Genomic DNA, 57,671 nt, shown 5'->3' with positions numbered 1-57,671 from the left:
GCACCAATGACAACAGCATCATCCAAGTCAGCCGAATTAAAAACTGCTTTCGCTTTTTGTAAAGCAAGATCTTGCGCAATTTCTTTCGGATCTTTGTTTGGATCAAAGTCCTCATCTACTTCACTCACCATGATTGTAAATGGAATTTTTGCATAAGCAAGCAATTCTTTTCTCCTAGGAGAACTAGAAGCCAAAACTAATTTTCTCATCAACAATCCCACACCGTTTTCAATTTTTTATACATAAATGGTTATATTGGTAAAATACCAAAAATTCAATTTAAAAACAAATTCGAGAAATTCTATTCCTCCAGCTGAAAAATAAAAAAGAAGTCCAAAAGACTCCTTTTCAACGATAAATTTGAACTTTTTAGACGAAAATCTAAAAATTTAATAGATATATGAGTTTCAGCACTCTCTGATGCACCATCTACTTTGCGGTGCCTGACCCTTCTGGTGTACCGTCTCCGGCACCATCTCTGGCACTGTCTATGGTACCATCTCCGTTACGGTGCCTGACCCCTCTAATGCACCTTCTCAAACACCATCTCTGGCACCGTCTGCGGCACCATCTCTGTTACGGTGCCTGACCCCTCTGATGTACCGTCTCTGGCACCATCTCCGGCACCGTCTGCGGTACCATCTCCGTTACGGTGCCTGACCCCTCTGATGTACCTTCTCCGGCACCAGCCCTGGCACCGTCTGCGGCACTATCTCCGTTACGGTGCCTGCCCCCTCTCCTGTACCGTCTTTGGCACCTTCTGCCCCTTAGCGGCTCATTTCGTTATGCCACGTTTTATAGGAAATGAGACCTTCAAGGAGTGCTTGCTGGGATTTCCATAGTTGTGCTTCATTTTTGTTCGTGCGAAAGCTTTCCAAGGCTTTATATGCTGCTGTGATGGAGTTGGCAAATTGGCCTAAGGATGGTTGGAGTTTTTCTGGTTTCGTTTTGTTCCATTGTGAATATTCGGCTTTAATAGAATCCCAACTATTTTTTTCAACCGTTCCAGTTTCAAATGCTTGAGCTGAAAGATCTACAAGTTTTTGGTACAATTCAACCGCTGTTTGAGCATATACTGCCTCGCCTGTTGCAGATCGAGCTTTCCCAGCTTCTACTTCCAAAGCATCTAATTCAAACGGCTTGATATAAATTTCTTGCCCCTTTTCCACATATTGCTCCCCTATACTATTGGCTTCTGCGCGACTCCCTCCAACACCGATAAACAATAACACTGGATCTGATTCCGGTAAAACAACAGCGGCAGTTCCATTTTCTTTTAAACTAGATGCGTGTTCATTGGCAGCATTTAGAGATGCAAAAGCCCCACCTTGAATAACTTCTACTCGCAAGGCTGGTATATCAACGGAAGAAGCGTTTCGTAAACTACCACTTCCAGTTCCTATAGCAGTATTTTCTGAACCTTCATTATTCGGATTATATTCAGACAATGCTTGTCCGGAAGTAATAACCCCATTTTCTTCTCCTGCTTTATTTTCATCATTCATATCAGTAAAAAGTGATAAAACAATATAACCAAATCCAACACCAATTAGGATTGCACCAATGAGTGAAACAATATATTTTTTATAAACCGCCTTTTGCTTATCCGAAAAACGGTCAAAGTTCCGCTTTTTCTTTTTATTTGAAAAAATATTTTTCTTACTTGGATAATGTACATTCGTCTTTTTTTGATTAAATCCATTTGAGTTATTTTTGATTCGTGCCGATCTTCTTTCTTCAAAATCGATAATATTACTCCTTCGATCATTTAATAAAATATCATCTACAAAATCTTCCCATTGATCCTCATCATGTGAGCTGTTTTCCTCCAATGACCGTTTTTCCGAATCAACATTTTCTCCTAATAGATGGGCATTGCCTTTATTTTCAACAAACTGATCCTCTTTCAGCCGTTCATTTTCATTAAAAAAGGAATCAACTTTAACAATATCAACCCCATTCACCGCATCTTCACTATCTTTTGCGGCACATATTTCTTGATTTAGCTCCTCGTCTGATAAAAAAATTCGTTCTTTTCCATTTATGCGAATGGAAATACGATCCTTTCTCTGCTTGTCCATGCCAACACCTCTTTCATATTCAGTTCAAGAAGCTATATTCGGCATATAAAATAGAATTTTTCATTGAAAAGATATGCTTAGAATTGCTCCTCAAAACGATCCTTTCCCATAAGTGATAAACCATTAATAAATACTTCTTAGAAGGATAATAATTTAATACAGAGGGTCAAATAGAATTTACTATCCTCGCAGTGCATGTTTAATAGTTCAAATACAATTTATTATTTAGTTTTCCGCTCTCCCAAGCGTTACAGTTCCATTTAAATTTGGTGCAGGGGCGCTTTTCTTTGTCAGACCCTCACTACGATAAAAAACAATTCTTCACAGTCACTCTACAACCTAACCCCATGCCAATAGCCAACTGTTTAAAAAACTCGGATTCAAGTCTCCCCAATTATTTCATCCACTCCATATAAAACCGTTCCGACTCATTGAAAAGGTCACCCTTTAATTTCCAAAACCACAATTCTATTAAAATAAAAAACAAACGCAGCACACTTTTTAATAAAGTACCATATAAAAAATAAAAAAGAACAAGACATTTGTCGTCTTGTTCCTATAAATATTCCTCAAATATTGACATTATTCCTAAAATAATCTAATAATCCATTTAATCGAAATCTATTTTTTATAGTACATTCCAGTTGGCAATGGATTATCTTTATTGCTTGGTGGCGGCATGTCAAATACAGGCAGTTCATCCCGCAGTTCTTCAAGTGCAGGATAATAATACGTCGAGACAACAACCGAATAATGCAATTCCTCAAGTTCTTGATCGAGTTCTAAAATTTCCTTACCACCAGAAAACGTTAGGGAATCAATTTTCGTGATCCGTTCAAGGCGTTCTATCGTATCTAAAAATTTAAGTAAATCAAAATAGTCCTTTGAATTAACGGATAAGTTCACAGTCACCCTTTTAATTCCTTCAGGCATCGCTGGAACAGATGTCGTTTCCTCAACAGCACCTTCTCCCACAGATTGGCCTTCATTATTAGCCTCTTCCGACTTCTCATCTTCTTGATCAATCGTTAACTCTTGGTTGGAAACTTCAACATCTTGAAATGACATATTTTCTATGAAACTATTTGAGACAACTTCAGCTTTTTCTAAATCAAAAATAAATTGTTCAACAAAAGAATCGACAGGCAACTTTTTCTGTAAAAATCGCGAATTTTCGAGGACAGTTGTTTTTGTGTTTCCAACTTTCGCAGCAAGAGTTTCGTACAGCTTTTCTTCAGTTTCTAGTTGATCTTTAATCATGTTAATTTCCTTGTTTAATGGACTAATAAAGTAAAAATATGCCCCAGCAACGATTGCTAATGCAATCACAATAGTTATGAGAACGAAGAAATTTTTTTTCGGCATACGGAGGTTCATAATTCAGCCTCCTTTTTCTCTAAAGCTTTTAACGCCGGCCGATTGAGTTGAAGTTCATATACTGCAATATATCTTGGAACTATTACTTTTGTTAATTTGTCTTTCAAATTTGGATTCGTTTTTTCCAACTCTTCTCCACTTGTTTTCACACTTTTTAGTTGAACCGATTCAATGACTTCAGAATCCTCTAGTTCACGCAAATAATACGCAGTTTCTCGATTCGTATCGAATTGCACAGTTATCGTGACTGTTCCAGAATCAGCGTACCTCATATTTAAAATAAAACCACGTTCCGGCAGTAGAGCTGTTAAATGTTTGAGCAAAGTAACTGTAGAGATCGGCAGCTTTTCCACCCATTCAATCGTCGTTTTAAGCTGGTCAACCGCGCTCGTTGAGGTTAATTCGGCTAATTTCTGCTCCTGAATGATCCTCAATTCTTTTGTCGTTTGCAATTGGCTTTGTAAAGAATTTATTTCAGCCTTTGTTGTTTGATATTGAAATAAGATATAGGCACTTCCAATCATAAAAGGCAATAAAAAAGATAGAAGGATCATTACTGTTGAAAGAGATTTCCGTTCTTTTTTCGGCAATAAATTTATTTCAATAACCATTCACTATTTCACCTCTTTCAGCGCTAATCCGAGTGGAAGGTGATACTTGCGATCTAGTTCTTGGCCGTTTGAATCAATTAATACTGAACTACGAATCGTATCAACTGGTATTTCATATAATTCTACCAACCTATTTTTAACCTCATCAAAGTAAGGAAAATCTCCGGTTAACAAAATCCGATTGACCTCTTGGTTTCCGTGGTGCAATGAGAAACGGTAAAAATTCATAATGCGATCGATTTCGTTATATGTATCTTCCAACTGACCAACTAAGTCCTCTTGTTCACCTTTCCATTCATATTCTCCTTTGTAGTTCTTCCGCCATAGCAATACGTTTAAATCTAAAACTAAATTATGATTGAAAAGGAGAATATCTTCATGAAATAAGCTGACATTGACCATCGTCATGTCAAACTGAATCATCATTAAATGATCTTTCGGTCGAGCCAAATCTAGATTTGTATAAAGACGATATAGTGATAAAGCTGAACTGTCCGCAACAATCGGTTTTAATTTTGCTTTCTCCAAAACTTCAACATAATCTAAAATAATTTGTTCAGGTGCTGCAAATAAAAGAACATTTTTCTTGTTTTCAGTAGTTCCGAGAACAAATATGTCAAAAATCGGATCTTCAAACGGCAAATGAATGGTTGTCCCAAGTTCCAAATATAAATATCCTTTAATTTCATCATCCCGCAAATCATACGGAACTTCGACCGTTCTAACAACAATGAAATAATCCGGCACAATAAATTGTACATCTAGCCCCTTAATTTTCCATTCATCTACACATTCTTCCAACACCATGATTAAAGACTCTTTATCTATAATATTGCCCTCATGAATAATTCCGGGAGGCAACTCTCGCTCTCCTTCTAAACGGATGTTTAGTGGAGAGGATGAACGTATTTCAACAAAGCGTATCGCATGATCTTTAAAAATGATATTGGCAACACGCTTATTACCAAATAATCGGAAAGGCATAAATAACCTCCTCCCATATGTACTATTAATATTGTACTAAATGATTTAAACTGTTTAGTATGAATAAATTTTGTAAATACTAGTATGTATGATTGCTAATTAAGTTGCCTAGATAGTTTTGATTAGGAGCTATATAGGTAATTAAATTTTTTAGATAAAATAAGTCTGTGTTTCTTTTTTAATAGAGTCTATTAACTTATTAAATAGGCAAAATCAACGATAAAAAATTTAAACTATACCAGTTAATGATAGCTTCGCCCCAAAAGTAAGCGACAATGGAACCAATTGCGATATATGGCCCAAAAGGCATCGGTTTCCCACGCTCTATTTTTTTCAAAATAAGTCCAATGAAACCGAAAATGGAGCCGATTAAGGTCGACATAAAAAATGCCAGCAACACAAGTTTCCATCCAAGCACAAACCCTAGTACGGCAAATAATTTAATATCGCCACCACCCATGCCGCCTTTGCTGACAACAGCTATTACAAGCAAAAGACAAAAACCAATGACAGATCCTAAAAGCGAAGACGACCATGACTGAAACGGAATAAAAATTCGTTCGATGATAAACACGATGGCGAAAAAAAATAATATTTTATCTGGAATTAGCATATAGGCTAAATCTGATACAGTAATGATAATTAACATTGAAATGAATGTAATCGATACGAAAAAAAACGGCGAAAAACTAAAATAAAAATATGAATATACAAATAATAGACCCGTCATTAATTCCATAATTGGGTAGATCGGTGAAATTTTCGAGTGGCAATTTTTACACATGCCCTTTTGAATAAAAAACGATAGAACTGGTATTAATTCTCTTGCTGTTAATTGATTTTGACAGTTCGGACAAGCTGATCTCGGTTTTACGATCGATTTTTTCATTGGAACGCGAAGTCCAACGACATTATAAAAGGACCCGAGCACTAGTCCGATGAAAAATATAAATATTGTATAAAAAATTTCCAAAACTATCCGCCCTTTTATTTAAAAAACCCTTCTTCTATGAAAAAGAAGGGTTTTTTGAGTGGAATTTAGGTAAAAAAGTAAACTTACGCTTAATTTCCTTGTTGTTGCTGTGAGGTCTCTTTAATATCTACATCAATGTCGTCTCTTGTTAAATCAAAAGCATCCGGAACATTGCCGTTATTTTCTTTAATATATTTATGGCCACCACTACTATATAATTGAACTTTATAAATAAATTTATCTCCTGCTTTGTCGATTATTACGTTAGTATCCTCTGGATCATAGGTCGAGCCTTTTTTACTAGGATCTTTGATTGGCTCCAGAAAACCACCATCAATAAGTTCTTCTAAACTAATTCCATCAGAATCCGTAACGCCACTATTTTGATTAGCTGTAAACGAAATTTTTGCAGCATTCGCAATTTGTTGCGCATTTGAAATATGTGCATCTTTTACAGAGTTGCTGATAATTCCCCCGATACTAGGAATGGCAATCGCTGCAATAATACCTAAAATAACGACTACTGCCAATAATTCAATTAATGTTAAACCTTTTTCATTTTTTAAGTATCGTTTTAGCATAATATTTTCCCCCTTTGTTGAAAAACATTTAGTTGTTTTTTTCTTTATAAATACCGCAATTGTTTTGCGTATTTATTGAACTTGGCTATAAATCTCAAACATTGGTACCATGATCGCTAGTACAATAGTCCCGACTACAACCGCTAAAATGACTATCATGATTGGTTCAATTAAGGATTTTATTTGGTCTGTTGCTGTTTTTACTTCCAATTCATAGAAGTTGGCAACTTTTGAAAGCATCGCATCAAGTGTACCTGTTTTTTCGCCGATGGCGAGCATTTGTACGACTAATGGCGGGAAAACCCAATGTCCTTTCATTGGTACTGTTAATGAAATTCCTTGTTCTAACGATTTGCGGGAATCGCGAAGCACTTTGACAAATACTTCATTTTCCACAACCTTTTCTACAATTGATACTGCTTCTAAGATTGGAACGGAACTGGAAAATAAAGAGCTTAATGTACTTGCCATCCGTGCTAATAGAGCTTTTTGGATAACCTTTCCAAATAGCGGCATTTTTAAAGCAGCATAATCGATATAATATTTGGTTGAGGGGAGCTTTCTAAAAGCAAGTAGAAGGATCATAAAAATAATAGCGGATAGTAAAATGACCCACCAATTTGCTTGAACCCAGTCACTAGCTCCTAGGACAAATTGAGTAATTGCAGGAAGTTCGCCTCCGAAATCAGCAAACATATCTGCAAATGTTGGTACAACATTATTTAATAGAAAGATCACCACGCCGACCGCAATTATTCCAACGATGATCGGATAAGCCAATGCTGATTGTATTTTCTTTTTCGTTTCATGCTGCTTTTCAAAATAATCGCTTAACCGTTCCAGCGTATCATCAAGGGCTCCACTCGCTTCGCCTGCTTTAACTAAATTAACAAATATAGGCGGAAAGATCTGTTTGTGTTTGGCTGTGCATTCCGAAAGCGGAATCCCCTGATTTAAATCTTCCAACACGCTGTACAAAGCTTTGCGCAGTGCTTTACTTTCCGTTTGCATAGCTAATATTCTTGTAGAATCAACAATCGTTACTCCTGCTCTTAGCAATGTTGCAAACTGACGCAAAAATATGACAAAATCTATTAATTTCACAGGACGACCTATGTATATGTCTTTATTGAAGGCTGTCTCAGGCACATCTTCAATTTGTAAAACACGGACGCCTCGGTCTTTTAGCTTAGCAATTGCCTCTCGCCTTGTATCAGCTCTGATAATGCCTGTTTGTTTTTTCCCGCTTATTAGTCTAGCAGTATACTTGTATTGAGCCATGGCATCAACCTTCTTTAAAATGGATCCTTTATATACATTTTAATGTAAAAATTTCTCAAAATAAATACCAATATTTTATAAATGTGTGAAAAATTTATAAAAAATTATTACTTTAATCCTATAAGCTTACATATCTCCTTGATGTTCTAATAAATATGGAGCAGCTACTTCTTTTGCAATTACGCCATTGGCAACCATTTGTTTAATATCCATCTCAAGTGTTTGCATGCCCGTGCTGCGGCTCGTTTGCATAACGTTAATAATTTGATGGATTTTTTCGTTACGTATTAAGTTCGCAACCGCAGAATTATTGATTAATATTTCAGTAGCAGCACGTCTTCCTGATTTGTCAATTGTTGGAAAAAGACGTTGTGAAATGACAGCTACTAAGACGGTTGCAAGCTGGACTCTCACTTGACCTTGCTGACTAGGAGGGAAGACATCGATAATACGGTCTACAGTCGCAGGAGCGCTTGTTGTGTGAAGCGTTCCAAAAACAAGGTGCCCCGTCTCTGCCGCAGTAATCGCTGTAGATATCGTTTCTAAATCCCGCAATTCCCCTACTAAAATAACATCGGGATCTTGGCGTAATGCCGCACGTAATCCAGATGCAAACGAATTGGTGTCAAAACCAATTTCCCGCTGGTCAATGATACTATTATTATGTCTATGGAGGTACTCTATCGGATCCTCGAGCGTAATAATATGCTTTTTCATCGTACGATTCATATAGTCGATCATCGATGCGAGTGTTGTAGATTTACCACTTCCCGTTGGACCTGTTACGAGAACGAGTCCTTGCGGTTTCGTTGTAATCTTTTTTAACACTTCCGGCAATTTTAATTCGTCTATAGTTGGAATACGTGTCGGAATGACACGAATCGCCATACAAACACAAGAACGCTGCCGGTAAATATTGATCCTAAACCTTGAAACTTGTTTAATTCCGTAGGAAAAGTCAATTTCTCCTATTTCTTTAAACCGTTCCCACATTTTTGGGGAAACGATCGCTTGTGCCATTTGTTCTATATCTAAAGGTTTAAGTGGATCTGTTCCGTAGCGCTTTAATTCTCCATGAATACGAAGCATCGGCGGGACTCCGACTGTTAAATGCAAGTCGGAAGCTTTTAATTCATAAGCTGCCCGCATTAATTCTTCAATCCGGTTTTTCATCGAAAAACACCTACTCACTCAATGCAATTTTCAAGATTTCCTCAGTAGTTGTCAGTCCTTGTTTTACTTTTAAGAGTCCATCATCAAGTAAGAAAATCATTTGATTACGGATCGCTTGTTCGCGAATTTTGGAGTTAGGTTCATGGTCCATAATCATGCGGCGGATTTTCTCATCGATAACTAGCAGCTCATGAACAGCAAGTCTGCCTCTATATCCGGTCATATTACAGCGGCCACATCCTCTGCCCCTTGCAACTTTTTCGATTTTCATTCCCCGCTTTTCAAAAAGGTGCAATTCACTCTTAGAAGGTTCAACCCATTGGGCACAATCACGACATACTCGGCGTACTAGGCGCTGCGAAAGAACTCCAGCTAGTGATGCGGCTACTAAAAATGGCTCAATTCCCATATCTGTTAATCTTGTAATTGTGCTAATCGCATCATTCGTATGGATCGTACTTAGAACTAAGTGCCCTGTTAAGGAAGCACGTATGGCAATTTCCGCAGTTTCTTGGTCCCGGATTTCCCCAACCATTATGATATTCGGATCTTGTCGTAGAATTGCCCGCAAACCTCTCGCAAAAGTCATCCCTACGTTTGAATTAACTTGAACTTGATTGATGCCTTTAAGCTGATATTCGACCGGATCTTCTATTGTAATTATGTTCATATCTTCACGATTTAAATAATTTAAAGCCGCATAAAGTGTCGTAGATTTCCCTGACCCAGTCGGACCAGTTATGAGAATGATTCCATTGGGGCGCTCAATCAAATCTATAAAACGTTGATAATTTAATTTATTAAGCGAGAGTTTTTGAATATCGATTAAGGTAGTCCCCAAATCTAGAATCCGCATTACAATTTTTTCTCCATAAACCGTTGGCAATGTCGAAATCCGTAAATCGACTTGATGAAAATCGATCGTCCGCTTAATTCTTCCGTCTTGCGGAATCCGGCTTTCTGTTATATCGAGCTTTGCCATAATTTTAATTCTCGCTGTCAAAACATTTTGTATGTTTTTTGACAACGTTCTTTCGGTTCTTAAGACTCCGTCTATCCGATAGCGGATGAGAACTTTATCTTCTTGCGGATCAATATGAATATCACTTGCTTGCTGTTGAACAGCGGTTACCAGCAACTGATTGACCAATTTTACAATTGGCGCTTCATCATCAGTTAGCTGGTCTGCATCATCTTCTGTTCCTGAACTTAATTTTTGAATCTCCTCGATATTTAATGTATCATCTGAATCATAATAGCGATTAATTGTGCTTTGAATTTCATCTCTCGTTGCTAACAGAACTTCAATTTGAAAACCCGTCCGTAGACGTAAATCTTCTATTGTTATGTAATCCATTGGGTCCGCCATTGCAACATAAAGACGATCTCCGTCTTTCTTTATCGGAATAATAGATTTCCTATATGCAAATTCTTTTGGAACTAATTTCGTTAAATTAATATCAATCGGATACTGAAACAAACTAATATGCGGAATTCCCAATTGAAATTCTAGCACTTCGATTAATTGTAATTCAGTAATATAACCTTTTTTGATGAGTACGTTCCCTAGTTTTTCCCCTTCGCCTTTCTCCGCTAATGCTTCCTGGAGTTGTTCATTCGTAATTAAACCACTTTCAACGAGCAAATCCCCGAGCCGCTTTCGTTTCATCTTCATCGTAATCACCTACTAACCAAGTTGGACATTCTTATAATATAGCTCGAGAGGAAGTTTCTTCATCCGTTTCAGTTGATTCATTGTCCGTCACATTTGGTTCATTCTCTTCATTGCTCATGTCTTTGTTTTGAGTATTCGCAGGTTTATTTTCTGTTTCACTCGTCGCTTTTTCTGAAGGCATCAACCCTGTTTGCACTATCCGATAATTTGGGGGATAAAAGTCTTCAGAAATAAAAGTTGTTTCAATCACTTGATTGTTGTCGTCTTTCGTTTCACGATAGACTTTTACGAGCAAACCTTTTTTTCCTTGGTCTAATACTTTTGTCTGCCCTGGAGAAAGTTTAGCGGAAAATTGTAGCACAGTCCTAGGAGAATAGGATTCTGTTTCTTTTTTGACCGCATAGTTATAAGGAAATGATGGACCAATTAATTTGGCTTGTAATTGGTCTTTCCCTAATTTCATTAAAATTTTGTATGAATATGGATTAGGATTATTAAAAATTAAATCCATCTTATTTGAAACTTTTGCTTCTTCTCCCACTTTGCTATAAGGTGGTAATTGTCTGCTAATATTTCTTTCAATTATCATGAAATTCGTTGGAAGAATCACTTCATAAATAGCAGATGCAATGATCGAATATGCATCACTGTCCGGCTGATTACTTCCAAATGTATTTTTAAAAGAAAATGAATCATTCGCAGCAATTTCGAATTCATAGGAATTTCCTAAAATTGCTTCAAGATTTTTCCGTTCGTTCGCAATTCCACTTATAGTAGTGACTGCTAATTCTTTTTCAGCTATTTCTCCATCTGTTTTTAAATAAGCCAAGAGCTGAAAGCGCACTGGCTCAGCCCGAAGCTCGTTAACAGTTTCTATGATAGATTGTTCAAGTTTATTAATATCTAAATCTTTTATAATTACTTGATTATCGATCGTTTTTTGAATCTCTTCATCCAGTATTTTTTTGTCAATTGTAATTACAAAATCATTTTTTTGCCCGTCTTTAGCCCTTTGAACGCTTCCATTCACATCAATACTATAGATATGATCTGGCAATTCTATAATTTTATTTTGATATTGAAAAGAAAGGGAGCTTGTTTTGCTCCATTCAGCTATTTTCGTTGCAACTTCTGATTCTGCCTGCTCTTTTGTCATACCATCCAAGGAGATCGGGCCAATCATTGTGCCACTTGAATATTCCGGGCTTTGCGGATGAAATACAGCATCAATTGTTTTTGTTCCGATGTAAGAAAGAATCATAATAAAGCTTGTACAAGCTATTAATAATCCAAAAAGCTTTAAATTTACAACTTTATTCACAATTTAGGCCCCCAGACTACTACTAATCTTCAACATGCATTGAAAGCTGAATAATACCAGTAGGACCAAGTTGTTGTGCCTTCAAAATTTCCTCTCTGTCTAAAACAGTACCTCTCGGAATAAGGACCGTTCCATCTTTGTCTAGTAAATCTTTTGTAGTTAATTTTCCTTTTAATAATTCAAATTGTTGATCTCTGATTGCCTTGAATGGGTCATTTTCATTCATTTTTTTTTCATTTGTAACGTTTTCTTCAGTTTTGTTATTTTGATTTGATTGATCAACAAGTTCGGTTTGGAATAAATCTTCTTTTCTAGCTTTATCTTGAATTAATTGTTCAGGTGCGTCCAAAAAATAATTGGAAGCATTTTCTTTAACGATAATAATTTCTTTTCCGTATGTGATAACACTGCTTGAAGCAATAATAACTTCACGGTTTGCAACGCTTAGCGCAGCACCTAAAATTTGGCCATTATCTTCATCGATAAAGTATTCGATTACTTCACCCAACAGTTCCCCTTTTCGTGTCATCACTTTAGAACCGTTGATTTTTATTTTTTTATTCACTAATTGATTAGCAATTGGTATTTCATTTAAATCAATTACTGCATTATCAGATTCAACAGTAACCGCATATTCACCAATTCCGACTATTTTTTTAAACGGAATGGCTTTCACACTAACTTGCCAATCCTCTTTTTCAATGATGATAAAATCAACAGAACCTTTATCTGGATTGACTACTAATGATTTTACGGCACCTACTTCGGAGCCATCTGAAATACTTATAATCGGCAGTCCTAGTATTTGATTGCTTTTTTTCATCTTATTCACCATACCTGTTATTATTTTTCTCTTCTCAGTTGTAAAAAACTTATGAATTAACAGTACCTTTCAATAAGATAATTGATTTGTTGTTTTAAAATCGGGTATTTAGACGCTTTACTATTTAAGTTTTGCAGCAAATCGCTTAATTTATTGAATTCCTGTTGAGAAATGAAATGCTCAATTAATAAAAACGCGAATGTAAAGTAATATTGATCTGGTAAATCCGGCTGCATATAGGAACGGACAAGGTTTGCATACTCATCAGGTGATAAGGTTTGTTTGGATAAATGTAAATTTTCAACCATTGCATTTAGCATTTGCTGCTGTGTTTTTGTTTCAGGAAGTTCAAATCCTTGATTTTCTATTATTTCATCGGCAAAAATGAAGCTTTCTTCACCTATTTTAACGTCAGAATCGTTCATTTCACTAGATGAAATATTTTCAAATACATCCAATTTTTTCATTTCGTTCACTTGATTTTCTTCATCTTCAGTCGCATTCTCACCTATTATTTCAAGTGCCTCTAGTTGAGCAGAGAAATCAAGTTCAGACTCAGCTGAAACTTCTTGCTCTACAAATTCAATAGCAGGTTCTAGTACACTTTCATTTTCTTCAATTAGAGGTTCCCTAGCTGGTTCAGATTCTTTTTGATCAGCCTCTAAAACGTTTTCTAGAACATTTTCTAGAACATTTTCTACAACAGTTGCTTCAATCGTTTCTTCTGGAACTGTTTCTTGAATATCCTCTTTGGCTTCTTCTACGATGTCTTCTTTTACAGTTGCTGTTTCTTCTTCAACATTTTCTAAGGCAACTTCTACTCCAGCTTCTTCTACATTTTCTTTAACGTCTTCGGCTAATGCTTCCGCAATGTCCTCTTTTACTTCATCGACAATGTCTTCTGCAACGGCTGCTGCTTCTTCAACGGTTTCTATAACAGTTGGTTCAACATTTTCTTGGACAGCTTCTGCAACTGCCTCTTGAATATCCTCTTTAGCTTCTCTTGCGATGTCTTCTTTTACAGTTGCTGTTTCTTCTTCGACATTTTCTGCGGCAACTTCTACTTCAGATTCTTCTACATTTTCTTGAACGTCTTCTACACTTTGCTCAGTTTGAATCTCTTCAGAAATAAAAGCAGGTTTCTCAAATGTACTTTCCTCAAGTTCCTCAAATAAAGCATTACGTCTTCTTAGCAACTCGTCTACACTGTCAGCATCTTCCCCAACCGGAGCTTGTGTAGATTGTTGTTGGCCTCGATCGTTTTCAACGCGTATTCCGCTTAGTAAGTCTTCTAAATCAACTTCCTGTTTTTGCTCAAAAGCCAATTGAGCCGATTGATCTTCACTACGATCTGCTTCAAAGTCGGTTGTCGAATCTGCAACAACTTCATTGACTTCTTGGTTTTGTTCTTCTTCTTGTTGAAGTTGTTCCATTGAAATATTTTCCGCTTTTTCAAGTTCATCAAATTGTTTGCTTTCTTCTTCAATTTCAACATTCAATGCAACAACTTGTTCTTGTAGTTTTTCATCCTGATGTTCCGTTTCTAGTTGCAAGACAACTTCTTCATTTTCTTTTACTGCAATTGCTTCTCTTTCAAATCCATGTTGTTCTTTGGCATCCAACTGTTGGACTTGAGCAAAGTCAGAAAATTGTTCAGCATTGTTAAATGAATCTTCAATAATCCCGTTTGGTTCCTCAATACTATTTAATTGTGCAGCAAGACTTTTTTCATTAGGAATTTCAACATGTTCAGGTGGTATATTTTGGTCTTGCATTTCTTCTAATACAATCGAATCACTATTTTTTTTCTTTGACTGTTCTCTCTCAAAAAGCAGACGGTCGATGGCTTCTTGTCCAAGATTAAAATCTCTAAAATCTTTATGTATATTTTCTTCTAATTTTTCTACTATTTTTTCATCATTCGACAAATCTACTATTTGCCCTCTGCCTGAACTTTTAGAAGAAACTCCGCCACCTGCAAAACGGGATCTTAGTCTAGTTTCAAAAATATAAGCGGCTATGAGCGTTAACAACAATAAAATAATGATAGCTTTCCATAAACCTAGGAACTTATTTGCTAAAAACCCAATTTCTGCAAGAATAAAAGACATTCCTGCAATTAACAATTTTTCCTTCTTATTAAGACCGATTGGAACCTTATATAATATCGGTAATAAAATTATAATAAATATGATACCAAAAATATGCACATCCAAATTCCCACCTTCTTTCTTCAAAAATATCAATCATTGATCACAAATCAATGCCAAAATATAGAAAAAAATACACAAAATATCCTGAAGTTTATTGTATAATAAAAACTGACAATTTGAAAGCACATTCCGATAATGTTATACAATTTTTAACAAAATAATACGATATTTTACACTGTGTAATCGTCTAACATAATTGAAAGAAGGGAAAAATTTGTTGAAGTTTCATATATTCCGTAACAACAAAGGTTTTACTCTTATAGAAGTTATGCTTTCGCTAGCTCTCATTTTTTTACTAGTTTTTACTTTGTATAAATTCTTTCTAGAAGCGTATGATTATACAATGGAAAACAAAAGCAAAACGATTGCAGTCAACATTGCAAGAAACGTAGTTAACTATATGGAAAAGCAAAATTTTTTCGTAATGGAGAAATACATAGAGCAGAACAAAGGAAGCGATAAATTCGTTAAATTAACGTGGGAAAACTGCGTTGAAGATCAATCATGCGTGAAAAAAGATGAGGAAGGGAATCGTAATCTTTCAGATTGCGGGGTAGCTAGATTTGAAGATTTCCCTTTATTTACAAGCGGAGTAGATGATGAAGGAAATGAAATAGCAGACGGAAGTATTTGTTTATCCGTACTCGCTCCTATTATTAATAATATGGACTATAAAGATAATAATCAAGTTGTTGTTTATTTAACAGAATTTTACGAGGAAAAATCAATCAATGATCAAATCATTGATTTACTTAAATCCGAAAATGATGAAGCCGAGATTACAAAAGGTATTAATTCAATCATTGGAACAAAATCTCCTGATTATCAGTCACAGTTACTAAAAATTTTTGTTGTCGTTACATGGAATGAGAAAAGAGACAATATCGTCTTAGAAGGAGTTATCTCTGATGAGGCATTTCGCTAAAATATTACAAAACTCAAACGGTTTAACATTAGTAGAAGTATTAGCTGCTTTTACAATCAGCACGTTAGTTTTAGGCATTATTTATGGTTTATTAATGGCTGGCTATCGGACATATGAAAAAGTTGGAATTGAACAATCTCTACGAGATGAAGCAGATTATGTTATTTCAAAAATTATGGGTACATTGGATGAAGGGGACATTAGTGATATTAAAAACAAATGCCAAAATACAACATCCGCTTTCCCAGAAACAAACAAAAATTTATGCATCGAAATTCATAAAACAGTTGCTACGAAAATCGCGACTAGCGATGATGAATCTGCTGATAAATACAAAATTGGGATTCCAAGTTTTAATGAATTAAAGGATGACCTTATTATTACCCAAATTAAAATCATTAAAGAAACGATTGATGATGAGAAAGTGAAAAATACTATTGTCATAGAGGACTATGAAGCAGAACTAAATAATAGTAACAATGAAATTACTATTACAAAACAAATTCATTCTGAAAAACTTCTAGCAGATCGCTATGATTTTTTCATTGCGCCAAAAGATTCTACAGAAGATGGTTCCGAAATAAAAGCGACTTGTTCATATGAAGCATCTATTATTACAGATCAATCGAGCGGTAATAAATTGATTAATAAAAAATGTACGAATGGAGTCGTTGATATTTCTTTAATTTTAAAGAGAGCAAATATCGATGATAATTATAGGCTTCAATTAAAGAGCCAATTCGGTTTTTAATAGGGGGTGGCATCGTTGAATGAAAGAGGCTCAAGTTTAGTAGTTGTTTTAATGGTTACATTAATATTTTCCGTACTTGGCCTAGCCGTCTTAGGTGCAACTGTCAACCATTCAAAACGAACGGCTATTAGAGAATCGGAAATTGAGATGACATCTAGTGAAAAAGTATTAATGAGTGAAGTACTTGCCAAATTGCAGGAGGATATTGATAGTTCAACAGAGATACAGAATTGGTTGAAAACAGAGGAGATACCCCCAACCAATTACGATTTTACATTAAATGAGATTATTAAAGAGACGGAATGTTACTTTAACGACAATCTTGGATTTTCTTGTGATCGCTCAAATGAAAAAAGACCAGTAGTCATAAATGAATTAGGAAGTAACACGAATGCCCAATATGAAGACTTCATTGATTTAAATAACGGAACTCTTAATCATTTTATGGAAAATAACTATATTCGTATTTTCGAAATCAAAATCAACGATACTGGTGATCATTCAAATAATCCAATCCAAAGAACTGTAACGCAAAATGTCATTTTGTCGCCAACGCCTAGTTTCTTAAACTATGCAGTTGGAACATACGAAAACGCGCTTATTATTAACGGTTCTCCTGACATCATAGGCAATGTTTATGCACCAACATTAGAATTAAACAGCAAGGCTGAATTTTATGTGGATAAAGAGATTAACCCTGAACCACAACAAACAGGTCCATTTTATGGCCCTAGTATCTTCGGAACTTTATATACAACGAAAGTTATTAATAATATTAAAAATGAAATTCCTAATGCTCCACCTTTTTATGCAGGGGATTTTCAAGAAAAAGATGACGGAATCAAAGGTATTCCTGTTATAAAACCGACTGGCAAAAACTTTGTAGATATGAATTTTAACAACACATTTAGTTTAAAATTATCTGATGCTGGTTTGAAAAATTTAATAGATCTTGATTCTGGTACTATAAATCATTCTGCAGTGTCTTCAATCATTAATACATGTAAAAGCGATTCTTTTTTTGAGGCACTTTATTATACAGATGGTATGGTTGAAAATAATCGTAGTGAAACAGGAAATATCGATGAACTGATTGGTTATCTTATGGAAATAGCTGAAGCCGATAATGAAATACGAAATGGCGATGGACCAAGATACCAAAATCCAAAATTTACTTGTGGTACTGTTTCTGGACAAAAACTATTTTTACTTGAAGAATCTGTTTTAGAAACTTATAAAGATAATGATGAAAATATTTTTAAAACAGATATTGATAATGAAAATACAACATTATTATTTACAAACATTGATAAAGAAGGAAATGATGTCGTATTTAAAAACAGCCATACATTTACAATCAATAAAAATTTAGATTTAAAGAATTATGAAAACGATAAGAAAGGATGGCTAGTTGTCAATGGGAACTTAGAAATTGTAGGAGGCCCTATTGACGACCCAGTTGAAATAAAAGCAAATATTCTTGTAAACGGCAATTTATACATTAAGTATGATGATATGGATGAAAATAATAAGTATCTAAAATTTGATTCTACCATTTATGTAACGGGAGAGAGCATTGTTGATAATGTGAACATCGAGGGTTCAAAGGATGAAGAGACAGATCCTGATAACTTGAAAAAACAGCTCGTATTAATCAGCAATGAAGAATTAAAAATCGTAAGAATTAACGAATTCGAGGATGTGAAAGAACCAGAAGACAATAAGCTTGTTAATTTAATAAATAGTCCGCCAAACTTAAAAGCATTCTTTTATACAGATAAAAAAGCAACTTTGTATGGAGTTGGTTCATATTTTCAAATTGAAGGCGGTGTTTTTGCACGCCAACAGTTAGTCATTAATGCGATTCGCTATAATTTCACGAATCCTATTATTGATGAAGCAAAAATTGCAGATTATCATCAACAGTCAGATGTAAAATCGCGTTTTTATGTTGAATATGATAATCGGGTTATTACAGATCAACTAAGTTCACTTCCGAGGGTTGACCGTTTACAAGTAATTCCAATCAACTTAATGATCGAATAAAAAGCATCATTATGCAAGTGACACTAATTCTAGAGTTTTATTATGCAACTAATTGGCTGGCATATGTTCGCTATTATACCGGACTCATGCCGGCCAATTTTTTAGTTAAATGGTCATTGTTGTACGAATCGATATATTTCCTTATAAATTAGGATGCCCCATTCATATGGAACGCTGTATCCTCGTAAAAAGCACAAACACTGCTTATGTGGGCATCATAATTATCCTCGATTACTTTCCATTCAAAACCTTCTTCTCCAAAATCTTTATAATTTTTCATTGTTTTTGAAGATGGAATCTCAAATATTTGAGCAAAAAAAAAATTTCCTGCTTTCCTTTTATCTTTTATATGAAGTCTTGGCTTTATTTTTTCATAAAAACACCCCAAAAGTTAGAATGATTGCTCTAACTTTTGAGGTGCCGACCGGTTAAACCTCTTTTTATTACCATTGTTTCTTTGGTTCTTGGATCGTCTTACTTTCTCCGTTCACTTTAATTAATGCCTGTGTTTCTTTTTTTGTTGATGGTTTAATTTTGTAATAATCATTTGGATTCGGTTCACGAAGTGTAGCTTTTATCATTTGGAATCCTGAAATATCTTGACCTTTTCTTGATATTCTTCCGTTATTCATTGTAATCACTTTGCTTTCTTCTAGATCCGGACCCCATTGTAATGCATTTCGTTTTTGATCTCCTGTTAATGCGAAAGAAGCTGGTGCAGATTGTTTAAATATAACATGCGGAAGCATATCCATTGAATCCTTTTCGTCGTCATATAAATAACTTGCAGCATCAAATGAAATTTCTTCAATAACTACATTGATTTTTACCGTTGTTGCTGCTTCAATTGGATTCCCTTTTTCATCTGTTGCTTGAATTTTTATTTGTGCTTCCCCAATCCCTTTTGGGGTTACAATTCCATTGTTCACAACTGCAACATTCGAATTCGATGAAGACCAATTTATTACCTCTGGAAGGACGTCGCCTTCGTTTTCAGGTAATACCTCTTCAGTTAGATCTATAGTCGGGACTGTGTTCGAATCGACATCGATCTCATACAAATCTGCAGCAAATTTCATACCAATACTGCTATTTTTGACAATTGTAACATCAAATGGTTCACCTGAAACTGTCTGAGAATTATTTTTTAGGTCAGTATAAACGAGCTTAATATCATTAAATGTATAGACGCCTGGTTCATAAAATGCTAATGAGAAAGATTTTGTCGCTGGTTCTTTTGGTGTAACACCAATTTCATATGGAATATCATCAAAATTCAAAGCAACATACCCTGGATTTTTGTCATCCATTACAGCACCGCTATTTATCATCACTTTTCCAATATAATCGTTAATACTTACTAAAACTTTAATATTTCTTATAGACGCTTTACTAATCGTATTTGATAAATTTTCGTAAATAGAACTTATATCTGCTTTTTCACCCTTTTGGGCATTTCCACCTGTTAAATTTGATAGTTCACTTAAGAAATTCATATCAACATCGCCATCAGAACCAAAGCCGATGGAATACAACTTTATTCCCTTTGAAGCTAAATGAGAAGCTGCTACTCGTGCATATGCATAATCAAGATCGCCTTTTCCAAATAAATATTTCTCACCATTAAATTTAAAAATGACATCATTCTTCTCTTTTTGCAATTTAACATTTGCATTATTTACTGAATATTTTTTCGTTGACCAGCCTTCACTTACAACTTCTGTTTTTGTTTTTGTAGTACAAAGGATTAAAATGCAGCTTTTTACTTTTACCTCTTTAGTCACAACTTCCCATTTTGGAAATTCGCCGCTAATATTAACATTTGAATAATCTTCATAAGTGTCTGGACGCCCATCTGTCAAAAAGATGATATATTTTGGTTTGTCTGAGTTTCCGAGCAATTCGTTTGCCTTTGTAAATGCATCATAATAATTTGTTCCACCATTAGCTTTTAACCCATTAATAGTATCTTTTATTTTATTCAATTGTTTCGTGATTTCAGCTTTTGATGTATTGGTATTAAAATTTATAACTGTGCCGACATTTAAAGCAAATGGTATAAAAGCAAATCTGTCACCTTCAATCGCTGCTTCTTTAAATTTTTCAATAGCACTCACTGCGCCATCTTTTGCTTTTATAAATTTTTGATTGTCAGATTTCCCGGTTGCCATATTTAATACCATTGAACCTGATGTATCAAAAATAAAAACAACATCGATCGGAGTATTGCGTTGATTGTTTTGACCTAGGATACCTTTTGGAATGATTTTTGCATTAATATCAACGATTGCAACCTCTGTTTCTGGATTAATGACACTGCTTCTCTGTGATGGGTTTACCTCGAAATCAAGACTTGCTGTATTTACAAGATCTATTGTTATGTTGTCCTTTGTAAATTCGTATTGGAAATTTCCATTTGCTTGTTTATATACTTTACCAATGAGTTTAAATGGCACTGCAGGATTGAATTGCTCCGGCCACTTTGATTGCATATCCACATTAAAATAGTATCGTTTTTTTCCTTGAAGAATAACTTCTTCAAATTGGTCTACACGGATAGGGGATCCGATTTGGTTTCCATTCTGGTATATGAATATATCTATATGGTCGACTGTATTGCCTTGTCCGTTTCCCTGCCCGGGCTCTCCAGCATAACCACTAATTTTTTCAAAACTTACAAACTCAAATTCTCCTGTTTTTTTATCATTTTCCGCCATAGCATATGTAAAGTTATATAACATTGAAATACTTGCTAAAACTACAGCGAAAAATAGCTTGGTAATTTTCTTTTTCATACGAAACCCCCTATTAATTGAAAACTGTTCTCACTAGCTTAAAAAAATAAATATTCTTTACTATAAAGAATAATGCAAATAGGAAAAAAGGTACATAGAAATTATTAAATTTCTTCAAAAAAATTTCATTAATTTCCTTTTATGAATGTAAAAGGTAATTTTAAAGCGCCTTTAGGGCACTCTAAAGGCGCTTTTTTCCATAGATTACCATTTAGGTATTTAGATGCAGTTTGTTATATTGTTAAAAGTATTTACCATTCATTCAACGGATCATGAAGTGGACCACTTGATTTATTCACTTTAATTAAAGTAGTAGCTTTGTCATCAGGGTGTATCGGATCACCGTTAATTTTATACTCATCTTTTAGCTTTACAGTTAAAATAGCAAATCCGTATTCTGTTAATCCACCACGATGAAGGACCCCTTGATCATCAACTGTAAATAAACCATTTCTATTAATAGACCATTCAAAAGCTTCGGGATCAATATGGAAACCATCTGGTTTAGGTATCAATTCCTTAAACATGTCTTTTCCATCTATAAAATCATAGCTTGCATTTTTGAACTTGATCCCTTTTAGATTTACTTTAACTGGTGTTTCAGCTTTTATAATATTTCCCTTTTTATCCCTTGCTTCCACTGTCACTTTCATCGTACCAAGACCAGTTGCTGTTACTATACCGTCACTTACTTTTCCTATTTTTTCATTTGATGATGCCCAAGTAAATTCCGTTGGTATGTCAAGTTCTTCAACCTTTACTCCTGGCGGTGGAACAATCTCCAATTCGTCTTTTAAAGACAAAGTGTTGACGCCTCTATATACATTTATGGCATATGGCGGATTTTTAAATCTTAAGCCGAAGCTTTGGTTGTCTACTACTTTGATCGTTAATGGTGAAACATCAAGGACTTGTTTTTGTCCGGCTAAATTCGTATAGCTTAAAGTTACGTCATGAAATGTATAGGTACCAGCTTTATCAAACTCCATTGTAAAGAACTTGTTAAACGGATTTGGAGTGCCAGCTCCCGCTTTATAAACAACCTCTGGGAAATTCACTTTAATAAAGTTGCCATCTTCGGTTTTGATTGCATTGGACCCTTCTGGTATTCCTACATGACCGCCATCAGGAAAAGATACATTATTTAAATTGATCGATAACTGAATATCTTTCATTGCAGATTGATTCATTTCCTCTGCGATGCGAGTCAAACTATTATTAATTTCTTCTACCGTTTTCGCTGTATAAGACTGTGCACCTGTGATACCAGACAACTCGGCTAAATACTGTTTGTCCGCATTTGTCCAATTACCAATCCAAACAGAAAATATTTTCACATTTTTGGCTGCTAGTGTACTAGCTAAATCCATTGTTGCTAAATCGTAAACATTATATTTCTCTGAATAGATAAAAGTTGTTAAAGGTGGATATCCGTTATAATTAAATTCAGTATGTAGCCCTAGTATATTATTAAAAATTGTAGTGTTATCTTGTTTTATATAATATTTTTTACAAAATAAGCAAACTTGTGGTTTATAATATCCATCAATGTTTCGAACAACTTTATCTGGACCTGCAGTTGCTTTCCCATCTGTTAATAAAATAATATATTTTGTATTATTACTATTTGCAAATAATTCTTCAGCGCGTTTCAAAGCAGAATAATGGTTTGTTTTTTCCAATAAATTAGGGTAATCAGCTTTTAAACTTTTTACTTTTGATTTGACCATTTCTAAATGTTCTTGAACTTGTGATTTTGATTGATTGATTGGATTAAAAGGGATTCCTTCCCGTTCTTTTGCAAATAGACGGTCAGCTTCATTAAACGGGATCATTGCAAATCGGTCACCATCTATTACATTCCCTTTTATATTATTAATCATCTGCTCAACAGCTTTTTTCGTTCTTTCCATCTTGCTGTCAATACCCAATAATAAGCCTAATAATTGTCCGAGCAGTCCTCTATTCATAGAGCCAGTAACATCTATTAGAAAAACGACATCCATTGGCTTTTCTCGTTTTTCTAAATCTAAAATTCCTTGTGGGTTAATGTTTACATGAACATCTGCCGTTGCCACTTCTGTATTTAAATCAATAAGGTAACCATCTGGCTTTGAAGGCTGCACAGAAACACTTAATGAAGCGTTACTTGAAGCTGCATTAACAGTTGTGGAATACCCCATATTTAATAGGAAAATACTTACTATAAATAAGATAATGCCTTTTTTCCACTTCATTTTTATTACCCCATTTTCTGTTAAAATTTTATTTTTATTTACACAAAATCCAACAATAGGATAAAATTCCATAATTTAATAACCTATTATACTATAAATATACCATAAAATTTCACTAAAATTTGACATATTTATGGAATTTTCTTGCCAATTTTTCGACAATATTTTGACCTACTATTCTTAATAGTAACTATTGAACAATAATTGTACTAAAATCAGATAAATAAAGAAGGAATTTATTGTTGCATTATATTTGGAGTGAACAGTGTTCTATATCCAATTTTTAGGTTTGGTATTGTCAAAAAGAAGGACAAAAGAAGGAAAGTGAACGATGTTCTTCCAATAAATTAGTGGAATCTTAGAAGCAAAAATATGTTGTTCGGTTCTTTTTTGAAGAATAACTCTAGGCATAGGCATTTAGGAGTTAGTAGCTAGGTGTCAAACGTTTGACGCAACAAAGTGAAATTTTAGCTTTTCAAAATGCTGGGGTGTAGGCTGAAAATGAAAGTGTGCAGATTTATCAAACATTTAACTTAAAATTACCGAAGGAGTTTGCAACTAAAAAAGCGCTTCTAAATCGCTTGGTAGATCAAGTGATTCAAAAGCGCCAAACATTATATTGTTCTTTATTTCTGCAATAAAAATTTTCTTACCTCAGATATAAAATAAAGCGAACCTGTGATGATAAGAATCCGGTCTTCTTGCTTGGAAATTTCTTCTATTTCTTTTTCGATTGCATTTTGCCAGTTTTCTTCTTTCCCTTTATTATTTGAAGTTGATAAATTCCATAAATCGCCGGCTTGGGCACAACGAGGATAGTCAAATTGCGTAAATGTAATTTTTTCAGCAATTTTATCTAATTTTTCAATCATCTCATCTAAAAGTTTGTCTTTCATAGCAGAGACAATCAGATGAATTTTTTTATCCGGAAAATACCGTCTAATCGTCTGTTCTAACGCTTTGATGCCTTCCGGATTATGAGCGCCATCAATAAAAATTGGCGGTTGTTCGGAAACTTGTTCAAAACGGCCTTTCCATGTTGCTTCTAAAAGACCTTTTCGGATATGTTCCTCTTCAATGATAAAAGAAAAATAGAGGCGTAAATATTCAAGAGCCATCAGCGCTGTTGCTGCGTTTTTGACTTGATGTTCACCCTTCATGGTAATTTCAAGATCTTCATATTTTTTAAAATAGGATTGGAACGTAAATTTTTCTTTTCCATTTTCAATAGAGACATTGCTATATGTAAATTCTTCTCCAAGCCTATACAGTTTTGCAAATTTTCCTTTTGCAGTATTTGCGATGACTTGCAATGCTTCTTCAATCTCAGTTGCGGTAATAACCGGAACGCCTGATTTTATGATGCCTGCTTTTTCTTCGGCAATCTCAGTAATTGTATTTCCAAGTACATCGATATGGTCACGACCGATATTTGTAATAATCGTAAGGAGCGGATAAGAGACATTCGTTGAATCGAATTTTCCGCCCAATCCTGTTTCCATAATTGTAATGTCTGGCCCAACAATGTTGGCAAAGTATTCAATAGCAATAACAGTCAACACTTCAAACTCTGTCGGTGCTCCATATTCCGTTTGTTCACATTTTTCGACGATCGGCTTTACTTTTTTAACAACTTCCACAAAATCTTCATCAGAAATTGGCACGCCGTTTACGCTGATTCGTTCATTAAAGCAATCAATATACGGAGAAGTAAAAGTGCCTACTACATAACCCGCTTCTTGCAACACGTGACGCATAAAAGTAACTGTTGAACCTTTTCCATTTGTACCAGCCACGTGAATAGTTTTTAATCTTCTTTCCGGATGGCCAAGTTTTGAAAGCATATAATTCATCCGCTCTAAACCAGGCTTTATTCCAAAGCGTAGACGATTGTGCAGCCATTGGGTTGCTTCGTTAAACTCAGCAGTCATATAAATACATCTCCTTATAAAACAACATATTGCAATCTATTAATTCCGTTTTTTACAACAATTTTCACCAAAAAGTATCATATCATTCCATCCACAATTGTAAGAACAGTTATTCCCGATTGTCAACTAAGGTGAGTGTCATAACTTTAAAAAACAAAATGATTTACTTTTTTTAAAAAATTGCATACAATAATCTAAAGTTTTTTCCTTAAGGAAACTTTTTAGCGTTAGTTTAACTATTTTGTTGGAGGCTAATTTTTATGGGTAGATACAGTATTCCGCTTTCAAAATGCACAAGCGGAGATAATGTTGAAGTTATAGAAATAGCTGTTGAAGGGGTTCTGCGGCGCCGATTGTTAGATTTAGGTTTTGTTAAAGGAGCAAAAGTAGACGTTTTGCAAAAAAGTCCTTTAGGCGATCCAGTTGCGTACCGAGTGAAAGGGACAATAATCGCACTTAGACAAGAGGAGAGTTCGAAAATATTTGTTACTAAATGCGAGGAGAAAAGAAATGACCACATATAAAATTGCTTTAGCTGGAAATCCGAACACAGGAAAAAGCACCCTTTTTAATGCCCTTACAGGGTTAAAACAACATACAGGAAATTGGGCTGGGAAAACAGTTGAAATTGCGAAAGGCTCTTTCAAATTTTTAAATGACAATTACGAAATTATTGATTTGCCCGGCACATACTCGTTATATGCTACTTCTTCCGATGAAGAAGTTGCTAGGGATTTCATCCTTTTTAAAAAGCCGGATGTAACAATTGTTGTGCTAGATGCAACTGCATTGGAAAGAAATTTAAATATTTTATTACAAATTTTAGAAATAACAAATAAAGTCATCGTCTGTATTAATTTAATTGACGAAGCCGAAAGAAAAGGTATTTCGATTAATGATAAAGCATTGGCTGATGAGTTAAAAGTTCCGGTCATAAAAGTTTCTGCAAGAAACAAGCAAGGATTTGATCATTTATTAAATACAATTCATAAATTTGTCCATGGAAAGATCGTTACAAAATTTTATAGCATCAACTATTCTCCCGAATTGGAAATGAAAATCTCTCAAATTGAACCAATGATTAAAAAGATTGTAGGCAATCACCTTCCATCTAGATGGCTTGCAGTCCAACTATTGGATGGCAATAAAGACTTGGTTGAACGGTTAACGTCTCATCTTTCCCACAAACTTAAGGAGGGTCAAAACGATCATGAGGCAAAATTTACATTTACCTTCTGATTCATTGAATCATCTTGCGAATTATGCACAAACATTGGTTCAAGATCAAACGAAAATTCGCGAGGAAATAGTAGAATCCATTTTTAATCAAAGTGCAAGCATTTGTGAGAAAGTAGTGTCTTATAAAGATCCAAATAAATTGAAAACTGAAAAACTTGATGCCATATTCACATCCCCAATTTGGGGCTTCCCTATTATGTTATCCATCTTGGCCGTCGTTTTTTGGATTACTATTGCCGGGGCAAATATTCCTTCCAGTATGCTTGCAGAAGGTTTTTCTTGGTTAGAACTGCAATTAACATCATTGTTTACGGCATTCAATGCACCCGATTGGATGCATGGTATATTCATATTAGGTTTATTTCGAGGCACGGCATGGGTTGTCAGCGTCATGCTCCCGCCGATGGCAATTTTCTTTCCGATGTTTGCTTTGCTTGAAAACTATGGATATTTGCCAAGAGTAGCTTTTAATCTTGACCGACTTTTTAAACAGGTCGGGGCACATGGAAAACAAAGTTTAACGATGGCAATGGGATTTGGCTGTAATGCAGCTGCGATCATGTCGACAAGAATTATCGAATCTCCCCGTGAACGAATGCTTGCCATTTTAACTAATAATTTTGTTCCATGCAACGGCCGATGGCCAACATTAATTTTAATAGCTTCCTTATACATGGCTTCCTCGTTTGTCGGGGGCATGGCAACGTTCATAACAGCACTAACTGTCATTGTCCTTGTTTTGTTCGGAACAACAGTCACTTTATTTGTTTCTTGGATTTTATCAAAAACAATATTGCGTGGCATCCCTTCCCATTACACGCTGGAACTACCACCATATCGTCGTCCTAAAATTTGGAATACTGTCATTCGGGCAAGTCTTGATAAATCTTTTTATGTTTTAAAAAGAGCTGTCATGGTTGCAGCTCCAGCATCAATCATCACTTGGCTCCTAGCCAATATTTATATTGGCGATACCTCCCTTTTAATGTATTTTGTAAATTTCTTAGATCCATTTGGTAATATGCTCGGTTTAGACGGGTTTATTTTGGCAGCATTTATTATCGGATTGCCTGCCAATGAAATTGTAGTTCCGATTTTGTTAATGGGATATTTATCTCAAGGTGCTTTACTGGAAATTGAAAGTTTAGTAGAAATTAAACAAATATTTGCAAGTCAAGGTTGGACTTGGCTGACTGCGTTAAATATGATGTTATTTTCTCTACTTCACTTTCCTTGCGGGACGACACTCGTAAACATTTATCATGAGACAAAAAGTATGAAATGGGCGTTTCTTGCTTTTTTAATTCCAACATCGATCGCTTGTCTAGTAACTTTCCTAACAGCAAGTCTAGCTAGATTTTTCGGTCTTGTTTAAAAATGATTTTTATAAACATCAGGGAAATCTCGCCTTTTCAACAATATGTCTAAAGGAAGGTTTTTTATTGCTGGCTTCGGGTTTGCATATTGCACAATCTTATGGCTGTTCAAAAAATTAATTTGTGCGGCTCGGAACACTGTGATTAACCTGTTGAATCTCCATGATCGGCGCTTCACTTACTTTATATTTCTAATCGAACGGCTGTCTTCAGATATGGCCATTTTCAATCATCAGGGTCATATTTTGTATTTCATTAGGTTTTCTAAATACTTTTTAAACCATTTATTTCAATGGTTAGCGCGAAGTTCTTAAGTTATTTTCCTTGATATAATCATTTTCAATCGTCAATGTCATGTATTTTTTAGTGGGGTTTCCTCTATTTCTTTGTTACCCATTTTCTAATCCAGTGACTGGCGCATAGCTCTGTAGTTAGCTTCCTTCTGAAGATGTCGAGTATATTTCAATTTCGAATCCCGTTCGTTTAAAAAAATTCTTGAATCGGCTGTTTTCAAAAGGTCTGCTCGTTCTACTTTCAGACATATTTGAAAACAGCTTTTTATTGTAAGCGTTTCTTTCTTTTTATATAATTAAAAGTACACTGTAATTTTAAAGGCGGGATTCAACATGCCTACTCCGAGCATGGAAGATTATATTGAACAAATTTATTTATTAATCGATCAAAAAGGTTATGCACGTGTTTCAGATATTGCTGAAAATTTATCTGTTCAGCCATCCTCTGTTACAAAAATGATTCAAAAATTGGATAAAGATAATTATCTAATTTATGAAAAATATAGAGGGATTGTACTTACACCGAAAGGAAAAAAAATTGGAGAACGCCTCGTTTATCGGCATGAATTATTAGAACAATTTTTACAGCTTATCGGTGTGAAAAAGGAAAATATTTATGCAGATGTCGAAGGAATCGAACACCATCTTAGCTGGGATTCCATCGACCGGATCGGTGATCTCGTTCAATTTTTAGAAAAACATAAAGAAACATATGACCTTTTTTTGCAAGAACTTCATGAAAAACAAGAGAAAAAAATATAGATCATTAAATACTTTCATAGTCTTTCGCCTACAACTATGAATGAACATAATTTTTCTTCGTCTTATTTTCAAAAATAAACAAGGAAATCTAGCTTTTATTTGAACTAGATTTCCTTGTTTTATTTTTTATTTCATGTTTTATGAAGGCTGCCTTCTTATTTTTTTAGTTCTTGCAAACGTTCTTCAACTGCCCGGCGTTTTTCAAGATAATCTTGTTCTTTTTTCCGTTCTTCTTCTACGACATGGGCAGGTGCTTTTGCCACGAATTTTTCATTGCTTAATTTTTTCTGAACACGTTCTACTTCACTGTTTAATTTTTCTAATTCTTTTTCAAGGCGGGCAATTTCTTCTTCAATATTAATTAATCCTTCAAGAGGCAAGAACAATTCTGCACCTGTTACAACCGCTGTCATTGCTTTTTCTTCGACATTCATTTCCGTAGCAATTGTTAATTCGCTTGGATTACAAAATCTCATTAAATAATGGCGATTTTTTTCCAAGCTTGCTAATACTTCGTCGTTCTTCGCTTTAATATTGAGTTTAATTGGCTTGCTTAAAGGTGTATTTACTTCAGCACGAATATTGCGGACAGAACGGATGATGTCAACTAACAATTTCATTTCTTCAGATGCAGCTTCGTCTGTTAGTTCTGGACGTACTTCAGGCCATTTTGCGATTGTGATAGATGTTCCTTCATGCGGCAATGCTTGCCATATTTCCTCGGTAATAAACGGCATGAATGGATGTAAAAGTCTCATTGTCTGATCTAAAACATACGCGAGCACAGATCTTGTTGTCTTTTTAGCCGCTTCATCATCACTATATAAAGGCAGTTTCGCCATTTCGATATACCAGTCGCAAAGATCGTCCCAAATGAAGTTATAAAGAACGCGGCCTACCTCGCCAAATTCGTATTTATCAGCCATTTTTGTTACGGTTTCAATTGTTTCATTTAAGCGCGTTAAAATCCATTTATCAGCAACAGATTTTTCTCCGCTTAAATCAAGTTCGTCATAAGTGATGCCGTCCATATTCATAAGTGCAAAACGGGAAGCATTCCAAATTTTATTTGCAAAATTCCAAGTTGACTCTACTTTTTCCCATACGAAGCGCAAGTCTTGACCAGGTGATGTTCCTGTTGCTAAGAAGAAGCGTAAAGAGTCAGCCCCATATTTTTCAATGACGTCCATCGGATCAACGCCGTTGCCTAACGATTTACTCATTTTGCGCCCTTCTGCATCACGAACAAGACCATGGATGAGTACATCTTTAAATGGACGTTTGCCTGTGAATTCGAGCCCTTGGAAAATCATTCTTGATACCCAGAAGAAAATAATATCATAGCCAGTAACTAAACAATCAGTCGGGTAATAGCGTTTATAGTCATCTGCATTTTCATCCGGCCAACCCATTGTTGAAAATGGCCATAATGCTGAACTAAACCAAGTATCAAGCACATCTTCATCTTGCTTCCAATTTTCTGCATCTTGCGGCTCTTCTACGCCAACATATATTTCCCCTGTTTCTTTATGATACCAAGCTGGAATGCGGTGGCCCCACCATAATTGACGTGAAATACACCAGTCACGAATATTTTCTAGCCAGTGCAAGTAAGTTTTTTCAAACCGTTCTGGAACAAAGTTAACCTTTTCTTCCGTTTTTTGCAGTTCAATGGCAGCTTCAGCGAGCGGTTTCATTTTTACAAACCATTGGGTTGAAAGATATGGTTCAACAATCGCGCCGCTTCTTTCTGAGTGGCCAACAGAATGCATATGTTCTTCGATTTTGAACAATACGCCCATATCTTGAAGATCTTTCACGATTTGCTTGCGGCATTCAAATCGGTCTAAACCTTGATATTTGCCGGCATTTTCATTCATTGTTCCGTCTTCATTCATAACTAAAATGCGTTCCAGATTATGACGATTACCAACCTCAAAATCATTCGGGTCATGAGCTGGAGTGATTTTTACAGCACCAGAACCAAATTCCATATCAACATAATCATCTGCAATAATTGGAATTTCACGGCCAACGATCGGCAGTTTTACTTTTTTGCCAATTAAATGTTTGTATCTTTCATCTTCTGGATGAACAGCAACTGCTGTATCGCCCAACATTGTTTCTGGTCGTGTCGTTGCTACTTCAATGTAACCTGTTCCATCTATTAGTGGATAACGCAAATGATAAAAGGCACCTTGCACATCTTTATAAATAACTTCTATGTCAGAAAGAGCTGTTTTCGTTTCTGGATCCCAGTTTATAATATATTCCCCACGATAAATTAAACCTTTTTCATAAAGCTTTACAAATACTTCTCGAACTGCTTTTGAAAGTCCTTCATCCAAAGTGAAGCGTTCACGGCTATAGTCTAGTCCTAAACCAAGCTTCGCCCATTGCTTACGGATAAAGCTGGCATATTCATGTTTCCATTCCCAAGCTTTTTCTAAGAATTTTTCACGGCCAAGGTCGTAGCGTGATTTTCCTTCTTCCCGAAGTTTTGCTTCAACTTTGGCTTGAGTAGCAATTCCAGCATGGTCCATGCCTGGAAGCCATAAAACATCATAACCTTGCATCCGTTTCATTCTGGTTAAAATGTCTTGCAAAGTTGTGTCCCAAGCGTGTCCTAGATGCAGTTTTCCTGTAACGTTTGGCGGTGGAATAACAATCGTATATGGCTGTTTGCCTGTATCTGGTTTTGCTTCAAAAAATTTTCCTTCCAACCACCAATCATAGCGGTTTTTTTCAACTGATTGCGGGTCGTATTTTGTAGGTAAATCGATTGTTTGCTTACTCATTCTTCTTCCTCCTTTTTAAATGATTAACAGAATGGGCGAAAAAATAAAAAAGCTCCTTTCATCCAAAAGGACGAAAGAAGCAATTCTTCGCGGTACCACCTTTTTTCATTGAATGACCGGCTTTGTTTGTAATGGATTGAATTGTTGCAATTCATCGGAAATATATTGGAATTAATAGAAATCACAATAAATGGTATAATATGAAACCATAATTGTCCACACCGATCGTTTCAATGCACTTAACAGATAACGGTCTGTGAGCCGGCTTTTCCTACTTTTTTATAAATAAATATTTTTTCAGAAAAGCTGCTTAAGGGCGACCTTCCTACGCTACATCCTAAGAGATCTCCCAGCCAATTGATCTCTCTCTCTGAAGGGTTCACGAAGTACTCTTCCCCATCATCGCATTTCAAAGCTTTTAGAAATATTTTATTTTGTTATGAAAAGTTAGCAACAAATTTTTATTGCTGCAATCATCGATAAAATCATGTCGAAAGACTTCAATTTATATATTAACTATAAAAAAAGTAAATCGTCAACATTATCGCCAAATTTTTGTAGTTTAAAACGATTTAACGTGAAATTTTCCAAATTTAAACACTGTCCTTTACATCCGAACATATAATAGTATAACAATATTTTGCGTCCTCGCTTATTTTGAAAGGGGGTTCGTTTCATGAGCAGATTTTATCGTTTCCGTCTGCCGCCATGGGCTCGCCATTTCCTTTTAGTGCTTGAGCAAATTTTGCTTCCGCTTGTAATATTTCAAGGGATTCGGACACTTCTCCTACCAACTACACTTGATGTCATTTTACTTTCATTGATGGTATTATTATTAGTTGCTTTTTATTTGGAATGGATATAGATAGAGGGGTCAGGCACCTTTGGTTAGAGGTGCCTGACCCCTCTGCTATACCATCTGGGTACAGGTGCCTGCCCCTCCTCTGGCTCCGTCTCCGGCACCATCTATGGGGCGGTGACAGACCCCTCTCCAGCACCGTCTCCGGTACCGTCTCCTGTCCCTTCTGCAAATATTTCTGCCTCTAACTCACTTTCTATTGATGTTATAAATGAGCTCGCTGCTTGCATTTGCCATAGATAATGTTGCAGTTTTGCTACGGCATCTTTTTCAGATTTTGGCCGAGCCTCTTCGTATTTTTGAATCAATTTGTGAATATTATTAGTTTTGGCTAAGTGATAAAAAAGAAAATACCTTTCATCATCTGTTAATTGGTTGTACCTTGTATATTGTCTATAAAGCGGCAGGGCATCGGAAGATTTTTGTGGATATTTATAAAAGTATTTCCTAAAAAAGTAATAGAGATCATATACGGGTGATGCTGTAAAAGTTCGTTCAAAATTGATAAGATAGCTATTGCCATTGGCATCATAAACGATGTGTGTTGGCGATAAATTCCCATGGCAAATTACTATGCGGCTTTCTTTTTTATCGTTTATATGTGCAAACCATTCTTCAAGATTTTTTAGTGCCTCATCTTCACTTCGCATCAGCTCTTTAAAATATGTGCAAAAAAGAAGTTCAAACGGAGACATGTATATTCTGCTTTCACATTTTTCAATAAAACGTTCATAAGCAAGCTTCCGCTGATCTATATGCATTTTCATCTTTCCGTAATAAGCTTCGTATTGTGGATGATTGATCTTCCCTCGTAATGCCGTAATTGAATGCATTCTGGCAGCTTCCCTCAGCAAATCGGAGAATCGTTGAGCACTATTTATTGAGATTCCACTTTCTACCCAAGGCATTAAATAAAATTGGCTTTGATCGCTGCTAATCACATAGTTACCATCTGTTGTCCTATAAATAGGAACTACATAGCGATACCCTTTTTCATGTAAATTTTGAATAGTATGCAAAAACCGGTTGTGCATATCTTTGGTGAGACTTGCTTTTTTCAATGCAAAAATTCCATGGTGTGAATATATTTTCTGAACTTTTCCACAATCCTCTACAAAATCTGGTTCAATGTTATATTTTATTAACAAATTTTTATAAAGGTTTGTTGATTGCGGTTCAATCATTTGCATCACCCTGCCTGTAATCAAAAAGTTCGAAACTCTTACGCAATGTAACGGCATGTGTTCATCAAATCAACTTTTGCTTCTAGCCCTTTAAAACAATACGTGTAATTTGCACTGTCCTTCTTTTGTATCCCAGCTTATACATATTCACACTCTTTGTGGATAAAAACTATCATTAGAGCTTATCGGGCAATCAATGTTTTAGTCTTTGGGTACGACAACTGTTTGAAGTCAATTCTCCTAAAACTTGCGCCCCATTTTCTCCTAAAAAGGGGAATTAATTGATGCTCCTTTATTTTTTTTGTTGGAAACAATATTCTAGTACACTTGAATGATAAAATTTTCTGTGAGAACGACTTATTTGTAAAAGAGGGGCGAGCAATCTTCCAAAGGGAAAGATTTCTTTTCTCTTAAAAAAAGGCTTCCTCATTGGGAAGCCTCTTTCATCATTTTTCAGCAACTGCATACACAGGAATGTATAGCAATTGACCTTCCTGTAAAACATCATCATCTAATCCATTAATCCGTATTAATTGTGTAGCAGAGACATCATATTCTTTTGCTATTGACCCTAATGTTTCACCATTTTGAACAATTCGTATTTTTAACTTTGCAAATTGTTCTTCTCCCTCAGATGAGAAAAGTTTTGTTAAATAAAGGGCATTTTCCGTTCTCTTAGATTTTTTCTCGGCTTCAGCATCTGTATTTATTTCCTCTGCTTCATCTCTCGATTGTGGAGCAGGTTCAAGTTCACTGGCAGCTGTAACAGGAGGAGATGGCGAATAAAAACTTTTCGCACTCCATTCGTTGTTTTTCTGTTCAGAGCGGCCCTTCATTTCAATAGATGGTGTTAAATGACCATCAGCTTTATTTGCTTTCTCTATTTCTTTTTCACGTACTTCCCCTGTTTCCTCTTCTTTTGCCGCCAATTGTACTGTTTGCTGCTCTTTATTATTAGAACGAGCTTTTTTTGAAAAAGCTACTACATTGCTTTCATCGTTAGATAATACGCTTGGTTCTTTTCGAACTTCTGTTGAAAATGATGGCACCTCATTTTCAATTGTATCGTCGGATTCATCGTTTTCTATTTTTGATATTCGATACAAATTTGCAAACGGTGATACAAACTTATTTTCAGTTTCTCCTTTCGGATCATGATCTAATTTAACAGCTTTTTCTTCTTTTAATGGTAAATTTTCCAATGGATTTTCACCTTGGTTTTGGAAAAGTTTCTCCTTTTCTTCATCTTGATTTGAAAGACGATCTACAATTTTCCTTCTTGTTGAAACTTGTTGCTCGTTAGCTTCATCCTGCGAAGGTTCACTAGCGTTTCTAACTAGAATTTCTTCCTCATTTTGTTGAACAATTTGACTAATCTTTTCATCAGATGAATTTTTTTGAGATTCGATTGGTCTTTCTTCCACTAGTTGTTGATTCACTATCTGTTCACTGCGTTCCTCTTGAAGTGATGGCACTTGCTCTATTTCAGTTAATTGTTGATCTTCCCTGGTTTCACTTATAGCCTCAACTGCTTCCTGCTTTTCCTTTTTCACTTCCCGGTCATTAATTATGCCACCGATGCAAAGGTCAGCTTTCAATTGTAATTTTCCTCGTTCAGGAATTTCATAGTCAAAAGATTCAATAAGAATATAGACATCCTCTAAACTCTGAATCCGATTTGTAGGAATTGTAATATCAATCGGAAAATTGTGTTTCATTCGATAAATGCCGTCCTCTGCTTCAGTGACTTCATCTATTGTTCTGTAAAATGAAGTTTCGCGAAAGCCGGAATCTTCTTGATCATTGCCATCTGCCACGTGTGGACGGTACTCACCACTTAGCACTAACGCTCCTTTAATAGAAATGTAATCTTCATGTTCATGAACCGAAATTTCCGGATCTAAAGACATTCCTAATAAATCTAGTACTTCCTGTCCTTTTTTAAAACATACTGATTCTTCTATTGAAAATCGTATAGAAGATGTTTGATTGGTCGTCAATGAATTTCTCCCCCTTCTTATTTAGAGGCTAGTTATAATACAACTTCACCTTTCGTACAAAAAATTTACTAGTCATTACAGGTTTATGAGAGGGAGCTTGATATTATGCCGAAAATTTTAATTTGTTAGCTTCTATTAAATTGAAACTAGACTATTTCATTTTGTTTAAAATCAATTCTAAAAGACAGTATTGAGCTTCACCGATATTTTTTTAAATAAAAAACCCTTTGCCAATCAGCCGTTTATAGACTGAGAAGCAAAGGGTTCCAAAACCAATTTAAGGTGAGATCACTTAATTCACCATCATAATTGCGTTCGGCCACCTAAAAAGTAATCATTTCTTTATATTAGATTTTCAACTTTGCAAACGATTCTTCGGCAGCAGCGATTGTTTTTTCAATATCTTCATCTGTATGTGCTGTTGATAAGAAATACGCTTCAAATTGGGAAGGCGGCAAGAAGATGCCTTGTTCAATCATTTCCCTGTAATATTTTGCAAAAAGATCTAAATCGGAAGTTTTTGCTGTTTCAAAATTGATTACTTTTTCATTTGTAAAGAAGAAACCTAGCATTGAGCCAATGCTGTCACAATAATGTGGAATATCATATTTTTCAGCAGCACGCTTCAATCCTTCTAATAAGCGGGCCGCTTTTTTCTCAAATTCTGCATATGTATCTGGTGTTAAACGTGATAATGTTTCATATCCAGCAGTCATTGCTAATGGATTTCCAGACAAAGTTCCCGCTTGGTAAATCGGACCGGCTGGTGCAATTTGGTTCATAATTTCTGCTTTACCACCATAAGCACCTACAGGAAGACCGCCACCGATCACTTTTCCTAAACAAGTTAAATCAGGTGTGATTCCGAAAGCACCTTGGGCACAATTGTAACCAACGCGGAATCCAGTCATTACTTCATCAAAAATTAACAATGCACCGTATTCAGTTGTTAACTCACGTAAGCCTTCCAAAAATCCTGGCAACGGTTTAACGAAGCCCATATTGCCGGCAACGGGCTCAACGATAACAGCTGCAATATCCTTTCCGTATTGTTCAAAAGCATAACGAACACCATCAAGGTCATTATAAGGAACGGTAATCGTATTTTTTGCAATTGATTCTGGAACTCCAGGACTATCCGGCAATCCTAACGTAGCTACCCCAGAACCTGCTTTAATTAACAATGAATCGCCATGGCCATGATAGCAACCCTCAAATTTAACAATTAAATTACGACCAGTAAATCCGCGAGCTAAGCGAAGGGCACTCATTGTTGCTTCCGTACCAGAGTTTACCATACGCACAACTTCAATTGAAGGTACACGCTCGATCACAAGCTGCGCCAATTTTGTCTCTAACTCAGTAGGAGCACCAAAGCTCGTGCCGTTTTCCGCAGCTTTTTTCAGCGCTTCTACAATTTCTTCATGAGCATGGCCAAGAATTAATGGACCCCATGATAAGACGTAGTCAATATATTCATTGCCGTCAATATCATATAATTTTGATCCTTTGCCTCGCTCCATGAAAATAGGATCCATTTTTACTGATTTAAAAGCACGGACTGGACTGTTAACGCCTCCTGGCATGACATTGACAGCTTCTTTATAAGCTGCTTTTGATTTTTCAAAACTTCTCATACTCCATCACTCCTTTTATCAGGTTAAACAGCTGAAACAAATGAAAATATAAAACCTATACCGAATAACTGATGCCGCATTTTTGGATAAAATAAATACATTTTCAATGGTCTCTATGCACAACCAATAATTTCAAAATATTAACCTCATACAGTTAATGATTCTTTTCTTTCTAGTCTATTTTTCTTCATCCAACCATTTAGCTACATCTTTCGCAAAATATGTAATGATTAGATCCGCGCCTGCTCGCTTCATGCCTGTTAATAATTCGAGTACAATTTTCTTTTCATCAATCCAGCCATTTTGGGCAGCGGCTTTTACCATCGAATATTCTCCGCTTACATTATAAGCGACCAAAGGCAAAGTATATCGCTCTTTCAACTCCCGAATAATATCTAAATAAGCAAGGGCTGGTTTTACCATTAGAAAATCCGCGCCTTCTTCTAAATCAGACTGAGCTTCACGAAATGCTTCCAAACGGTTGGCTGGATCCATTTGATATGTTTTCCGGTCGCCAAATTGCGGCGCACTTCCAGCAGCATCTCGGAACGGGCCATAAAAAGCAGAAGCATATTTTACAGAATAAGACATGATCGGAATATGTTCAAAACCTGCCTCATCCAAACCTTTTCGAATCGCGGCTACGAAACCATCCATCATATTAGATGGGGCAATAATATCTGCTCCTGCTTTCGCTTGGCTAAGTGCGGTTTCCACCAATAATTTCAAGGATGGGTCGTTTAAAATTTGACCATTTTCAACAACCCCGCAATGTCCGTGTTCAGTGAACTCACATAAACATGTATCAGCAATCACAATAAGATCAGGAAATTTTTTTTTTACTTGTCGAATTGCTTTTTGGACAATTCCATGATCATGATAAGCTCCAGAACCTACATCATCTTTTTCTGCCGGAACGCCGAATAAAATAATTGACGGAATTCCTAAATCAACAACTGATTGCACTTCTTCATCAAGAAGGTCAAGGGAAAGTTGATAAACACCAGGCATTGATGGGACTTCATTTTTAATTTTACTACCTTCAATAACAAAAATTGGATAAATAAGATCTTCTTTTCGAACGAAAGTCTCTCTTACCATAGACCGAATGCGTTCATTTGCACGTAAGCGGCGGTGGCGCTTAAACTGTAAATCATTCATCAATATTCCTCCCGTTTTCATCTCCATCATCGAATGAACGAACAATCGCCTCTAAAAGACCATCAATCGTATATTCTTTCGCAACAATATCAACTTTTAAGCCTGATTCAAGGGCAGTTTGTTCTGTAATCGGACCGATACAAGCGATTTTAATATTTTTTAGCAAAGCTTCTATATCAGCACCTTTTAAAAGTGAACAAAAATTTGTGACTGTACTTGAACTTGTAAACGCAATCAAATCACAAGAACGCAGCTTTAATATTTCTAACAGTTCCGCCCTTGCTTCCATATTCACAACCGTTTCATAAACTACGAGATCATTGACCCGAGCACCAGCTTCTTTTAGTTTTTCCGGCAATAAAGACCTTGCAAGATTTCCCCTTGCCAATAAAACATTATCTCCTTTTTTTACTTGCAAAAGCATTTTCTTCAATAAATCTTCAGCCACAAATTCATCGGGTATGAGATCTACTTTGACTCCTTTTTTTTCCAAAGCCTCAAGCGTTTTTTTGCCGACAACAGCAATCTTTGGTTTTTCTTGTGTATTTTTTATAGGAATGTCAAACTGCTCAAGAAACTGAAAGAAATAATGAACACCATTGACGCTTGTAAAAACGAGCCAATCATATGTATGCAAATTTATTAACGTTTTTTCTATTTGATCGGTATTGGACGGAGCTTCGATTTTTATTAACGGTATTTCAATAGGGACACCGCCTAAGGATTGAATTTTTTTAGAAAACGATGAAGCTTGCTCTTTCGCACGGGTAACTAAAATTCGCTTCCCTTTTAAGAGCCTTTCAGAAGCAAGCATTATAAATCATTCTCCTCTTTAACTTCTTTAATAATATCTTTAGCACCATTTTCTATCATGCGTCTTGCCGCTTCTTCACCTACAGCTATTGCATCGGTTCCTGTTACAATTTCTTTCAATATTTTTTTACCGTCAGGAGAAGCAACTAAAGCAACAAGCTTAATTTGTCCATCCGGCGTTACTTCAGCAAAGCCAGCAATTGGAATTTGACAGCCGCCTTCCATTTTATGAAGGAAAGTTCGTTCTGCTTCGACTGCTTTTGAAGTATTCTCATCCTCTAATTTTTTCAATAGGGAAAGTAACTCTCCATCATCTTCGCGGCATTCGATTGCCAACGCACCTTGGCCAACGGCTGGGACGCTAATATCAACATCCAAATATTCTGTCACTGTCTCTTCAGTCCATCCCATGCGCATTAGACCTGCTGCTGCTAAAATAATTGCATCATAACCTTCATTTGGATCTTGAAGCTTAGAAAGCCGTGTATCAATATTCCCGCGGATCCACTTAATTTCTAAGTCAGGACGATAGGCTAAAAGTTGTGCACTCCTTCTTAAACTGCTTGTCCCAACGACAGCGCCAGGAGGCAAATCTTTTAATTTCACATGACCTTTTGAAATTAAAACATCGCGATGGTCTTTTCGAACAGGAACACAGCCAATGGTTAATCCTTCAGGTAAAATAGCAGGCATATCTTTCATGCTATGTACGGCCATATCAATTTCTTTATTGAGCATCGCTTGTTCAATTTCTTTGACGAAAAGCCCTTTCCCGCCGACCTTTGAAAGGGTTACATCAAGAATTTTGTCACCTTTTGTTACGATCTTTTTTACTTCAAATTCATAGGGCAACCCTAGACTTTTCATTTGGTCAATAAACCAATTCGTCTGTGTTAAGGCCAATTTACTTTGCCTCGAACCAACGATAATTTTTCGCATGATGTACGAAACCTCCATCTCAAGTGTCTTCATATTTCGAATATTTTTGCATCAATAATTGTGATACATATATTAACCATACCAAAAGTGAAAACCAGATAAACTTCCTAATAGGAAAAAGTTAATTAGTAAAATTAAAAAAGCAGCGAGATTCCATAGCACGATTGCTTTTCCTTGAATTCCTTTTGCAACCCGCAAATACAAATAAATACTATATGTAATTAGGACAATAAATGATCCTATTATTTTCACATCATACCATTTAAAATCTTCGAGTGAAATGTAAGCCCAATTGACACCTAAAATTAGGGAAATTAACAGCATTGGCACACCACTCATATTAAATGTATAGGAAAGGCGGTCAAGTTTTGACAAATCTTCTAAGCGCCATAACTGCTTATTCCACTTTTTTCTTTTGATCATATGATACTGGAGCATATACATCATGGAAAAAATGGCAGATAACGTAAAAGCTCCATAAGAAATAATGGCTATTGTAATGTGTATGATTAATAGCTCAGATATTAATTTTTCTGCCAATACGTCAGATTTATATTCAACCGAGGCAAATAAATGAAGTGCCATGATTATAAACCCTAACACATTTGTAAAAAAGACAATTAAATCAATACGGAAAACTTTATTAATGATGAGTGAAAAAGAAACTAGCACCCAAGTATAAAAATAAAGGCCCTCAGCCATCGTTAATATCGGGAAGCGGCCCATTTCAAACATGCGTGAAACTAAAAAAATAGATTGCAAAATCCATACAATAGCAAGCAACCAGAAGGCGATTTTGTTTGCCTTCCGGTTGTTTTGTAAAAAATCTATAAAATAGCCTAAGACGCTGCAAGCATATAGGATAATCGTTATATCATAAATCCATCCGTAAATAAAGGTTTGCATACCTTTAAATCCTCTCTAGGATTACTCTTTTCAATTTCTTAGACATTTTTTATGGAGTAAGCCCATTGTTTTTCTTGTTCGATGGGCACGGTTGCTTTTTCAAGCTCCCGTTCCGCTTTTCGTTCTGCTTCAACGTCTTCCTCAATACCAAAGATTCTCATAAACAGCTTCAATGACTCTTCTGCATTTGGTTCTACTGCTATTTCCTTAGCAATATTAATTGGTTCACGCAATAGCTGATTAATAATACTCTTTGTATGTTTATTTAGTAATCTTTTTTCCCGATCTGTTAAATTCGGCATTTTTCTTTCGATGCTATTCATTGTCTCGGCTTGAATGGCAAGGGCACGTTTGCGAAGCGCTGAAATAATCGGCACAACACCTAATGTCGCAAGCCAGACCTGAAATTCAGCCATTTGCACTTCAATCATTTGCTCAATTTTGAGCGCTGCTTTTTTACGTTCCGCAAGGTTCGCATCAACAACACCTTGCAAATCATCTATATCATATAAAAATACGCTATCAAGCTCATCAAGCTTTGGATCTAAATCTCTAGGGACTGCTATATCGACCATAAACAATGGGCGGCCTTTGCGCTGTTTTTCGACACTAGCCATCATTTGTTTTGTGATGACATAGCCTTTTGAACCAGTAGAGCTTATTAATATATCAGCATCTATTAATGCTTGGCTTAACTGATCCATGGAGAATGCTTGACCTTTAAAACGGTTCGCTAATTCAACCGCTTTTTCATATGTTCGATTAATAACGGTAATATGAACAGCTCCAGAACCGTGCAAGTTTTTGGCAGCTAATTCGCCCATTTTACCGGCTCCAACAATTACAACACGCTTGTTTTCGAGCGTCCCGAAAATCTTTTTCGCCAGCTCTACAGCAGCATAGCTGACAGAAACGGCGTTTTCTCCGATTTCTGTTTCATGATGCGCTTTTTTAGCTAATGTAATTGCTTGTTTGAACAATTCGTTGAAAATGGTGCCTGTTGTTTTCGCTGATTGGGCAAGAAGGAAGCTATCCCGTACTTGTCCAAGTATTTGCGTTTCTCCTAATACCATTGAATCTAATCCACAGGTCACGCGAAACAAATGTTCGATTGCTTCTTCATCTTCAACAATCGTGACATATGGAGCAAATTCCTCTATCTCGCAATTAAACCATTTTGCTAAAAATGCCATAATATAATAACGGCCGGTATGAATTTGCTCAACGACCGCATATATTTCCGTACGATTGCACGTTGAGATAATAACATTTTCAAGGACGCTTTTTTGCTGGCGAAGCTGTTTGTGCGCTTCTTCTAGCATCCCTGCATCAAATGTTAATTTTTCTCTGACTTCCACTGGGGCCGTTTTATAATTTAAGCCTACTTTAAGAACGTGCATTACATTTCCACCCCGTCAAAATTAATCAATCGACACCACTGTTATTTCATGTCGAAAAAATTTCAATACCTTTATGATAACATAAATATTTCTTTTTTTTCGATAAAAATTTGAACAGTATTTGAAAAACGTATGGTATGATGAACCTGTTGGCCGTATAAAATTACTGCCAACTAAGATTGTCTATCTAAAAAACATCTTAACAAATATAAATGTGGATAATCAAGGGGAGAGGCTGTGTACATGAAGAAGCAAAGTTTTTTTCTAGGTATTTTCCTCATTGGTTTAGGGGGCTATTTTTTATTAAAAAAATTAAACTTCCCATTTTTGGATACGGTTTTAACATGGCCAACATTTTTAATACTTCTTGGCATTGCTTTTATCTTTCAATCTATTTTCTCACCAGATAAACAAAGCATTTTTCCAGGGGTTATTTTGACAGGGCTAGGAATCCATTTTCACGGACAAGCACTCTTTCAATTTTGGCCAGACCATTGGGCAATTTATACTCTTATTATTAGCATAGCTTATTTTGTACATCATTACAAAATGAAAAAGGGATTTGGTTCCGGCATCTTATTACTCCTTATTTCAATTATTGGATTATTTTATGACAGTATGTTCGGATGGATCAGTTATTTCCGTGAGGCAATTGGTTTCATCGGAAACTTTTGGCCAATTTTATTAATAGTTGTTGGGGTTTATATTTTGTTTAAAAAATAAGTCTTGATTTGGCGAATCTTTAGGACTGAAAAGTTTTTCTAATTCCATCTTCCTCCACTACGATTTGCCTCCCCCAACCCACCAAATCCCAAAACTTAACTTTTCAACCTTCCAATTCAACGATTAAATCTCCCATTTATTCGAACCGAAATTTCCAACGGATCAAAGTCGATTCACTCAACTGCCCCGTGTATGATTTTGCGAATTCTAATTTGTCTTTAAACAAATAGTTCCTTCTCATTCCTACTTTAGCCGCCAAAATGGTTGTGACATTACTTTAAATCTCATGAAAAAAGCAGATGACGGAAATTTTCACTTTCCATCACCTGCTTTTAAAAATCCTTATTTGACAACATCGGTAGCATCAGAATACATATACTGTTGAATAGCTGCCCATGCATCATCTTTTCCTCTACCAGTCTCGGAAGAAAAGATAATCAGTGGGTCGTTTGGGTCTAGTTGCAACGAATCTTTTATAATTTTCACATGTTTATCCCATTTCCCTCTAGGGATTTTATCTGCTTTCGTTGCGATAATAATGACCGGGATTTCATAGTGTTTACAAAAGTTGTACATTAATTTATCATCTTCCGTTGGCTGATGGCGGATATCAACGATTTCAATGACAGCTCGAAGATTTTTACTTGTCGTTAAATAAGTTTCAATCATTTTTCCCCAAGCTTCTCGTTCTTTTTTTGAAACTTTCGCAAATCCATAGCCCGGCACATCCACAAAATAAAATTGGTCATTGATGTTAAAAAAATTCAACGTTTGCGTTTTTCCCGGTTTTGATGATGTTCTTGCCAAGTTTTTGCGGTTTAACATTTTATTTATAAAAGATGATTTTCCAACATTCGAACGACCTGCCAAAGCAAAGTGCGGCAATTGATCGTTCGGATATTGTTCAGGCTTGACAGCACTGACAACAATCTCTGCTTTTGTTATTTTCATTTTTCCTCTCCTGTTAAAGCATGTTTTAACACTTCGTCTAAATGCTCCACGGGTATAAATGTAAGATCATTTCTAACGCTTTCCGGAATATCCTCTAAGTCTTTTTCATTTTCTTTCGGTATGATGACGATTTTTAAACCAGCACGATGGGCCGCAAGCGATTTTTCTTTTAAACCACCAATCGGCAACACCCGTCCGCGCAAAGTAATTTCACCCGTCATACCGACTTCTTTACGGACAGCCCGCCCAGTTAATGCTGAAACAAGTGCTGTTGCCATTGTAATCCCGGCTGACGGTCCGTCTTTTGGAATCGCTCCTTCTGGAACATGAATATGAATATCGTTTTTCTCATGAAATTCCGAATCGATGTTTAATTCAGCTGCTCTTGAACGGATGTAGCTAAATGCAGCTTGAGCAGATTCTTTCATAACTTCTCCAAGTTTTCCAGTAAGCGTTAATTTCCCTTTACCTGGAACAACTGAAACTTCTATAGAAAGAGTGTCGCCACCTGCTGTTGTATAAGCAAGGCCTGTGGCAGCTCCAATTTGATCTTGTAATTCCGCTTGACCGTAACGGAATTTCGGTTTGCCAAGAAACTCTTCCAAACTTTTTTCAGTGATAATGATTCTCTTCCGGTCCTCCATCACAATTAACTTGGCTGCTTTTCTGCAAAGGTTGGAAATTTGACGCTCCAAGCCGCGGACGCCAGCTTCACGAGTATAAGTACGAATTAGCTTCAATAATGCTTCATCGCGAATTTGCAGCCTTCCTTTTTCCAAACCGTGTGCCTTCAATTGTTTCGGCAATAAATGATCTTTTGCAATATGAAGTTTTTCAACCTCAGTATAACCTGGAATTGAAATAACTTCCATCCGGTCTAAAAGCGGCCCAGGTATCGTTGCAATACTGTTGGCTGTCGCAATAAACATAACTTTTGAAAGATCATAAGTTTCTTCAATATAATGGTCGCTAAATGTTGAATTTTGCTCTGGATCAAGTACTTCAAGCAGCGCTGCTGAAGGATCGCCCCGGAAGTCGCTCGACATTTTATCAATTTCATCAAGCAAAAATACCGGATTGATTGTGCCTGCTTTTTTCATTCCTTGAATAATACGCCCTGGCATCGCACCTACATACGTACGGCGATGACCGCGAATTTCCGCTTCATCCCGTACACCACCAAGCGATATGCGTACAAAATTGCGGCCAAGTGCTTTCGAAATTGAGCGTGCCAACGAAGTTTTTCCGACGCCAGGAGGCCCCACTAAACAAAGAATTGGACCTTTCAATGATTTGGTCAACTTTTGGACAGCCAAGTATTCCAACACACGCTCTTTCACTTTTTCCAAACCGTAATGGTCAGCATCTAATACTTTCTGAGCGTTTTTAATATCTAGATTATCTGTTGTTTCTTCATGCCATGGTAAAGATAAGAGCCAATCAATATAATTGCGGATGACAGAACTTTCCGCTGATGTTGCCGGTACTTTTTCGTAACGGTCCACTTCTTTTAATGCAGTTTCTTTGACCCGCTCCGGCATGTTAGCTTTTTCAATTTTTTCTTTAAAAGTTTCGACTTCCCCGAATTTTCCTTCTTTTTCGCCTAATTCTTTTTGAATGGCTTTCATTTGTTCACGAAGATAAAATTCTTTTTGCGTCCGTTCGATGGAGCGTTTCACCCGCTGGCCGATTTTCTTTTCAAGATTCAAAATTTCTTTTTCATTATTAATAAACTGGATCATCTTCTCAAGACGCTCTTTCACATCGAACGTTTCTAATATTTCTTGTTTCTCTTTTATTTTTAAAGAAAGGTGTGAAGCAATGATATCAGCTAGTCTTCCTGGATTTTCGATATCGGTCACGGATGCAAATGTTTCCGCTGTAATTTTCTTTGATAATTTTATGTATTGTTCAAAGTGGTTTAATAACATCCGCATTAATGCTCTTTCTTCAGTATTTGCTTCCTCTTTGTCTTCCTTTATTTCAATTCTTACTAAAAATGTTTCTTCATTTTCCATATATTGAAGGATTTTTGCTCTACTAATTCCTTCAACAAGTACACGGATCGTCCCGTTCGGAAGCTTTAACATTTGTTTTACTTTCGAAAGAGTCCCAACTTCAAAAATATCTTCTTCAGAAGGATCATTAATTCCTACTTCCTTTTGAGTGGCAAGACATATATAATGATCATCCACCATAGCCTTTTCAAGTGCATGTACCGATTTTTCTCGCCCAACATCTAAATGAAGAACCATTGTTGGATAAACGAGAAGACCACGCAACGGTAGGAGGGGAACGGTCATTTCTTTATTATTTGTCATTTTCTTTACCTCCAACATGTGAAACTTGCACTATACAGTCTTTGTACAATTCTATCTTATTTAAAACATAATTGTCTATTGATATATGATGAAATAAAGAAAAAGGTGAACATTGTAAATCAATTATAAAATAATGGACGGCCGTAGACAAAATGTCACGGCCTTCAATTTCATTTTATTATGGATGGTCAGTATTGGAAACAAATTTTATTACTTTAGCCTTAAAAAACAATTCAATTAAATCATTGATGGAGGTGGACTAATTTCACTTGTTGAAGCAGGGATCGCTTCATTAAAGCGGTTTTCATCATTTTCATTTTTAAATAAATTAGGAAAGACTTCCGCAAATACTTCATTGATATGAGTAACAGGTACAATTTGAATACCTTCAATTTCTTCAAGAATTGATTGATAATTTTCTTTTGGAATGAAGACTTTTTCAACTCCTGCTTTTTTGGCTGCCCTTACTTTGGCAACAACCCCTCCAACCGGCTTCACATTACCATGAATGCTAATTTCTCCAGTAAATGCAACTTTATTATCAACCGGTAGTTTATGAATCGCTGAAAAAATAGCTGTTGCCATTGCTACACCTGCCGAAGGGCCATCAACAGGAGCTCCACCTGGAAAATTGACATGAATATCGTAATCAGCTGCTTTTACTCCCATCGAACGTAAAATTGTTATAACATTCTCAATTGAACCTTTCGCCATACTCTTGCGTCTAATTGATTTTCCTTGACCACCAATGCTTTCTTCTTCAACAATGCCGGTAATATTAATCGTACCCTTTTCTTGTGCCGGCATGACTGAAACTTCGATTTCAAGCAAAGCACCTAGATTCGGTCCAAAAACAGCAAGACCATTTACTAAACCAACCTTTGGCGCGTCATGAATTTTCTTTTCATATCTCGGTGATAGCTGACTTGAATGGATGACCCATTCAATTTCCCTTTCTGTAATTTCTTTTTTATTTTCCGAAATTGCAAGACCGGCAGCAATTTGCATTAAATTAACAGCTTCCCGTCCATTTTTTGCATACTTCGCCACTATATCGATCGCTCTTTCTGAAACTTCTAAACGAATTTTCTTAGCAGCATTTCGGGCGACAATCGCAATTTCTTCAGGATCTAACTCGCGAAAGAACACTTCCAAACAACGCGAACGAATGGCTGGAGGAATTTCTTCCGGCATCCTTGTCGTTGCACCAATTAAACGAAAATCAGCTGGAAGCCCATTTTGAAAAATATCATGAATATGGGCAGGAATTTGCGGATTTTCCGAATTATAATAGGCGCTCTCAAAAAACACTTTCCGGTCTTCAAGCACCTTTAACAGCTTGTTCATTTGAATTGGATGCAGCTCCCCTATCTCATCAATAAACAATATCCCCCCATGGGCGTTTGTAACAGCCCCTTGTTTTGGCTGAGGAATTCCAGCCTGTCCCATTGCTCCCGCTCCTTGGTAGATCGGATCATGAACCGAACCAATGAGTGGATCAGCAATTCCTCTTTCATCAAAACGAGCTGTTGTAGCATCCAATTCAATAAAAACCGCATCTTGTCTAAATGGTGTATGTTTCTGTTTTTTTGCTTCCTCTAACACTAGTCTTGCCGCTGCTGTTTTTCCAACGCCTGGCGGTCCATAAATGATCACATGCTGTGGATTTGGACCACAAATCGCCGCCCGTAAGGCTCTAATTCCATCTTCTTGACCGATGACATCATTAAAAGAAGTCGGCCGTACCTTTTCTGCGAGTGGTTCCGTTAATGAAATCGCACGTAGTTTTTGTAATTCATCCATTTCTTTTCGCGATTCTCTATCTATTGATATTTTCTGAGTTCGTTGATTCCGCAGCAAATTCCAAAAATATAAGCCGATCACAATTCCGAAAAAAAGTTGTACGAACAAGGCAATTGATGTCCAATCCATAGCTTCTTTTACCTCCTGCACTAAAAATATGTATTTCGATACTTTATTGCTAGTATTCCCCGTGCAGTCGGTCCAATAAACAAAAAAGATTGCCTTTATGAAGGCAATCCTTTTGTACATCTTTTTATTTTTAGTTTTATGCACTTTCCCGTGGCGTTTCTTTCAATGCTGAAAATTCAACGACTTTTCCGTTTTTCAAATGAAGTTTAGCTCCTTCTTCTTTTCGAACAGTTGCCGCAGTAATTGTACACTTCGCAATATCATCCCTTGAAGGAAGATCGTACATAACGTCCAACATAATTCCTTCAATAATAGAACGAAGCCCGCGTGCTCCTGTTTTACGTTCAATTGCTTGCTTAGCAATTTCTTTTAAAGCTTCTTCTTCAAATTCAAGTTCCACATTATCTAATTCTAACATTTTTTGATATTGCTTAACTAATGCGTTTTTAGGTTTTGTTAAAATTTCAACAAGCGCATCTTCATCCAATTGCTCTAATGTGGCAATTACAGGCAAGCGCCCAATAAATTCTGGAATTAATCCAAAACGGAGCAAGTCTTCCGGTAAAACTTTTGAAAGTAGATTTTTTTCCGGCAACTCTTCTTTTGTAAAGTCCGTGCCAAAACCTATCACTTTTTTCCCTAAACGTCTTTTAATGATTTGTTCAATACCATCAAACGCACCACCGCATATAAATAAAATATTCGTTGTATCAATTTGGATGAATTCCTGGTGCGGATGTTTACGTCCACCTTGTGGCGGTACGCTTGCCACTGTTCCTTCTAATATTTTTAACAGTGCTTGTTGTACACCTTCCCCTGATACATCACGGGTGATTGATGGATTTTCTGATTTACGGGCAATTTTATCAATTTCATCAATATAAATGATGCCTTTTTCAGCTTTTTCAACATCATAGTCAGCTGCTTGAATTAATTTAAGCAAAATATTTTCTACATCCTCACCAACATAACCTGCTTCAGTTAATGAAGTTGCATCTGCAATGGCAAATGGTACGTTTAAAATTCTTGCCATTGTTTGTGCAAGAAGTGTTTTCCCGCTTCCTGTCGGTCCAATCAACACGATATTACTTTTGGAAAGCTCAACGTCATCAATTTTGCTATGGGTATTGATGCGCTTGTAGTGATTGTAGACCGCCACTGATAACGCTTTTTTCGCTTCCTCTTGTCCAATGACATAATCATTTAGAATTTCACAAATTTCTTTTGGCTTTGGAACATCTTTAAACTCAACTTCTTCCTCTGTACCAAGCTCTTCTTCTACAATTTCTGTACAAAGTTCAATGCACTCATCACATATATAAACACCAGGACCAGCTACCAACTTTCGGACTTGATCCTGTGTTTTACCACAGAACGAACATTTTAACTGTCCTTTTTCATCATTAAATTTAAACATATACTCACCCCTAGATATATTTCATAAAGCTCCATCTGCGCTTGTATTAATTTCGGACATTTTTCATCTTTATGTATTGAGATTTTAACATATGTTCATGGAAAACTGTTAATAATAAACCTTACGAAAATTATGTATCGTTTCTCCTATATATATGTACCGCATTTCATTTTCTGAACTACAAGTTTTTCCATCACTCCTCCTTTGCTTTCAATATTATTATATCCAATTTTTAGACCCATTACTATGTCAGTGATAAATATTAAAATATTGTAAAACAAGGCACGATAAAATCGCGCCTTGTTTTAATACTTTCCTATATATTATGAAATTACTTTGCTATTTTCAACTAGGAAATTAACCGCTTTTTTAAGTTTCAAATCATCACGGAAAAGATCGTTCTTTTCGTAAACTTCCTTAACATTTTCTACAGATGTTTTATAAGCTTCTGCAATTTTTTCGTATTCAGCATTAAGCTCTTCTTCTGTTACATCAATATTTTCTGCTGCAACGATTGCTTCTAATACGAGTGTTGTTTTTACACGTTTTTCAGCTTCTTCTTGCATTTGTTCACGAAGAGCTTCTTCGTCTTGACCTGTGAATTTGTAATATAATTCCAAATTCATTCCTTGCCATTGAAGACGTTGCTCGAATTCCTTCAACATGCGATTTACTTCATTTTTAATCATCACTTGTGGAATGTCAACTGTTGCATTTTCTACGGCTTTTTCAATAACAGCATCTTCTTTTGCATGCATCGCTTGATGTTCTTTTTCATTTTTAATTTTTTCACGAAGTTTCTCTTTTAATGCATCTAAAGTTTCAACTTCATCGTCGACATCTTTTGCAAACTCGTCATCAAGTTCTGGAAGTTGTTTATATTTAATTTCATGAACTTTTACTTGGAAAACAGCTGGTTTTCCTGCTAACTCAGGTGCATGATATTCCTCTGGGAATGTAACTTGAATTTCTTTTTCTTCACCGGCTTTCACGCCAACTAATTGATCTTCAAATCCTGGGATAAATGTACCTGAACCAATTACCAAGCTGTAATTTTGTGCTTCTCCGCCTTCAAAAGCTTCGCCATCAACGAAACCTTTAAAATCGATCACAACAGTGTCTCCATTTTCAACGACACCATCTTCTTTTACAACTAATTCTGCATTTCTTTCTTGTAATCTTTTTAATTCTTCTTCAACATCTTCGTCGGTAACAGTCGTATCTTGTTCTTTTACTTCAATACCTTTATATTCGCCAAGTTGTACTTCAGGCTTTACTGTTACAGTTGCAGTAAAAATCATTGATTTTCCTTTTTCCATTTGCTTAATGTCAATTTCAGGGTAATCAACCGGCTCAATACCAGTTTCTTCAACAGCTTTGCTATAAGCATCTGGAAGCATTACATCTAAAGCATCTTGGTATAATGCTTCTACACCAAAACGTTGTTCGAATAGCTTGCGAGGAACTTTTCCTTTACGAAATCCTGGCACTGAAACTTTATTAACTACTTTTTTAAAAGCAGCATCTAAAGCTTTGTCTACTGTTTCGACATCTACTTCAACAGTTAAGACCCCTTGATTATTTTCTAATTTTTCCCATTTTGCAGACATACTTCTATTTCCCTCCACATATATTAATTCACTTTATTTGTAGATTCTTCTTTCGGTGATGGTTGACACGTCAATGAATAGCTCCCATCAAGGTCCATTATGTAAAAGACACTATTACAACCATTTCATTATAACATAGAATATATAACTTACAATAATTGTGGCAATTCTTTTTTTTGGAACATTTTTTTGCTATTCATTTAAATTCATCGTCGAAATTTTTTCAGCTTCCAAAAGCTGCCCGTAAGCTTCTTCCAACATATCTGTTTTTACATTATACAGTTCTTGAATTTCATTATTGGTAACATCAATCCCGAATAATTGGTAACCATATTTATGAAGAGCTCCCGCCCATAGCGATATATTTGCAGGTTCTGGAGGAAATGGGTATAAAACAAACAAAAACAGCTCCCACAATTCCTTTATTGCTTCATAAAGAGTCGGATTCACATGGCCGAGATGATCTTCTAATCTGTTTAAAACTTGAATCGTAAACGGATCTTCAAAAATATTCGTTAACGTAATGGGATTTACTTCGCATATACGCCCAAATTTTGCAATTACAATTGGTTCTTCAATTTCTTTTTCGCTCAATAATTGCAAGATTAAAGATTGTATGGCTGGATGCGAATGATGATTTGCCAAAATTTTTTTCAGAGGGTCGAGCCAATGACCAATTGACCCTACTTTTCGCAACTGTTGAATTACATATAACTGCTCATTAGCTGTACCATTGTTCAACCGTTCGGACAATTGGTCTAGATCAGACAGAACTTGGGATTTTTTTTGTTCTGCAGCACGATCGCTTGACTTTCTTGAAAACTCTAATAAATGAAACAGTCCCCGTGCATGCTCTTCAGGGATTTTTTCTTCTTCAAACAACACTTCTAATATTGAAACGACTTTATCATACTCACTGAGCTGAATTAATATTGTCATATATATTTGCAATACGTAAAAGTAGTCGCCCACATTTTCGCGCAATAAACGTTCACACTGCTCTTTTGCATCTTCGTATAAACCTAATTCTATTAGACATACAACAATGCCAACTTCAATTTCAGGATGATTCGGTTGTAGAGAACTGCATTGCTTAAAAATTTGCAACGCTTCTTTAAAGCGTCTCTCCTTTAATGCATCCATCCCTTTCGTTAATAGTCGTTCTTCTAAATTGGGAAAAGGAATAATTTTTCCCGCATTCTTTTTACTTTTGTTCTTTTTGTCCATAAAACTCGCCCCGATGCTGGGTATTTTTTAACCTAGTTTATCAAGTTCTTCCGGGAATTACAAATATTCTTGCGAGTTAATTGTGCGTAGACTATTTGAAGGCTTGTTGGAAAGGGGTATGAAAGTTTTAAACAGAGGGTGGAATTTTTAATTCTTTCTTTTGTTTGTCAAACTTGGCAAAAAATAAATGTAGTAAAGGAATAAGGAACAAAAGAGTTCATAAAATAAAAAACCTATTCTTGCCAAGCCATGTCAATCTCTTCGGTAAAGTGAATGGTCGTCAACGTCATCGCTGCAAGGCTTGGCGAAAAACATTTATGAATACTACAAATACAATTCTTTATCGAACTCGTAAAGGGAATGAATAGATAACTTTTGTTGAATGGATGCTTAAAGGATATTCCTTGCGTAAATCAGCCGAAATTGTGGGCGTTACTTGGGTTACATTATTTTATTGGAGACATAAGTTATTATCAGCTATTAAACAAATAGATTTTGAACACTTTGATGGTATTGTTTTAGTGGACGAGACTTATTTTTTGTATTCCCAAAAAGGGCAACTGGGTAATAGCGAACATAATCCACGTAAGCGAGGCGGTAAATCAACTTTAAAAGGGATATTAGTAAGGAACAAGTCTGCGTTTTATTTGCTAGAGACCGAACTTAAGCAACGGTCTCTGAGGTAGCCTGTATGGGACGTGTTTTAAAGAGTAAAGTTGACGATATGATTGGTTCAAAACTTACACCAAATAATGTACTGGTAACAAACTCTTGGAAAATTTATAAAACATATGCAATTGGAAAAGGCATAGAACATTACCGCATTAAATCTGACGGTAAAAAGACCGTTATCAGAGGTTTATTTCAAATCCAAAATGTGAATGGATTACAATTCCCGTTTAAAATAATGGATAAGTCGATTTAATGGTGTAGCATCTAAATACCTTGATAATTACCTTGCTTGGTTCTTGTTTGTAGATAGTCAGTAACGAAAGCACAACACACAATATTAATGAGTTTCTTCTGACATCCTTTATTTTTGAAATGTCAGAAACCTATCAAAGTTTACCTTTATCGAAATTCAAACTGTAATGCTCGTTTGACTAATAGGACTTTCACCCGACTACGAGGACTTACGGTGTTAGGTGAAATAAATTTACCAAACATCACCTTTGGGAATCATTAAAGGAATCTATGAACCTCTTCTAGAAATACTAATATAGGAGGTGTTTAGATGACTACAAAAGAAGAAACACCAGAACAGGAAAGAGAGCGTTTACATCAGGAAGAACAAAAAAAGAATCCTGCTGGAAATTTCAATGACCATCTTACTCTTACACTAGCAGATATGCCTAATACTACTGGAATGAGCGTCAAAGAAATCGGAGTATTAATTCTAATCGTTCTTTTGATTTTTATTGTATATATTATTTATAAGTTATTCTAAAAACGTTCCAAAATGTAAGTTTGGGAGCAGTTTAAAAAGGCAGGAACGTTGATTTATCCAGCGTTTCGTGCCTTTTCTTGTAAATATTTTTGATAACGTATTTTAGACAATTAGCTGAAATAATTGATGGAACTGTAAAAAGCAACATTTAAATTTAACAGAGCCTTCACAAAAAAAGGCATATTCAGAAGCCGAGTATACGACTTACTGAATAGCCCTCAAAAAATTAACCTAACTTTCTCTTTTCTTCATAAGCTGCGATTTGATCAGCATACTGAAGTGTTACATCGATTTCATCCCAACCGTTTAATAAAAGCTCTTTCCAGTAAGGGTCAATATCAAATGAATATTTGTTGTCCCCATCAATTACAACTTGATTTTTAAGGTCGATCGTCAACTCAAAATTAGCATCTTTCGATTTTTCTAACAATTCTTTTACAATTGCTTCATCTAAACGAATTGGAAGCATTCCATTTTTTAAGCAGTTATTATAAAAAATATCAGCAAAAGACGGAGCAATAATAACTTGGAATCCAAAATCGTTTAACGCCCATGGAGCATGTTCCCGTGAAGAACCGCAGCCAAAGTTATGACCGGTAACTAAGATCGTTGCTCCTTTATTTTCCGGACGGTTCAATTCAAAATTTTCATTTTCAGTACCATCATCGTTATAACGCCAATCAAAAAATAAAAACTTTCCAAATCCTGTTCTTTCAATCCGTTTTAAAAATTGTTTCGGGATAATTTGGTCTGTGTCGACATTGACACGATCAAGGCCTGCTACTTTTCCTGTATGAATTACAATTGGTTCCATTATTTCGTTCCCCCCTTCACATTACTGCACGGTTTCTTTCATAAACGTGCGCACATCGACAAAATGACCAGCAATAGCTGCTGCTGCTGCCATTTCCGGGCTAACTAGATGTGTTCTTGCACCTTTTCCTTGGCGGCCTTCAAAGTTACGGTTTGATGTAGAAGCGCAACGTTCTTTCTCAGGAACAATATCAGGATTCATTCCTAAGCACATACTGCAGCCCGCTTCACGCCATTCAAATCCAGCTTCAATAAAGATTTTATCTAAGCCTTCTTTTTCAGCTTCCATTTTTACTTTTTGTGAACCTGGAACTACTAAAGCACGAACACCTGGAGCCACTTTTTTACCTTTTACGATATTTGCAGCGGCTCTTAAATCACTTAAGCGTGAATTTGTACAGGATCCAATAAAGACATGTTGAATTTTTACATCTGTAATTGGTGTGCCTGGTTCCAATCCCATATATTCTAATGCTTGGCGTACTGCTTTTTGATCGGATTCATTTTCGAAGTCTTCCGGGTATGGAATTGTTCCGTTTACAGGTATACCCATTGAAGGGTTCGTACCCCAAGTAACAATTGGTTCGATTTCTTCACCTTTTAATGTAACGACTTTGTCATAAGTAGCACCTTCATCGGTAGCAAGCGCTAGCCATTCTTTTGCAGCTTTTTCAAACTCTTCTCCTTTTGGTGCATACTTTCTTCCTCTTAAATAATTAATGGTCGTTTCATCTGGGCTGATTAATCCTGCTTTAGCACCAGCTTCAATTGACATATTACAAATGGTCATTCTTTCTTCCATCGTCATATTGCGAATGACATCACCTGTATATTCGATAATATGGCCTGTTCCAAAATTGACACCATATTTTGCAATAAATGCCAAAATAACATCTTTAGCCGTTACGCCTGGTCCAAGTTTTCCTGTTATTTCAACTTTCATCGTTTTTGGCTTTACTTGCCAAAGCGTTTGAGTCGCCATCACGTGTTCAACTTCACTTGTCCCAATACCAAAAGCAAGGGCACCAAATGCTCCGTGTGTTGCTGTGTGGGAGTCGCCACATACAATTGTTTTACCAGGTTGTGTTAGGCCAAGCTCTGGTCCGATCACATGAACAATCCCTTGATCAGGACTATTTAAATCAGCAATTTCAACTCCGAAATCTTCACAATTTTGTTTTAATGTTTCAATTTGCTTTTTAGCAATTTCATCTTTAATGAGAAATTTATTATCGGTAGGAACATTGTGATCCATCGTTGCAAATGTTAAATCAGGTCTTCTTAGTTTGCGGTTTTTCAGACGTAATCCTTCGAATGCCTGTGGTGATGTTACTTCATGGACTAAATGCAAATCAATATATAGCAAGGACGGTTTTCCTTTTTCTGAAACCACTTCATGTGCTTCCCAAACTTTTTCAATAATCGTTTTTGGCGTCCCCATACTGTTCCTCCTTTATTTTTTCTCTATTAATAAAATGATGGTGAGTTTTTTTAGAAAAATTGTTTAAAACCACTTTTTAAAAATCGATGCCAGCCATTAAGCGTTGGCTGACATCGATTTGTTTTGTGCGATCTCTTTTATTTGGCGGATAACTTGTTCTACCATTTCTGTCGTTGTAAGTACATATTTTGCTCCATCAGCAATATCAGCTGTCCGATATCCTTGTTCTAACACTTGATTAACAGCTTCTTCAATTGTATTTCCTTCTTCGATAAGATTGAAGGAATACTTCAACATCATAGCAGCTGATAAAATGGTTGCTAATGGATTGGCTTTATTTTGTCCAGCAATATCCGGAGCGGATCCGTGGACTGGCTCATATAGACCTGGTCCATCGGCTGACAAGCTTGCCGATGCTAACATGCCAAGAGAACCAGTAAGCATGGATGCTTCATCACTTAAAATATCTCCGAACATATTTTCAGTAACAATGACATCAAATTGTTTCGGGTTCCTAATTAACTGCATGGCCGCATTATCGACAAGCATATGTTCCAATTCAACTTCTGGATAGTCTTTTGCGACATTATTGGCAATCTCCCGCCAAACTCTGCTTGATTCGAGCACATTCGCTTTATCGACTG

The 57,671-nt window shown here is 35.9% G+C and carries 44 protein-coding genes, 1 pseudogene and 1 other annotated feature (2 of these 46 cut by a window edge); of the genes and pseudogenes, 11 read left to right on the top strand and 34 right to left on the bottom strand.

Translation table 11 applies throughout. The annotated features are described in order from the left end of the window. The 13 genes from HR057_RS07485 to HR057_RS07425 all read right to left on the bottom strand — a co-directional run. Positions 1–209, bottom strand: the 5' portion of a protein-coding gene (locus HR057_RS07485; RefSeq protein WP_173730818.1) for a Maf family protein. The gene continues 358 nt to the left of window position 1, outside the view; only the first 209 of its 567 coding nucleotides appear in the window; the start codon lies at positions 207–209; its stop codon lies beyond the left edge, outside the window. A gap of 558 nt (positions 210–767) precedes the next feature. Then, the gene (locus HR057_RS07480) at positions 768–2,081 is read right to left on the bottom strand and encodes a hypothetical protein (protein ID WP_173730817.1); all 1,314 of its coding nucleotides are present in this window, start codon (positions 2,079–2,081) and stop codon (positions 768–770) included. A 621-nt stretch (positions 2,082–2,702) separates the two neighbouring features. After that, positions 2,703–3,458, bottom strand: coding sequence for a hypothetical protein (locus tag HR057_RS07475; protein WP_173730816.1), 756 nt, complete (start codon positions 3,456–3,458; stop codon positions 2,703–2,705). Next, positions 3,455–4,069: a PilN domain-containing protein gene (locus HR057_RS07470; protein ID WP_173730815.1), complete on the bottom strand. Its 615-nt coding sequence runs from the start codon at positions 4,067–4,069 to the stop codon at positions 3,455–3,457. The genes HR057_RS07475 and HR057_RS07470 overlap by 4 nt, the downstream gene beginning before the upstream one ends. A gap of 3 nt (positions 4,070–4,072) precedes the next feature. Continuing rightward, positions 4,073–5,053, bottom strand: a complete 981-nt coding sequence (gene pilM, locus HR057_RS07465) for a type IV pilus biogenesis protein PilM (protein ID WP_173730814.1) — start codon at positions 5,051–5,053, stop codon at positions 4,073–4,075. A 199-nt stretch (positions 5,054–5,252) separates the two neighbouring features. Further along, positions 5,253–6,026: a prepilin peptidase gene (locus HR057_RS07460; protein ID WP_173730813.1), complete on the bottom strand. Its 774-nt coding sequence runs from the start codon at positions 6,024–6,026 to the stop codon at positions 5,253–5,255. Between the two features lie 89 nt (positions 6,027–6,115). Next, the gene (locus HR057_RS07455; RefSeq protein WP_173730812.1) at positions 6,116–6,607 is read right to left on the bottom strand and encodes a type II secretion system protein; all 492 of its coding nucleotides are present in this window, start codon (positions 6,605–6,607) and stop codon (positions 6,116–6,118) included. Positions 6,608–6,679: 72 nt separating this feature from the next. After that, on the bottom strand, positions 6,680–7,888 hold the full coding sequence (locus HR057_RS07450; RefSeq protein ID WP_173730811.1) for a type II secretion system F family protein: 1,209 nt from the start codon (positions 7,886–7,888) through the stop codon (positions 6,680–6,682). Between the two features lie 126 nt (positions 7,889–8,014). Then, positions 8,015–9,061: a type IV pilus twitching motility protein PilT gene (locus HR057_RS07445; RefSeq protein WP_173730810.1), complete on the bottom strand. Its 1,047-nt coding sequence runs from the start codon at positions 9,059–9,061 to the stop codon at positions 8,015–8,017. A 10-nt stretch (positions 9,062–9,071) separates the two neighbouring features. Next, complete coding sequence (locus tag HR057_RS07440) at positions 9,072–10,736, bottom strand: GspE/PulE family protein (RefSeq protein ID WP_196237882.1); 1,665 nt, start codon at positions 10,734–10,736, stop codon at positions 9,072–9,074. A gap of 31 nt (positions 10,737–10,767) precedes the next feature. After that, positions 10,768–12,057, bottom strand: coding sequence for a G5 domain-containing protein (locus HR057_RS17210; protein ID WP_173730809.1), 1,290 nt, complete (start codon positions 12,055–12,057; stop codon positions 10,768–10,770). A gap of 22 nt (positions 12,058–12,079) precedes the next feature. After that, positions 12,080–12,880: a PRC-barrel domain-containing protein gene (locus tag HR057_RS07430; RefSeq protein WP_173730808.1), complete on the bottom strand. Its 801-nt coding sequence runs from the start codon at positions 12,878–12,880 to the stop codon at positions 12,080–12,082. Positions 12,881–12,936: 56 nt separating this feature from the next. Beyond that, positions 12,937–15,096: a coiled-coil domain-containing protein gene (locus tag HR057_RS07425; RefSeq protein ID WP_173730807.1), complete on the bottom strand. Its 2,160-nt coding sequence runs from the start codon at positions 15,094–15,096 to the stop codon at positions 12,937–12,939. A 214-nt stretch (positions 15,097–15,310) separates the two neighbouring features. Between HR057_RS07425 and HR057_RS07420 the strand changes: the two genes are divergently transcribed. Genes HR057_RS07420 through HR057_RS07410 form a run of 3 tightly spaced genes read left to right on the top strand, consistent with a single transcriptional unit; the run spans position 15,311 to position 18,815 of the window. After that, positions 15,311–16,018 carry a type IV pilus modification PilV family protein gene (locus HR057_RS07420; RefSeq protein WP_173730806.1) on the top strand — a complete coding sequence of 236 codons (708 nt, stop codon included), beginning with the start codon at positions 15,311–15,313 and terminating at the stop codon, positions 16,016–16,018. Beyond that, positions 16,002–16,769, top strand: a complete 768-nt coding sequence (locus HR057_RS07415) for a PilW family protein (RefSeq protein ID WP_173730805.1) — start codon at positions 16,002–16,004, stop codon at positions 16,767–16,769. The genes HR057_RS07420 and HR057_RS07415 overlap by 17 nt, the downstream gene beginning before the upstream one ends. Positions 16,770–16,784: 15 nt before the next feature. Then, complete coding sequence (locus tag HR057_RS07410) at positions 16,785–18,815, top strand: hypothetical protein (protein WP_173730804.1); 2,031 nt, start codon at positions 16,785–16,787, stop codon at positions 18,813–18,815. 443 nt (positions 18,816–19,258) lie between these two features. Here HR057_RS07410 and HR057_RS07405 read toward each other — a convergent pair whose 3' ends face one another. The 3 genes from HR057_RS07405 to HR057_RS07395 form a co-directional block, all read right to left on the bottom strand. Continuing rightward, positions 19,259–21,610 (bottom strand): VWA domain-containing protein, encoded by a 2,352-nt coding sequence (locus HR057_RS07405; RefSeq protein ID WP_173730803.1) that lies wholly within the window; start codon positions 21,608–21,610, stop codon positions 19,259–19,261. A 251-nt stretch (positions 21,611–21,861) separates the two neighbouring features. Continuing rightward, a complete protein-coding gene (locus HR057_RS07400) occupies positions 21,862–23,847 on the bottom strand; it encodes a VWA domain-containing protein (protein WP_173730802.1) in 1,986 nt (661 codons plus the stop codon). Between the two features lie 626 nt (positions 23,848–24,473). Then, on the bottom strand, positions 24,474–25,778 hold the full coding sequence (locus HR057_RS07395) for a bifunctional folylpolyglutamate synthase/dihydrofolate synthase (protein ID WP_173730801.1): 1,305 nt from the start codon (positions 25,776–25,778) through the stop codon (positions 24,474–24,476). A 260-nt stretch (positions 25,779–26,038) separates the two neighbouring features. Here HR057_RS07395 and HR057_RS07390 point away from each other — a divergent pair, with 260 nt between their 5' ends. From HR057_RS07390 to mntR, 4 genes are all read left to right on the top strand, one after another. Continuing rightward, the gene (locus tag HR057_RS07390) at positions 26,039–26,302 is read left to right on the top strand and encodes a FeoA family protein (protein WP_173730800.1); all 264 of its coding nucleotides are present in this window, start codon (positions 26,039–26,041) and stop codon (positions 26,300–26,302) included. Beyond that, on the top strand, positions 26,289–27,017 hold the full coding sequence (locus HR057_RS07385; RefSeq protein WP_173730799.1) for a FeoB small GTPase domain-containing protein: 729 nt from the start codon (positions 26,289–26,291) through the stop codon (positions 27,015–27,017). The genes HR057_RS07390 and HR057_RS07385 overlap by 14 nt, the downstream gene beginning before the upstream one ends. Continuing rightward, a complete protein-coding gene (locus HR057_RS07380) occupies positions 26,989–28,392 on the top strand; it encodes a ferrous iron transporter B (RefSeq protein ID WP_173730798.1) in 1,404 nt (467 codons plus the stop codon). The genes HR057_RS07385 and HR057_RS07380 overlap by 29 nt, the downstream gene beginning before the upstream one ends. 627 nt (positions 28,393–29,019) lie before the next feature. Then, a complete protein-coding gene (gene mntR / locus HR057_RS07375; RefSeq protein WP_173730797.1) occupies positions 29,020–29,448 on the top strand; it encodes a transcriptional regulator MntR in 429 nt (142 codons plus the stop codon). 155 nt (positions 29,449–29,603) lie between these two features. On the opposite strand, the gene HR057_RS07370 is transcribed toward mntR, so the two are convergent. Further along, positions 29,604–32,246, bottom strand: coding sequence for a valine--tRNA ligase (locus tag HR057_RS07370; RefSeq protein ID WP_173730796.1), 2,643 nt, complete (start codon positions 32,244–32,246; stop codon positions 29,604–29,606). A gap of 63 nt (positions 32,247–32,309) precedes the next feature. Next, positions 32,310–32,658, bottom strand: a binding site (T-box leader). 264 nt (positions 32,659–32,922) lie between these two features. Between HR057_RS07370 and HR057_RS07365 the strand changes: the two genes are divergently transcribed. Beyond that, entirely contained in the window at positions 32,923–33,111 is a 189-nt protein-coding gene (locus HR057_RS07365) for a hypothetical protein (protein ID WP_173730795.1), read from the top strand. Between the two features lie 101 nt (positions 33,112–33,212). Here the strand turns inward: HR057_RS07365 and ysxE are convergent, their stop codons facing one another. The 8 genes from ysxE to hemA form a co-directional block, all read right to left on the bottom strand. Next, a complete protein-coding gene (gene ysxE / locus HR057_RS07360) occupies positions 33,213–34,289 on the bottom strand; it encodes a spore coat protein YsxE (RefSeq protein ID WP_173730794.1) in 1,077 nt (358 codons plus the stop codon). A 446-nt stretch (positions 34,290–34,735) separates the two neighbouring features. Next, complete coding sequence (gene spoVID / locus HR057_RS07355; protein ID WP_173730793.1) at positions 34,736–36,289, bottom strand: stage VI sporulation protein D; 1,554 nt, start codon at positions 36,287–36,289, stop codon at positions 34,736–34,738. A gap of 347 nt (positions 36,290–36,636) precedes the next feature. Beyond that, positions 36,637–37,926, bottom strand: coding sequence for a glutamate-1-semialdehyde 2,1-aminomutase (gene hemL, locus HR057_RS07350; RefSeq protein ID WP_173730792.1), 1,290 nt, complete (start codon positions 37,924–37,926; stop codon positions 36,637–36,639). A 177-nt stretch (positions 37,927–38,103) separates the two neighbouring features. Beyond that, positions 38,104–39,087 (bottom strand): porphobilinogen synthase, encoded by a 984-nt coding sequence (gene hemB / locus HR057_RS07345; protein WP_173730791.1) that lies wholly within the window; start codon positions 39,085–39,087, stop codon positions 38,104–38,106. Next, positions 39,080–39,901 (bottom strand): uroporphyrinogen-III synthase, encoded by an 822-nt coding sequence (locus tag HR057_RS07340; RefSeq protein ID WP_173730790.1) that lies wholly within the window; start codon positions 39,899–39,901, stop codon positions 39,080–39,082. Before HR057_RS07340 ends, hemB begins: the two co-directional genes overlap by 8 nt. Beyond that, a complete protein-coding gene (gene hemC, locus HR057_RS07335) occupies positions 39,901–40,839 on the bottom strand; it encodes a hydroxymethylbilane synthase (RefSeq protein WP_173730789.1) in 939 nt (312 codons plus the stop codon). Before hemC ends, HR057_RS07340 begins: the two co-directional genes overlap by 1 nt. Positions 40,840–40,911: 72 nt before the next feature. Beyond that, positions 40,912–41,745 (bottom strand): cytochrome c biogenesis protein, encoded by an 834-nt coding sequence (locus HR057_RS07330; protein WP_173730788.1) that lies wholly within the window; start codon positions 41,743–41,745, stop codon positions 40,912–40,914. Between the two features lie 38 nt (positions 41,746–41,783). Next, complete coding sequence (hemA, locus tag HR057_RS07325) at positions 41,784–43,145, bottom strand: glutamyl-tRNA reductase (RefSeq protein ID WP_173730787.1); 1,362 nt, start codon at positions 43,143–43,145, stop codon at positions 41,784–41,786. A gap of 243 nt (positions 43,146–43,388) precedes the next feature. On the opposite strand from hemA, the gene HR057_RS07320 reads away from it, so the two are divergent. After that, complete coding sequence (locus HR057_RS07320) at positions 43,389–43,868, top strand: LiaI-LiaF-like domain-containing protein (protein WP_173730786.1); 480 nt, start codon at positions 43,389–43,391, stop codon at positions 43,866–43,868. 342 nt (positions 43,869–44,210) lie between these two features. Here the strand turns inward: HR057_RS07320 and yihA are convergent, their stop codons facing one another. From yihA to HR057_RS07290, 6 genes are all read right to left on the bottom strand, one after another. Further along, positions 44,211–44,819, bottom strand: coding sequence for a ribosome biogenesis GTP-binding protein YihA/YsxC (yihA, locus tag HR057_RS07315; protein WP_173730785.1), 609 nt, complete (start codon positions 44,817–44,819; stop codon positions 44,211–44,213). Next, positions 44,816–47,140 carry an endopeptidase La gene (gene lon, locus HR057_RS07310; RefSeq protein WP_173730784.1) on the bottom strand — a complete coding sequence of 775 codons (2,325 nt, stop codon included), beginning with the start codon at positions 47,138–47,140 and terminating at the stop codon, positions 44,816–44,818. Before lon ends, yihA begins: the two co-directional genes overlap by 4 nt. 237 nt (positions 47,141–47,377) lie before the next feature. Next, on the bottom strand, positions 47,378–49,072 hold the full coding sequence (gene lonB / locus HR057_RS07305; RefSeq protein ID WP_173730783.1) for an ATP-dependent protease LonB: 1,695 nt from the start codon (positions 49,070–49,072) through the stop codon (positions 47,378–47,380). Positions 49,073–49,208: 136 nt separating this feature from the next. After that, complete coding sequence (gene clpX / locus HR057_RS07300) at positions 49,209–50,489, bottom strand: ATP-dependent protease ATP-binding subunit ClpX (protein ID WP_173730782.1); 1,281 nt, start codon at positions 50,487–50,489, stop codon at positions 49,209–49,211. Between the two features lie 323 nt (positions 50,490–50,812). Continuing rightward, positions 50,813–52,099, bottom strand: coding sequence for a trigger factor (gene tig, locus HR057_RS07295; protein ID WP_173730781.1), 1,287 nt, complete (start codon positions 52,097–52,099; stop codon positions 50,813–50,815). Between the two features lie 192 nt (positions 52,100–52,291). After that, positions 52,292–53,326, bottom strand: coding sequence for a tetratricopeptide repeat protein (locus tag HR057_RS07290; protein WP_173730780.1), 1,035 nt, complete (start codon positions 53,324–53,326; stop codon positions 52,292–52,294). A gap of 248 nt (positions 53,327–53,574) precedes the next feature. On the opposite strand from HR057_RS07290, the pseudogene HR057_RS07285 reads away from it, so the two are divergent. Together HR057_RS07285 and HR057_RS07280 are read left to right on the top strand one after the other, a co-directional pair. Continuing rightward, positions 53,575–54,418 (top strand): annotated as a pseudogene (locus HR057_RS07285) (IS1595 family transposase); the annotation flags it as partial. Positions 54,419–54,560: 142 nt separating this feature from the next. Further along, positions 54,561–54,773 (top strand): DUF6366 family protein, encoded by a 213-nt coding sequence (locus HR057_RS07280; protein WP_173730779.1) that lies wholly within the window; start codon positions 54,561–54,563, stop codon positions 54,771–54,773. Positions 54,774–54,999: 226 nt separating this feature from the next. On the opposite strand, the gene leuD is transcribed toward HR057_RS07280, so the two are convergent. The 3 genes from leuD to leuB form a co-directional block, all read right to left on the bottom strand. Next, positions 55,000–55,587, bottom strand: a complete 588-nt coding sequence (leuD, locus tag HR057_RS07275) for a 3-isopropylmalate dehydratase small subunit (RefSeq protein ID WP_173730778.1) — start codon at positions 55,585–55,587, stop codon at positions 55,000–55,002. Positions 55,588–55,608: 21 nt separating this feature from the next. Beyond that, entirely contained in the window at positions 55,609–57,027 is a 1,419-nt protein-coding gene (gene leuC / locus HR057_RS07270) for a 3-isopropylmalate dehydratase large subunit (RefSeq protein WP_173730777.1), read from the bottom strand. Between the two features lie 96 nt (positions 57,028–57,123). Beyond that, on the bottom strand, positions 57,124–57,671 hold the final stretch of the coding sequence (gene leuB, locus HR057_RS07265; protein WP_173730776.1) for a 3-isopropylmalate dehydrogenase. The gene runs 562 nt beyond the window's last position; the window shows 548 of its 1,110 coding nt (coding positions 563–1,110); its start codon lies off the right edge, out of view — the gene reads right to left on this strand; the stop codon is at positions 57,124–57,126.

This window comes from Calidifontibacillus erzurumensis, assembly GCF_013303125.1.
Lineage (GTDB): Bacteria > Bacillota > Bacilli > Bacillales > Bacillaceae_J > Calidifontibacillus > Calidifontibacillus erzurumensis.
Note: the sequence above shows the minus strand (reverse complement) of the source record. Positions and strands in the feature narration are given on the sequence as shown.

What these genes read in the sequence shown, in the direction of transcription:
- HR057_RS07480 (WP_173730817.1), bottom strand. Translation starts at nt 2,081, where the DNA reads ATGGACAAGCAGAGAAAGGATCGTATTTCCATTCGCATAAATGGAAAA.
- HR057_RS07475 (WP_173730816.1), bottom strand. Translation starts at nt 3,458, where the DNA reads ATGAACCTCCGTATGCCGAAAAAAAATTTCTTCGTTCTCATAACTATT.
- HR057_RS07470 (WP_173730815.1), bottom strand. Translation starts at nt 4,069, where the DNA reads ATGGTTATTGAAATAAATTTATTGCCGAAAAAAGAACGGAAATCTCTT.
- pilM (WP_173730814.1), bottom strand. Translation starts at nt 5,053, where the DNA reads ATGCCTTTCCGATTATTTGGTAATAAGCGTGTTGCCAATATCATTTTT.
- HR057_RS07455 (WP_173730812.1), bottom strand. Translation starts at nt 6,607, where the DNA reads ATGCTAAAACGATACTTAAAAAATGAAAAAGGTTTAACATTAATTGAA.
- HR057_RS07450 (WP_173730811.1), bottom strand. Translation starts at nt 7,888, where the DNA reads ATGGCTCAATACAAGTATACTGCTAGACTAATAAGCGGGAAAAAACAA.
- HR057_RS07445 (WP_173730810.1), bottom strand. Translation starts at nt 9,061, where the DNA reads ATGAAAAACCGGATTGAAGAATTAATGCGGGCAGCTTATGAATTAAAA.
- HR057_RS07440 (WP_196237882.1), bottom strand. Translation starts at nt 10,736, where the DNA reads ATGAAGATGAAACGAAAGCGGCTCGGGGATTTGCTCGTTGAAAGTGGT.
- HR057_RS07430 (WP_173730808.1), bottom strand. Translation starts at nt 12,880, where the DNA reads ATGAAAAAAAGCAATCAAATACTAGGACTGCCGATTATAAGTATTTCA.
- HR057_RS07415 (WP_173730805.1), top strand. Translation starts at nt 16,002, where the DNA reads ATGAGGCATTTCGCTAAAATATTACAAAACTCAAACGGTTTAACATTA.
- HR057_RS07405 (WP_173730803.1), bottom strand. Translation starts at nt 21,610, where the DNA reads ATGAAAAAGAAAATTACCAAGCTATTTTTCGCTGTAGTTTTAGCAAGT.
- HR057_RS07400 (WP_173730802.1), bottom strand. Translation starts at nt 23,847, where the DNA reads ATGAAGTGGAAAAAAGGCATTATCTTATTTATAGTAAGTATTTTCCTA.
- HR057_RS07395 (WP_173730801.1), bottom strand. Translation starts at nt 25,778, where the DNA reads ATGACTGCTGAGTTTAACGAAGCAACCCAATGGCTGCACAATCGTCTA.
- HR057_RS07390 (WP_173730800.1), top strand. Translation starts at nt 26,039, where the DNA reads ATGGGTAGATACAGTATTCCGCTTTCAAAATGCACAAGCGGAGATAAT.
- HR057_RS07385 (WP_173730799.1), top strand. Translation starts at nt 26,289, where the DNA reads ATGACCACATATAAAATTGCTTTAGCTGGAAATCCGAACACAGGAAAA.
- HR057_RS07380 (WP_173730798.1), top strand. Translation starts at nt 26,989, where the DNA reads ATGAGGCAAAATTTACATTTACCTTCTGATTCATTGAATCATCTTGCG.
- mntR (WP_173730797.1), top strand. Translation starts at nt 29,020, where the DNA reads ATGCCTACTCCGAGCATGGAAGATTATATTGAACAAATTTATTTATTA.
- HR057_RS07370 (WP_173730796.1), bottom strand. Translation starts at nt 32,246, where the DNA reads ATGAGTAAGCAAACAATCGATTTACCTACAAAATACGACCCGCAATCA.
- HR057_RS07365 (WP_173730795.1), top strand. Translation starts at nt 32,923, where the DNA reads ATGAGCAGATTTTATCGTTTCCGTCTGCCGCCATGGGCTCGCCATTTC.
- ysxE (WP_173730794.1), bottom strand. Translation starts at nt 34,289, where the DNA reads ATGATTGAACCGCAATCAACAAACCTTTATAAAAATTTGTTAATAAAA.
- hemL (WP_173730792.1), bottom strand. Translation starts at nt 37,926, where the DNA reads ATGAGAAGTTTTGAAAAATCAAAAGCAGCTTATAAAGAAGCTGTCAAT.
- hemB (WP_173730791.1), bottom strand. Translation starts at nt 39,087, where the DNA reads ATGAATGATTTACAGTTTAAGCGCCACCGCCGCTTACGTGCAAATGAA.
- HR057_RS07340 (WP_173730790.1), bottom strand. Translation starts at nt 39,901, where the DNA reads ATGCTTGCTTCTGAAAGGCTCTTAAAAGGGAAGCGAATTTTAGTTACC.
- hemC (WP_173730789.1), bottom strand. Translation starts at nt 40,839, where the DNA reads ATGCGAAAAATTATCGTTGGTTCGAGGCAAAGTAAATTGGCCTTAACA.
- HR057_RS07330 (WP_173730788.1), bottom strand. Translation starts at nt 41,745, where the DNA reads ATGCAAACCTTTATTTACGGATGGATTTATGATATAACGATTATCCTA.
- hemA (WP_173730787.1), bottom strand. Translation starts at nt 43,145, where the DNA reads ATGCACGTTCTTAAAGTAGGCTTAAATTATAAAACGGCCCCAGTGGAA.
- HR057_RS07320 (WP_173730786.1), top strand. Translation starts at nt 43,389, where the DNA reads ATGAAGAAGCAAAGTTTTTTTCTAGGTATTTTCCTCATTGGTTTAGGG.
- yihA (WP_173730785.1), bottom strand. Translation starts at nt 44,819, where the DNA reads ATGAAAATAACAAAAGCAGAGATTGTTGTCAGTGCTGTCAAGCCTGAA.
- lon (WP_173730784.1), bottom strand. Translation starts at nt 47,140, where the DNA reads ATGACAAATAATAAAGAAATGACCGTTCCCCTCCTACCGTTGCGTGGT.
- lonB (WP_173730783.1), bottom strand. Translation starts at nt 49,072, where the DNA reads ATGGATTGGACATCAATTGCCTTGTTCGTACAACTTTTTTTCGGAATT.
- clpX (WP_173730782.1), bottom strand. Translation starts at nt 50,489, where the DNA reads ATGTTTAAATTTAATGATGAAAAAGGACAGTTAAAATGTTCGTTCTGT.
- tig (WP_173730781.1), bottom strand. Translation starts at nt 52,099, where the DNA reads ATGTCTGCAAAATGGGAAAAATTAGAAAATAATCAAGGGGTCTTAACT.
- HR057_RS07290 (WP_173730780.1), bottom strand. Translation starts at nt 53,326, where the DNA reads ATGGACAAAAAGAACAAAAGTAAAAAGAATGCGGGAAAAATTATTCCT.
- HR057_RS07280 (WP_173730779.1), top strand. Translation starts at nt 54,561, where the DNA reads ATGACTACAAAAGAAGAAACACCAGAACAGGAAAGAGAGCGTTTACAT.
- leuD (WP_173730778.1), bottom strand. Translation starts at nt 55,587, where the DNA reads ATGGAACCAATTGTAATTCATACAGGAAAAGTAGCAGGCCTTGATCGT.
- leuC (WP_173730777.1), bottom strand. Translation starts at nt 57,027, where the DNA reads ATGGGGACGCCAAAAACGATTATTGAAAAAGTTTGGGAAGCACATGAA.